58 protein-coding genes and 2 pseudogenes (1 of these 60 cut by a window edge) are annotated in these 54864 nt (G+C 56.1%); 26 read left to right on the plus strand and 34 right to left on the minus strand.

What is annotated here, in order from left to right; all coding sequences use genetic code 11:
* Positions 1 to 455: 455 nt before the first annotated feature.
* The 3 genes from KW568_RS29240 to KW568_RS29250 form a co-directional block, all read right to left on the minus strand.
* The gene (locus tag KW568_RS29240; protein ID WP_014003920.1) at positions 456 to 1436 is read right to left on the minus strand and encodes an IS5-like element ISPa41 family transposase; all 981 of its coding nucleotides are present in this window, start codon (positions 1434 to 1436) and stop codon (positions 456 to 458) included.
* Positions 1437 to 1448: 12 nt separating this feature from the next.
* Positions 1449 to 1721: a hypothetical protein gene (locus tag KW568_RS29245; protein WP_144063236.1), complete on the minus strand. Its 273-nt coding sequence runs from the start codon at positions 1719 to 1721 to the stop codon at positions 1449 to 1451.
* Between the two features lie 90 nt (positions 1722 to 1811).
* The gene (locus KW568_RS29250; protein WP_004577225.1) at positions 1812 to 2042 is read right to left on the minus strand and encodes a hypothetical protein; all 231 of its coding nucleotides are present in this window, start codon (positions 2040 to 2042) and stop codon (positions 1812 to 1814) included.
* 278 nt (positions 2043 to 2320) lie between these two features.
* Between KW568_RS29250 and KW568_RS29255 the strand changes: the two genes are divergently transcribed.
* Together KW568_RS29255 and KW568_RS29260 are read left to right on the plus strand one after the other, a co-directional pair.
* Positions 2321 to 2650, plus strand: a complete 330-nt coding sequence (locus KW568_RS29255) for a DUF6388 family protein (RefSeq protein ID WP_004577226.1) — start codon at positions 2321 to 2323, stop codon at positions 2648 to 2650.
* 227 nt (positions 2651 to 2877) lie between these two features.
* The gene (locus KW568_RS29260) at positions 2878 to 3303 is read left to right on the plus strand and encodes a hypothetical protein (RefSeq protein ID WP_016487029.1); all 426 of its coding nucleotides are present in this window, start codon (positions 2878 to 2880) and stop codon (positions 3301 to 3303) included.
* Between the two features lie 341 nt (positions 3304 to 3644).
* Here KW568_RS29260 and KW568_RS29265 read toward each other — a convergent pair whose 3' ends face one another.
* From KW568_RS29265 to KW568_RS29275, 3 genes are all read right to left on the minus strand, one after another.
* Positions 3645 to 4241, minus strand: a complete 597-nt coding sequence (locus tag KW568_RS29265) for an HNH endonuclease signature motif containing protein (protein WP_231995368.1) — start codon at positions 4239 to 4241, stop codon at positions 3645 to 3647.
* A 699-nt stretch (positions 4242 to 4940) separates the two neighbouring features.
* Positions 4941 to 5423, minus strand: a complete 483-nt coding sequence (locus tag KW568_RS29270) for a hypothetical protein (RefSeq protein WP_004577229.1) — start codon at positions 5421 to 5423, stop codon at positions 4941 to 4943.
* Positions 5410 to 5889 carry an integrase repeat-containing protein gene (locus KW568_RS29275; protein ID WP_161775573.1) on the minus strand — a complete coding sequence of 160 codons (480 nt, stop codon included), beginning with the start codon at positions 5887 to 5889 and terminating at the stop codon, positions 5410 to 5412. Before KW568_RS29275 ends, KW568_RS29270 begins: the two co-directional genes overlap by 14 nt.
* Positions 5890 to 6171: 282 nt before the next feature.
* On the opposite strand from KW568_RS29275, the gene KW568_RS29280 reads away from it, so the two are divergent.
* On the plus strand, positions 6172 to 6516 hold the full coding sequence (locus tag KW568_RS29280) for a cupin domain-containing protein (RefSeq protein ID WP_004577665.1): 345 nt from the start codon (positions 6172 to 6174) through the stop codon (positions 6514 to 6516).
* A gap of 272 nt (positions 6517 to 6788) precedes the next feature.
* On the opposite strand, the pseudogene KW568_RS29285 reads toward KW568_RS29280, so the two are convergent.
* The 3 genes and pseudogenes from KW568_RS29285 to KW568_RS29295 form a co-directional block, all read right to left on the minus strand.
* A pseudogene (locus KW568_RS29285) lies at positions 6789 to 7052 on the minus strand (hypothetical protein).
* 225 nt (positions 7053 to 7277) lie between these two features.
* On the minus strand, positions 7278 to 7406 hold the full coding sequence (locus KW568_RS29290; RefSeq protein WP_003253468.1) for a hypothetical protein: 129 nt from the start codon (positions 7404 to 7406) through the stop codon (positions 7278 to 7280).
* Positions 7407 to 7528: 122 nt separating this feature from the next.
* Positions 7529 to 9226 carry a phosphoethanolamine transferase gene (locus tag KW568_RS29295; protein ID WP_004577664.1) on the minus strand — a complete coding sequence of 566 codons (1698 nt, stop codon included), beginning with the start codon at positions 9224 to 9226 and terminating at the stop codon, positions 7529 to 7531.
* Positions 9227 to 9716: 490 nt separating this feature from the next.
* On the opposite strand from KW568_RS29295, the gene KW568_RS29300 reads away from it, so the two are divergent.
* From KW568_RS29300 to KW568_RS29310, 3 genes are all read left to right on the plus strand, one after another.
* A complete protein-coding gene (locus KW568_RS29300) occupies positions 9717 to 10055 on the plus strand; it encodes a zinc ribbon domain-containing protein (RefSeq protein ID WP_080635014.1) in 339 nt (112 codons plus the stop codon).
* Between the two features lie 54 nt (positions 10056 to 10109).
* A complete protein-coding gene (locus KW568_RS29305) occupies positions 10110 to 11015 on the plus strand; it encodes a cation diffusion facilitator family transporter (protein WP_259539299.1) in 906 nt (301 codons plus the stop codon).
* A gap of 158 nt (positions 11016 to 11173) precedes the next feature.
* On the plus strand, positions 11174 to 11524 hold the full coding sequence (locus KW568_RS29310; RefSeq protein ID WP_024718168.1) for a DUF3147 family protein: 351 nt from the start codon (positions 11174 to 11176) through the stop codon (positions 11522 to 11524).
* A 32-nt stretch (positions 11525 to 11556) separates the two neighbouring features.
* Here the strand turns inward: KW568_RS29310 and KW568_RS29315 are convergent, their stop codons facing one another.
* On the minus strand, positions 11557 to 11883 hold the full coding sequence (locus KW568_RS29315) for a DUF2790 domain-containing protein (protein WP_004577661.1): 327 nt from the start codon (positions 11881 to 11883) through the stop codon (positions 11557 to 11559).
* Between the two features lie 679 nt (positions 11884 to 12562).
* On the opposite strand from KW568_RS29315, the gene KW568_RS29320 reads away from it, so the two are divergent.
* Both KW568_RS29320 and KW568_RS29325 read left to right on the plus strand, forming a co-directional pair.
* Positions 12563 to 13237, plus strand: a complete 675-nt coding sequence (locus tag KW568_RS29320) for a heavy metal response regulator transcription factor (RefSeq protein ID WP_016487025.1) — start codon at positions 12563 to 12565, stop codon at positions 13235 to 13237.
* Positions 13234 to 14652: a heavy metal sensor histidine kinase gene (locus KW568_RS29325; protein ID WP_004576066.1), complete on the plus strand. Its 1419-nt coding sequence runs from the start codon at positions 13234 to 13236 to the stop codon at positions 14650 to 14652. The genes KW568_RS29320 and KW568_RS29325 overlap by 4 nt, the downstream gene beginning before the upstream one ends.
* A 58-nt stretch (positions 14653 to 14710) precedes the next feature.
* Here KW568_RS29325 and KW568_RS29330 read toward each other — a convergent pair whose 3' ends face one another.
* Positions 14711 to 15298: a hypothetical protein gene (locus KW568_RS29330; RefSeq protein ID WP_004576065.1), complete on the minus strand. Its 588-nt coding sequence runs from the start codon at positions 15296 to 15298 to the stop codon at positions 14711 to 14713.
* 266 nt (positions 15299 to 15564) lie between these two features.
* Here KW568_RS29330 and KW568_RS29335 point away from each other — a divergent pair, with 266 nt between their 5' ends.
* Positions 15565 to 15786: a hypothetical protein gene (locus KW568_RS29335; protein ID WP_003253450.1), complete on the plus strand. Its 222-nt coding sequence runs from the start codon at positions 15565 to 15567 to the stop codon at positions 15784 to 15786.
* A gap of 82 nt (positions 15787 to 15868) precedes the next feature.
* Here KW568_RS29335 and KW568_RS29340 read toward each other — a convergent pair whose 3' ends face one another.
* From KW568_RS29340 to KW568_RS29350, 3 genes are read right to left on the minus strand one after another with little or no spacing between them, the layout of a single operon-like run.
* On the minus strand, positions 15869 to 17323 hold the full coding sequence (locus tag KW568_RS29340; protein WP_024718167.1) for a glycosyltransferase family 39 protein: 1455 nt from the start codon (positions 17321 to 17323) through the stop codon (positions 15869 to 15871).
* The gene (locus tag KW568_RS29345; RefSeq protein ID WP_024718166.1) at positions 17317 to 18300 is read right to left on the minus strand and encodes a glycosyltransferase family 2 protein; all 984 of its coding nucleotides are present in this window, start codon (positions 18298 to 18300) and stop codon (positions 17317 to 17319) included. The genes KW568_RS29340 and KW568_RS29345 overlap by 7 nt, the downstream gene beginning before the upstream one ends.
* A complete protein-coding gene (locus KW568_RS29350; protein ID WP_080683654.1) occupies positions 18266 to 18685 on the minus strand; it encodes a GtrA family protein in 420 nt (139 codons plus the stop codon). Before KW568_RS29350 ends, KW568_RS29345 begins: the two co-directional genes overlap by 35 nt.
* A 257-nt stretch (positions 18686 to 18942) precedes the next feature.
* Here KW568_RS29350 and KW568_RS29355 point away from each other — a divergent pair, with 257 nt between their 5' ends.
* The 4 genes from KW568_RS29355 (at position 18943) to KW568_RS29370 (ending at position 23103) form a co-directional block, all read left to right on the plus strand.
* Positions 18943 to 19911: a LysR family transcriptional regulator gene (locus KW568_RS29355; RefSeq protein WP_004576061.1), complete on the plus strand. Its 969-nt coding sequence runs from the start codon at positions 18943 to 18945 to the stop codon at positions 19909 to 19911.
* Between the two features lie 210 nt (positions 19912 to 20121).
* Positions 20122 to 21429 carry an OprO/OprP family phosphate-selective porin gene (locus tag KW568_RS29360; RefSeq protein ID WP_016487023.1) on the plus strand — a complete coding sequence of 436 codons (1308 nt, stop codon included), beginning with the start codon at positions 20122 to 20124 and terminating at the stop codon, positions 21427 to 21429.
* Positions 21430 to 21725: 296 nt separating this feature from the next.
* Complete coding sequence (locus tag KW568_RS29365; RefSeq protein WP_004576059.1) at positions 21726 to 22751, plus strand: hypothetical protein; 1026 nt, start codon at positions 21726 to 21728, stop codon at positions 22749 to 22751.
* Positions 22752 to 22878: 127 nt separating this feature from the next.
* On the plus strand, positions 22879 to 23103 hold the full coding sequence (locus KW568_RS29370; RefSeq protein WP_004576058.1) for a hypothetical protein: 225 nt from the start codon (positions 22879 to 22881) through the stop codon (positions 23101 to 23103).
* A 91-nt stretch (positions 23104 to 23194) separates the two neighbouring features.
* Here the strand turns inward: KW568_RS29370 and KW568_RS29375 are convergent, their stop codons facing one another.
* From KW568_RS29375 to KW568_RS29395, 5 genes are all read right to left on the minus strand, one after another.
* Positions 23195 to 25192, minus strand: coding sequence for a heavy metal translocating P-type ATPase (locus KW568_RS29375; protein WP_004576057.1), 1998 nt, complete (start codon positions 25190 to 25192; stop codon positions 23195 to 23197).
* Between the two features lie 201 nt (positions 25193 to 25393).
* Positions 25394 to 25717 (minus strand): DUF2790 domain-containing protein, encoded by a 324-nt coding sequence (locus KW568_RS29380; RefSeq protein ID WP_004576056.1) that lies wholly within the window; start codon positions 25715 to 25717, stop codon positions 25394 to 25396.
* A 162-nt stretch (positions 25718 to 25879) separates the two neighbouring features.
* Positions 25880 to 29041: a CusA/CzcA family heavy metal efflux RND transporter gene (locus KW568_RS29385; RefSeq protein ID WP_004576055.1), complete on the minus strand. Its 3162-nt coding sequence runs from the start codon at positions 29039 to 29041 to the stop codon at positions 25880 to 25882.
* Positions 29042 to 29065: 24 nt separating this feature from the next.
* Positions 29066 to 30316: an efflux RND transporter periplasmic adaptor subunit gene (locus KW568_RS29390; protein WP_004576054.1), complete on the minus strand. Its 1251-nt coding sequence runs from the start codon at positions 30314 to 30316 to the stop codon at positions 29066 to 29068.
* Between the two features lie 68 nt (positions 30317 to 30384).
* Positions 30385 to 31656 (minus strand): TolC family protein, encoded by a 1272-nt coding sequence (locus tag KW568_RS29395; RefSeq protein WP_016487022.1) that lies wholly within the window; start codon positions 31654 to 31656, stop codon positions 30385 to 30387.
* Between the two features lie 404 nt (positions 31657 to 32060).
* Between KW568_RS29395 and KW568_RS29400 the strand changes: the two genes are divergently transcribed.
* From KW568_RS29400 to KW568_RS29410, 3 genes are all read left to right on the plus strand, one after another.
* Positions 32061 to 33404: an OprD family porin gene (locus KW568_RS29400; RefSeq protein WP_004576051.1), complete on the plus strand. Its 1344-nt coding sequence runs from the start codon at positions 32061 to 32063 to the stop codon at positions 33402 to 33404.
* Positions 33405 to 33893: 489 nt separating this feature from the next.
* Positions 33894 to 34568, plus strand: coding sequence for a heavy metal response regulator transcription factor (locus KW568_RS29405; protein ID WP_003253420.1), 675 nt, complete (start codon positions 33894 to 33896; stop codon positions 34566 to 34568).
* A gap of 117 nt (positions 34569 to 34685) precedes the next feature.
* A complete protein-coding gene (locus tag KW568_RS29410) occupies positions 34686 to 35009 on the plus strand; it encodes a hypothetical protein (protein WP_080574869.1) in 324 nt (107 codons plus the stop codon).
* A gap of 101 nt (positions 35010 to 35110) precedes the next feature.
* Here KW568_RS29410 and KW568_RS29415 read toward each other — a convergent pair whose 3' ends face one another.
* Positions 35111 to 35638 carry a hypothetical protein gene (locus tag KW568_RS29415; protein WP_004577223.1) on the minus strand — a complete coding sequence of 176 codons (528 nt, stop codon included), beginning with the start codon at positions 35636 to 35638 and terminating at the stop codon, positions 35111 to 35113.
* A gap of 189 nt (positions 35639 to 35827) precedes the next feature.
* Positions 35828 to 37060 (minus strand): hypothetical protein, encoded by a 1233-nt coding sequence (locus KW568_RS29420; RefSeq protein WP_231995379.1) that lies wholly within the window; start codon positions 37058 to 37060, stop codon positions 35828 to 35830.
* Positions 37061 to 37092: 32 nt separating this feature from the next.
* Here KW568_RS29420 and KW568_RS29425 point away from each other — a divergent pair.
* Positions 37093 to 37881: pseudogene (locus KW568_RS29425) on the plus strand (NAD(P)-binding domain-containing protein); the annotation flags it as partial.
* Between the two features lie 23 nt (positions 37882 to 37904).
* Here the strand turns inward: KW568_RS29425 and arsJ are convergent.
* The 7 genes from arsJ to KW568_RS29460 are packed head-to-tail and all read right to left on the minus strand — an operon-like array spanning position 37905 to position 43347.
* On the minus strand, positions 37905 to 39137 hold the full coding sequence (arsJ, locus tag KW568_RS29430) for an organoarsenical effux MFS transporter ArsJ (RefSeq protein WP_004575548.1): 1233 nt from the start codon (positions 39135 to 39137) through the stop codon (positions 37905 to 37907).
* A gap of 9 nt (positions 39138 to 39146) precedes the next feature.
* Positions 39147 to 40151, minus strand: a complete 1005-nt coding sequence (locus tag KW568_RS29435) for an ArsJ-associated glyceraldehyde-3-phosphate dehydrogenase (protein ID WP_004575547.1) — start codon at positions 40149 to 40151, stop codon at positions 39147 to 39149.
* A 32-nt stretch (positions 40152 to 40183) separates the two neighbouring features.
* A complete protein-coding gene (locus KW568_RS29440) occupies positions 40184 to 40687 on the minus strand; it encodes a cyclin-dependent kinase inhibitor 3 family protein (protein WP_004575546.1) in 504 nt (167 codons plus the stop codon).
* 12 nt (positions 40688 to 40699) lie between these two features.
* On the minus strand, positions 40700 to 41416 hold the full coding sequence (gene arsH, locus KW568_RS29445) for an arsenical resistance protein ArsH (RefSeq protein WP_004575545.1): 717 nt from the start codon (positions 41414 to 41416) through the stop codon (positions 40700 to 40702).
* Positions 41417 to 41420: 4 nt separating this feature from the next.
* Positions 41421 to 42482, minus strand: coding sequence for an ACR3 family arsenite efflux transporter (arsB, locus tag KW568_RS29450; RefSeq protein WP_004575544.1), 1062 nt, complete (start codon positions 42480 to 42482; stop codon positions 41421 to 41423).
* An 18-nt stretch (positions 42483 to 42500) separates the two neighbouring features.
* Complete coding sequence (locus tag KW568_RS29455; protein ID WP_004575543.1) at positions 42501 to 42971, minus strand: arsenate reductase ArsC; 471 nt, start codon at positions 42969 to 42971, stop codon at positions 42501 to 42503.
* 19 nt (positions 42972 to 42990) lie between these two features.
* Complete coding sequence (locus KW568_RS29460) at positions 42991 to 43347, minus strand: metalloregulator ArsR/SmtB family transcription factor (RefSeq protein WP_004575542.1); 357 nt, start codon at positions 43345 to 43347, stop codon at positions 42991 to 42993.
* Positions 43348 to 43474: 127 nt separating this feature from the next.
* On the opposite strand from KW568_RS29460, the gene KW568_RS29465 reads away from it, so the two are divergent.
* Both KW568_RS29465 and KW568_RS29470 read left to right on the plus strand, forming a co-directional pair.
* Positions 43475 to 43813, plus strand: a complete 339-nt coding sequence (locus tag KW568_RS29465; protein ID WP_004575541.1) for a helix-turn-helix transcriptional regulator — start codon at positions 43475 to 43477, stop codon at positions 43811 to 43813.
* Positions 43814 to 43857: 44 nt separating this feature from the next.
* Positions 43858 to 44925 (plus strand): NAD(P)/FAD-dependent oxidoreductase, encoded by a 1068-nt coding sequence (locus tag KW568_RS29470; RefSeq protein WP_004575540.1) that lies wholly within the window; start codon positions 43858 to 43860, stop codon positions 44923 to 44925.
* A gap of 120 nt (positions 44926 to 45045) precedes the next feature.
* On the opposite strand, the gene dmeF is transcribed toward KW568_RS29470, so the two are convergent.
* From dmeF to KW568_RS29485, 3 genes are all read right to left on the minus strand, one after another.
* Entirely contained in the window at positions 45046 to 45963 is a 918-nt protein-coding gene (gene dmeF, locus KW568_RS29475; protein ID WP_004575539.1) for a CDF family Co(II)/Ni(II) efflux transporter DmeF, read from the minus strand.
* A 20-nt stretch (positions 45964 to 45983) separates the two neighbouring features.
* Positions 45984 to 46259, minus strand: coding sequence for a metal/formaldehyde-sensitive transcriptional repressor (locus KW568_RS29480; RefSeq protein WP_004575538.1), 276 nt, complete (start codon positions 46257 to 46259; stop codon positions 45984 to 45986).
* Positions 46260 to 46391: 132 nt separating this feature from the next.
* Positions 46392 to 46892 carry an arsinothricin resistance N-acetyltransferase ArsN1 family A gene (locus KW568_RS29485; protein ID WP_004575537.1) on the minus strand — a complete coding sequence of 167 codons (501 nt, stop codon included), beginning with the start codon at positions 46890 to 46892 and terminating at the stop codon, positions 46392 to 46394.
* Positions 46893 to 47400: 508 nt separating this feature from the next.
* Between KW568_RS29485 and KW568_RS29490 the strand changes: the two genes are divergently transcribed.
* Together KW568_RS29490 and KW568_RS29495 are read left to right on the plus strand one after the other, a co-directional pair.
* The gene (locus KW568_RS29490; RefSeq protein WP_004575536.1) at positions 47401 to 47643 is read left to right on the plus strand and encodes a hypothetical protein; all 243 of its coding nucleotides are present in this window, start codon (positions 47401 to 47403) and stop codon (positions 47641 to 47643) included.
* A gap of 199 nt (positions 47644 to 47842) precedes the next feature.
* Positions 47843 to 48064, plus strand: coding sequence for a hypothetical protein (locus KW568_RS29495; RefSeq protein WP_016487020.1), 222 nt, complete (start codon positions 47843 to 47845; stop codon positions 48062 to 48064).
* Positions 48065 to 48138: 74 nt separating this feature from the next.
* Here the strand turns inward: KW568_RS29495 and KW568_RS29500 are convergent, their stop codons facing one another.
* Together KW568_RS29500 and KW568_RS29505 are read right to left on the minus strand one after the other, a co-directional pair.
* Positions 48139 to 48903: a hypothetical protein gene (locus tag KW568_RS29500; protein ID WP_004575534.1), complete on the minus strand. Its 765-nt coding sequence runs from the start codon at positions 48901 to 48903 to the stop codon at positions 48139 to 48141.
* A complete protein-coding gene (locus tag KW568_RS29505) occupies positions 48891 to 49910 on the minus strand; it encodes a hypothetical protein (RefSeq protein ID WP_004575533.1) in 1020 nt (339 codons plus the stop codon). The genes KW568_RS29500 and KW568_RS29505 overlap by 13 nt, the downstream gene beginning before the upstream one ends.
* A gap of 249 nt (positions 49911 to 50159) precedes the next feature.
* On the opposite strand from KW568_RS29505, the gene KW568_RS29510 reads away from it, so the two are divergent.
* The 4 genes from KW568_RS29510 (at position 50160) to KW568_RS29525 (ending at position 52361) form a co-directional block, all read left to right on the plus strand.
* Positions 50160 to 50636: a hypothetical protein gene (locus tag KW568_RS29510; protein ID WP_004575532.1), complete on the plus strand. Its 477-nt coding sequence runs from the start codon at positions 50160 to 50162 to the stop codon at positions 50634 to 50636.
* A 46-nt stretch (positions 50637 to 50682) separates the two neighbouring features.
* Positions 50683 to 50973, plus strand: coding sequence for a hypothetical protein (locus KW568_RS29515; RefSeq protein ID WP_004575531.1), 291 nt, complete (start codon positions 50683 to 50685; stop codon positions 50971 to 50973).
* Between the two features lie 200 nt (positions 50974 to 51173).
* On the plus strand, positions 51174 to 51647 hold the full coding sequence (locus KW568_RS29520; protein ID WP_004575530.1) for a hypothetical protein: 474 nt from the start codon (positions 51174 to 51176) through the stop codon (positions 51645 to 51647).
* Between the two features lie 435 nt (positions 51648 to 52082).
* A complete protein-coding gene (locus KW568_RS29525) occupies positions 52083 to 52361 on the plus strand; it encodes a hypothetical protein (protein WP_004575528.1) in 279 nt (92 codons plus the stop codon).
* 738 nt (positions 52362 to 53099) lie between these two features.
* Here the strand turns inward: KW568_RS29525 and KW568_RS29530 are convergent.
* On the minus strand, positions 53100 to 54173 hold the full coding sequence (locus tag KW568_RS29530) for an HNH endonuclease (RefSeq protein ID WP_004575526.1): 1074 nt from the start codon (positions 54171 to 54173) through the stop codon (positions 53100 to 53102).
* 681 nt (positions 54174 to 54854) lie between these two features.
* Between KW568_RS29530 and KW568_RS29535 the strand changes: the two genes are divergently transcribed.
* Positions 54855 to 54864 carry the 5' end (the start) of a hypothetical protein gene (locus KW568_RS29535; protein WP_004575525.1) on the plus strand. Its footprint extends 290 nt past the window's final position, so only the first 10 of its 300 coding nucleotides appear in the window; it begins with the start codon at positions 54855 to 54857; the stop codon falls past the right edge of the window.

A 54864-nucleotide genomic window follows, 5' to 3' on the forward strand; every position in this document is an offset into this window, starting at 1 on the left:
GCTCCAGCCAATCCCTGGCTCAGCGCCACCCACACGGCGGCCTCCCATCCTCGTCAGTGAGCTTCCTGTAGCAGGGAGGTCAGCAGCCAGACGATGGAGCTTACTTAGCATGTGTGCGGGTAGTGCACGGACTCATTGTTTATTAACTGAAACGGTGTATATATATTCATCACCATTATCGCTGTCTTTATATTCGCGCTTTACCACCACTAGGAATCACATCAGTTATAGAAAGCCTGTAACCATCAGTCCGAGGATAGTCAACAACAAGGCCACCAGCTTTGTCGGTCCCCATATCCGCCAAGTGCACGTAGTTAACGTCCATTGTTAAGCGTACAGTTCCATCACTAGCAACATAAGGCGTGAAATAAGCGGTGGAGCCTAGGGATGCTCCGATCAACTTGTCGTGCAGCCGCGGCAAGTTGCAATTTTCCAGGCACCTACAGCTCTCCGTGTTAAACGCGAACCTCACCCATACCCATGAGCTGTTTTCGAACCCTCCACAGGTTTGCCAGGGCGAACAGCGTGGTCAACTGAGCCGTGTTTTTCATCAGCCCACGAAAACGTACTTTCACGTAACCAAACTGCCGCTTGATCACGCGAAACGGATGCTCGACCTTGGCCCGTGTCTGAGCCTTGCAGAACTCGATCTTGCGCTTGGCTTTGTACAGTACGCTGCGCTGGTTCAGCTTGGAATAGGTGCTGCGACGCGCTGCAATCTGCCAGATCACCCCCCGATTTTCATGCTCTTCGCGCCTTTCGACACCGGTGTAACCGGCATCTGCATACACGGCGTTTTCTTCGCCATGCAGCAGTTCAGCCACCTGCGTGACATCGGCCACATTGGCAGCGGTGCCATGGACGTGATGCACCAGGCCGGACTCGACATCGGCACCGATGTGCGCCTTCATCCCGAAGAAATACTGACCGCCTTTCTTGGTCTGGTGCATCTCGGGATCACGCTTGCCTTCTTTATTTTTGGTCGAGCTGGGGGCATGAATAATGGTGGCATCGACGATGGTGCCTTGGCGCAGCGACAGGCCTTTTTCCTGCAGATAACCATTGATGACCGCAAGGATTGCCGGTGCGAGCTGATGCTTCTCCAGCAAGTGCCGGAAGTTCATGATCGTGGTGTCTTCGGGGATTGGCGCGCTCAGCGTCAGGCGTGCGAACTGGCGCATGGGCGTGATTTCGTAGAGCGCTTCTTCCATGGCCGGGTCGCTCAGGGAGAACCAGTTCTGCAACAGATGGATGCGCAGCATGGTTTCCAGAGGATAGGGTTTTCTACCGCCGCCGGCCTTGGGGTAGAACGGTTCGATCAGCTCCAGCAGGCCTGCCCAGGGCACCACCTGATCCATTTCGGCGAGGAAGCGCTCTCGGCGGGTTTGCTTGCGCTTGCCGGCGTACTCAAAGTCGGAAAAGCTCATCTGGCTCATGGGCGGCTCGGATCAGGTGTTGCGGGGATTCTCGCATAACTGAAGGCTTGTTCGGAGATTCCCTAGCTCCAGATTAGCAAGTCGCGCCTTATTCGGATTGATTAGCTCCCTGTACTTCTTGTGCTCAATATTTCTGTAACCCTTTCGGACACCACTTTGAGTTGTCACGCTATAAGCATCAACAATATCGCCATTGCGAGTAAGCTCAGTACTAATGACGATTGACTCTGCCGCCGAGGCATTAACCGCTAGTGCAGCCATAGCTGCGAGGACAATTGCTTTCATGAAATCCTTCACACACCAAAATCACTTTAGATGCCTTCGACCCCAGCATCTGGCCGGCACAGAGGTCGAAGTTGCCTACCTGTCTTGTTTTCAAAGATGGGGCAGATCTCGCAGCAGGGCTTTGAGCTCATGCCAGGGATGCTGAGCGCTTTCCGTCTCGTTCAAACATCCCGCCCTATGGACGAATGCATCAGCTGCTTGATCTACAGCCTGACTGGACTGACACTCTTGGCACCAAATGATCGAGTTCTCGACTGACCATTTATCGCCAAAAGCATCCAGATCCTGATCAAGCTGGCTGTACTGCTCGTCTCCGCTCATCTCGTTCTCCCGTTGTTGGCGCGTACCTCACGCCTATCTTCGACCTGGTTAGGTTGTGGTTCAGTATGAAGTGTAACTGGCCACAACGGATTTCCCACAGCCAATAGCGGGCAATCCATGTTGGCGGAATGAGGCCTGGTACCCTTTCTTTTTTAGCCCCCGGTGACACCGGGCGGCCGTCACCCATGACGCCATTTCACGGTAAACTTAAGCTCCAATTACGCACCTGCGCCATCCGCTGGCTCGCAGCGCATAACTCACAAAACAGGGAGAGAGGCATGCTGACCCTCGAAGACCGGTACACCGCAGCTCGCGACAAGTTCTTTGCTGAGAACCCGCAGGCAATGAGAGAGATTGAGGCGGTCAGCGCAGAGGAGATTGAGGGCAGTGGGATGACGGTAGAGGAATATCGTAGCCAGCAACGGTTGCAGGTATTCGCCGAGGCGGCCAAGAAGCGGGGCATTGAGCTGGATGAGTTTGTCATTCATCTGGTCGCCCAATCTCCTCAGCAAGCTCAAGAATGGCGGATCGAGCGCCATCGCAAAATGGCGGAAGTGCTTGGGTCATCCTGGGAAGAGTACAAGGACCTCAACCGAATTACTGAGTAGTCCAAACGATATTTCGTTGAAACGGATTCTCTGGTGAGGTAAGTTGGCGCTCGATGCGCGGGGGATTCCAGGTTGCGGTTCGTAACAGCCGCTTCGTGGTTTCACCTCAGCTGCTCCTTTCATGGCGTTACGGCTAGGAAAGTGAAGAGCCTCGGATTTTTCCGGGGCTTTTTTGTGGGCGCCTCAGAAGCGGCGACCTCTCTCCTATCATGACTATGGTTCACAACATGGTGATTGACGTACACAAGATCGCGCATGACTTTCGCGCATCGATCGAGGAACAGAAAGCCTTGGGCATTCTCCCGGGGCACATGGCAGGTTTTCCTCATGCCTGCTGCGCGGTGACATCCGAACTGCTCGGCGACTACCTCAACAGCATACCTGGGGGCCCGGAAGCGGAAACCGTTAGCGCTATGCGAGACGGCAAGCCTCACATGTGGCTCGTGGTGAATTCGCTGATCGTTGACCTAACTGCAGACCAGTTCCCTGACGGAAGTCCGGCGGTGTATGTGGGGCCAGAGGACGCTTGGTACGCCGGCTGGGAAATCGATCTGCGTGGCAAGGCGTCACACGGTGGCACCCCCACATCTAGTGACGAACGAGTGGTGCTGGAAAGGTTCATCGAGCACGCTGGGCTACCCACCTCCGATTAAACTGCGCCGCCCCACGTCGCGCCCCTGAGTGCGCAATCGGGGATGAGGCCGCCGGATAACGTCCACCCGGCGCCCCTCTGCCCAGCCCTCACCTATCTGCAGCGAAATTAGCCTTTCGAAGCCACCCCTCTACCGCCGCAGACCGGGAACGTTCCCGGGCGTCGATATGCCGCCCCCTGAACGTACCCCACGCTCGATAGGAACGCCCGTCAACTGCGACCCAGAACACGACTTGCTCCTCATCCACCTGCCGAAAAATTGCTTCTGGTGCTGCTCTCATGATTGGACCTGCTTGATATTGGAGGTCCTAGAATGGCGTCACGACCATCGGCAGAGTGAGCTCACGCTCGGAACTGAAGGGCGTACTCCAAAAGCTGCGCGTTCAGTTCATCTCGGTTCTCGCCATAGTGAGCTTCTCGATGGCAGTTCGGGCATAGCGCCACGCAGTTGTAGAAGCGATCCGACACGTCCGCACCCAGCACGTGGTGCACGTCCAGGAAGCCGGGGAATGTCCGACTCTCGGCGCATCTTTCACATCGGTACTGAGCCCGCTCCAGCACCGCAAGTCGCACCTTAGGATCTCGCTTCACGTGTGACCGGATAGTGCTCACCCTCTCCCCAAGGTCACGCCCTAGAGCCGAATAATCCGGCATTGGGCAATCGTCTAATGTGTCGTCAAGGCCTGGCGGTAACTGACCCGCCACAGCGAGCTTCGCGAGATCAACAACCCCTGGCCATTCCCACAATACATCGGCTACCTGGTGGGTATCTGGCAACCGATCATCTTGAAGCCACAGCGTTGGGCTTGTTCCGTTTTGGGCATGGTTCTTCCTGATGCGACCTTTCAGCCCCAGGCGCAAGAGCTCATCGCTCACCTCCCGCTGCCGATTCCAGATCTGGTGCAACGCATCTGTAGGGATCAGGGCGGCATAGACCACGACCTCACCTTCACGCTGAAACAGGAGGTTGTGACTGACGCCAAGGGCTAGGTCTCTCCCCACCACATGCTCCAATGTGGCATCCCAGCCTCCAGGCCGAAGGTGGGCCGTCAGCTGAGCAGCTGAATATCTCTGCTCATTCAAGTTGCGACCATCTCGGCGCCAGCATAGGCGAACCCGGGCTTTGACCTCCTCACCATCATTGTTGAGGAACGTGACAAGCTGCTGGGATGCTGAGCCAGTGGGGATTCGCTGGTCTGCAATTACTCTGAAGCCGCAGGCCTCCAGGAATGGACTGACTGCATCGCGTGAGCGCTGCTCCGCGGCGAGACTGTCAGTGCCTCGAAACTGTCGGGGTGATGACTTGGACACCGGAACTCTCCCTTCGAGCTCACAACTGATCATGGCTGCTCAAGTGCATGGACGCAGTCCAGTCTGGCTCATAGCTCACCGGCCTGCTCGGTCCTTCTAATGGAAAAGCCCCGGGAGACCGGGGCTTACCTCTCACTGGTTGGCGTTGATTCCTCACTGCAGATTTCTGTCATCTACCACGATCATCGGCAAAGTTAGCTCCCGCATCCAAGGTTATGGCAGATCCCAAGACTTTTGCCGTTGCTCCACCGGGAGATGCACACTGAGGACACGAACGGGCAGGGAGGAAGGCCCTAGAGTCATTCCTCCTCAGCTCAATCATCCTTGCTAGAACCTGTAGTGCGATGAGCCATAGGCGCTCTGCTGGGGCCCCTTGTAGTGCGTCAGGAAATCGTCGAAACGCTCAAGCATTTGAACAAAAATGTGAAGGGCCTCTGTAGATTCATCATGGAAAACCAGATTCCCCTCCTCCACGTGATGGTAGAAATCGAAATCTCGTTCGCTCATGAAGCCGAAAATAGGCATTTCAGCCAGGCACCCAGCCATCCGGACAATCTCATTTTCCCAAGCCTGGATTTCCGGAGTGAAGGTCCAGTGTGGGTGATAGGCATTCCAGGGCCTAGCCGTGGGCATGCCGGCCCGGTTACGGATCAGTCTAATGAACTCAATATCGAGCTGCACTATGGAGTTGTACGGATCCTCGGCAGATACAAAGAACTTCTTCTCACGGAACGTCACCTTGACTGGCCAGATCTCCTTGAGGAAGTTCGATGCATTTTGATGGTCGCGGGTAAGATCACTTCCAACCATCACTCCTCAGTTTTTTATCGGCTAAGTAACGGTTTTTATATTCTTTCGCGGTGTGTACACCTAGCCTTCTCGCTGCGCTTTTTGCTTCTTCATAGGTTGGATAAGCTTTCTCATAATCCTCTTGGAAGAAATGCCTCCAAGATTTGCATTCATCGTAAAACCGTACGGGATCGGAAGGCAGACGTGAGTCTTCCTTATAACGAGCCACGTATTCTAGCTGAGTTGAAATACCTAGAAACCTTGCTGCAATCTGTGCTTGCGACAACGATTCGTATAAGTCTGGCTTTGCCTTGCTCAGAAACACATACCAACAATCCCATCCTTTTCCCGCAAAGAAAATTGGGGGATTTGATGGTAATCCCGCATGCTCTTTGTATCGACTCCTATATTGACCGGCAGTGCATATATTAAGCGCGGCAATTATCTGGCGAGCTTCATCATAGCTACAATAAGATTCTTCTGGCATTTTTATTCTCATGCAATTTAGTTTATTGCAGCGACGCATGTATAGCGTAGTTCAATACATCACCACCTTCCACCGCCACCCTCAGATCGTTTTTGAATGGCCGGATAGAAACATCGACCATTTGAGCTGATAATCAGATATAAAAAACACTAACGCTCACCTTCATATGGAGTTAGCCTAGACAGAAATTCGCAAACGGGCATATTAGTGTCGGGTACAGACATCTCTCTTCTGACATACTTTGTGATGCTACAAAACATCATCACCACACGAACACATTCTATGAAAGACCTAATCGTTGTACTGCGCGACACCTCCCCTTTACCAGTTCTTGACGCATGCACCTGGGAACGGCTGTCGGGCGAGCCTCACACTGTCAATCTGAACTCGTACACCTCGGAAGATGGGTCGAAGATTATGGGTACATGGATATGCACGCCCGGTAAATGGCGCGTGGCCTATACCAAATGGGAGTACTGCGACTTCCAAGAAGGTTATTGCGTGATTACCCCCGATGGTAAGCAGCCAATTCACCTCAAAGCAGGCGACAAATTTATTATAGAGCCTGGCTTTTCCGGAACTTGGGAAGTAGTAGAGACCGTACGCAAATATTTCGTATTCTCTTAAATGTCAAATGGCAGCGCCGCGCCATCGCGTCGGCGCATGACCATGATCGCGGATTTGAAGGAGGTACAGACATCACGCCTTCGAATTCTGCCAAGCGGGACATAGATGCGGAAGACTTTGTGCGGTGCAACCTCACGACTGGCTCAGTGTTGAGTGAAGATGGCCCGGGAGGAGCTGGGCGATCTGCTGGAGCTGACTCAAGCCTGAGGAGGCCTGCTGTAAACCACTTTTTTCACTGTAAACCACAGTGGCTTACAGTGAAAAAAAGTGGTTTACAACGTAGCTACGACACGCGCTCTGGCGACTCCCCAGGCCAACGCGCTCGTCATTGATTCGTTCGGCCGGGTGTCGAACGCTTCCTCATAAAGCGCGGTTCCCGACGGCGCGTACACACCGATAAACAGCTGCGTTGCGGCTTTCCGCGAAAGCTTTACCTGCACGTCGAGATAAAATCCGTCATTCAGGATCTCTTCGTGGGTCCGGTGATGAAGCGTAGGATCTGCCCAGCTTCAATAAACATCTCCGCGCAAACGCATGCAGCCCCCTGCAATCGATGGATAGCGATGGATTCCAAGCTAGCCAAAGCGAGGCGGTAATCAAGCCGATCTAAGCTTTTTGTGAGTCGCGCCCGACAAGTGACCACCTTGTAGTGACTTAAAACAACCCCAACCGATCACGCAAAGCAGAAGACTCACGACTACAGTCAGGAAGGTTTGCACGCAGCCTAAACAAAAAAGCAGCTCCCGAGAGCTGCTTTTCTCTTACTCCCCCTTTTTGTGCTTGTGAGGTTTCAGGTCCGGATGGTCCTTCTGCTTCTCAGGGGTGACTCGCTGCCTTTTGTCCGGAGTGCCATCTTCATTGGTGCGCTTAGGGCCTGGCTTGATGCTCATGCAAAACTTCCTTTTCCGCTTGGGTTGTTGGATGCAGCTATGTAATTAGTCCAGCTTCTCTCAGCTGTCAAAGCAGGCTTGTGCAGAGCCGCCTGGCCGATGATCCGGGCCATATCGAACATTTAAAGGCCTGAATAAGAGCCTCCGGCCAAGGGCTTGCAAGGGGCTGTGAAATCCAGCGCTGAGCGATACGAGGACGTCTGGACGTTCATCATGCCGAGCACGGTGTGGAACAGGTTGTCGTGGCTCAGCGGTGACGTGGTTTGAGCTTTCAAACAACCCACGTTGACCTTTTCGCTCTTCGCGAGCGAGTCAGACATCCAAAGTACCAACGGCACCTTTGTTTGCTCGTCAGGAGCCATCGCGTAAGGCAGCCCGTGCAGATAGAGCCCACCCTCCCCCAGCGATTCGCCGTGGTCCGAAACGTACATTAGCGCAGTGTCGAACTTGGTGTTGGCCGTCAGGATATCGATGAGATTTGCAGTCACATAATCGGTGTAGAGGATTGAGTTGTCGTAGGCATTGACCACCTCCTCCTGCTTACATTTGTCGAGCTCGTTGGTCTCGCACACCGGTGCGAATTTCTTGAATTGCGAGGGGTAGCGCTTGTAGTAGGCCGGGCCGTGACTGCCTTTGTAGTGGAGCACCAGGACAGCATCGCCTTCCTGGCGCTTGATGAAGTCTTGCATCTCCGTGAGCAGCACCCCGTCCTTACACTCCTCGCTGGTGCACAGTTGGGAATCCGCGTGAGAGGCAGCCTTGTGGTTGGGAATCCTGTCGCAGACCCCTTTGCACCCCGAGTTGTTGTCAGTCCACATGACACTGATGCCAGCGCGTTGAAGCACGTCGAGCAGCCCTTCTCGGCTCTTGGCCAAGCCATCTTTGTACTGGGCCTTACCCACGTCCAGGAACATGCATGGCAGCGAGACCGCGGTGGCGGTACCGCAGGAGCTCACGTTCGTGAAGCTAATGACATTTCGCTTTTCTAGTTCCGGATTCGTTTCACGGGAGTAGCCGTTGAGGGAGAAGTTGGCGGAGCGAGCGGTCTCTCCTACTGCCAGTACCAGCAGCCTGGGTTTACGAGCCGCACCCTGTCGATTAACTACCGCATCAGTACCAATGGCCGTCAGCGTTTTAGGTGAGGCCAGCTGACGCTTCAGGTACCCATGGCCAGCCGCAAACAAGTTGGTAGGTACCAGAATCAGCCGGATCTCCCGATTGTTGCGCAGCAAGGAGGCATACGACTGGTACTGACTCAACGCGATGCCAGATAAGGTCAACAGAGCGAGCGACAGAGCAATGAACCTGCTGACCAAAGCTTTGGCCCAAGGCTTACGCCGGAGGGGAACCCGGGCAATCAGGTAGACGGGCAACACCCCAACCATTGCGACCCAAAGACCGAGCTTCCAATTCAGCAGCTCGGTTGCCTCAGCGACGTCGGTCTCCACAACGTTGGTGAACATTGTGTAATCGACCACGATGCCGTAGGCATTCATGAAGTAACTCGCGAAAGACGCGCTGATCAGTACCAGACACAGCAAGGGTTTGGCCAGCCGCCCCCATGACAGCAAGCTCAGAACGGTAAACACCCATGCGAATACTATGACTGGGAGGCTAGCAGCTAGCAGCCAGTTCACTTCATCGGTTTTGAATACCAGCGTCCAGAGCACGTTCCAGAGCTCAGCGTTCGCGAATAGCAGCAACCAAAAAGTCACCAGGCCGATTAGCAAATTAGTACTGATGCCTTTCTGCCGCGCATTGCGAATAGCAAAGATCCATTTGCTTAACAGGGTGTGAACAATGGATTTGGAAGGTGTCATTATCAAACTCTGGAAGCTGCTTATCCATGGCGGTAGCTATGGAGTTAGCGGGAGCTACAAGGCAAGCCGTCGACAGATGCTGAGCGATTGCGCAATGTGCGGAGCGCCAGAGGCCTTGGGCCCCTACGCGTTGGGGACGCTTAGTATGTGTGAGGCATAGGGATAAAAAGAGAAATGAATCTCGCTGAGCGCATTATTTCCGGGACCTGATAACGACACGATGACCTCGGGATTACAATGCTGACAGAAATCCAATAACTGCTGCTTTGATTGTCAATGATCACGCTATGATCAAAATTAGGGGAATACCACCCACCAAAAACAATGCGCCGCTCAGCTAGATAAATTTAATTTCACGAACAAAACGGTTTCGTTTTGTCGTAGGCTAATTTTGAACTTTCAATTCAACTTACAAGTCTTTCTCGCGAGCAGAACATTATTTTCAACTTTTGCTCGTTAATATGTCACCCATCAATGAGGGGCGAATACCATGAGCTTTTTCAAAAACATCCTGGGCGGGCACCATGGTCGTGAAAACCACGGTGGAGGCAAGCACCACAGCGGGGGACATGGGGCCGAGCAATATGATCGCCATGGCCGGCAGCAGGGCTGCGACGGCGGCAATCAGGTGTATGACGGCGGGCGCCCTGCCACTCCAGCCCCCATCAAAGATCTGCAGGGCTGCAGGCAGTGCCGGACGGCCAACGATCCGTCAGCACGCTTTTGTCTAAACTGCGGAACACCGCTATCGAGTGGTTGCACCGCCTGCGGCTCGCTGCTGAGTGCAGGAGCAAGATTTTGCAGTCAGTGTGGCCAAGCGACGCTCTAAGGCTAGCTAGACAGGAAGGCCAACGAGACCACAACCCTGCGCAAGGAGAAATACGTGGGTTCAAATCACGACCATGGCAGCGCTGCAGTACGCGAGGGGCATCAGAAGAAGCTACTCATGGCGCTCGCCTTGACTGGCAGCTTCATGATTGCAGAAGTGATCGGCGCGTGGATTACCGGCAGCCTGGCGCTGCTGTCGGACGCATCTCACATGTTCACAGATACTGCCGCCTTGGCGATCTCACTGATTGCACTTCAGATAGCCAAGCGGCCGGCAGATCAGAAAAGAACCTTCGGCTATGCGCGCCTGGAAATTCTGGCTTCGACGTTCAACGCCGTGCTGCTCTTCCTGGTGGCGATGTACATCTTGTATGAGGCCTACCAGCGCTTCTTCATGCCGGCGGAGATCGCTACCGGAGCGATGATGTGGATCGCAATCGCCGGCCTGATCATCAACCTAATTTCGATGCGCCTTCTGGCATCTGCGAGCAACGAGAGCCTCAACGTCAAAGGAGCCTACCTCGAAGTTTGGAGCGACATGCTCGGCTCGCTAGGCGTAATCATCGCGGCACTCATCATCCGCTTCACCGGCTGGACTTGGGTCGACACGATTGTCGCTGTGGCAATCGGCCTCTGGGTTCTGCCGCGGACGTGGCAGTTGCTTCGCGAAAGCCTGGGAATCCTCATGGAGGGTGTGCCGAGGGGGCTCGACGTGACGGCAATCGAGGCTACCATCCTCGGCGTAGATGGCGTTACGGACGTTCATGACTTGCACGTCTGGGCCGTCAGCAGTGGCAGCAACGTGATGACGTCGCACGTAGTGATACGGGATTCTGCAGATGGGGATGCTGTGCTGGCGGCCGTCGTGGATGCTGTCAGCGATGCATTCGAAATCCATCACTGCACCATCCAGATCGAGCGGGCAGCTTTCCACGAAAGCGTTCCGTCGCCCTCACACTGATCGATCGGTAAAAACCAAACAAACACATCACCCTCTTGGCTGAGGGTGATGTCGTAGAAGACATGCGGTGAAGGATGGCGTAAACGGCAGGAGCACTTCGAGAGGGGTTGGTGAATGGCTTCGCCTGCCCCCGACCATAACCTCCAGAAGGTTCAGCGATGGCTTGGATCATCACGAAGTATCTACTCACTGCCGGATTAGTGATTCTCGTATCGGAGCTGGCAAAGCGCAGTGACAAGCTGGGCGGGCTGGTCGCCGCCCTGCTGCTGGTCACGGTCTTGACGCTGGTCTGGCTTTACCTGGAGAACCAGAGCATGGAGAAGATCTCCAATCATGCTTGGTACACCTTCTGGTACGTGCTGCCGACCCTGCCGATGTTCATCGCTTTTCCAGTGCTGCTGCCCAAACGGGGATTCTGGCCAACGCTTATCAGCAGTATCGTCATCACCATGGTGAGCTTTGGGGGCTTTGCCCTGCTGCTCCGTCGATTTGGCATTGAGCTGTTATAAGTCACGAGCCAGGACTGCAATTCAGGGGCCGTTCAACGACTATTGATGCACTCACCTTTGACCAGGTAGCGAACCATATGTAGTTCGCCCTTTGAGTCTTCGTAGGTCATCATGCTTCTCACGTTACCGCAGTACCGCACGCTGGGCGATACATACACCAACTTACTAACGTCAAGGTCCATGCCATAGGCGTAGTCTTCAAGCTGAGGCATCGGCTTTTTTACGCGCTGAGCATAATCCGCAGTAGCCTCTCTAGCAGATCGCTCAATGCGTTGATTGATCTCCATACCGCTTTGGGCATTGGCTGTTAGTGATGTAAAGAGCATAAACACGGCGATCGCTGATACAGTAGTGTTCATAAGAAGTCCCTTAATAAAAAAGCGCCCGTAGGGGGGCGCTAAAATTCACCTACCAAAGGAGCGTATGGTTTACAGGTGAATGCACTGGCGTGAACAACTGCCCGTCGCTCTTGCCAAGCTGCTTTGAAATGAGACAATTTCCAAAGCAGCAATGCCTCTTACGCTGCCGTTAAACTAGCAAAGGAGGCTAACACCAAGATGATCGCGCAATTACAATTTGGACATGTAATAGATTGTAAGATAATTATTCGAGAGAATACTGAGCCCTCGCGTGAACTAATTCACAGAAAGGCGCAGGGGTTTGGGGCCGTCCATGGGGACTGCCTGCATGGCACTCGATCCAAGGCCAGTACCAGTCCCGCCAGCTAGCGGCAGAAATGCTGCCTGTCCTGGCCGATTCCACCCGTCAGGCGAAGCTGTCGTACACCGTTGCAGGCCCCAGAATCCGCTAAGCTCAAGGGTGGAGCCTGCATGACTGTCAGAAATCTTGCGGCTACATTACAAATTTGTAGGATTTCGCCGCGGCCAGCTTCTTCGCGTTAAGATTCAAGCGTCCTCAGGTGACCCGGCGTATGGACAGAGGTAGCGACTACCACATGCCATACCCCAGCCAAACTTTCGAACAGCCTGCAACCATGGCGGATTAGGCCAACTCCTTCCTCACACCTTGAGATAAGTTATGCGCGTTCTAGTTGTGGAAGACGAAATTAAAACTGCCGAATATCTTCAGCAGGGCCTATCCGAAAGCGGGTATGTCGTAGATATCGTGCACAACGGTGTAGATGCCCTGCACTTGTTCAACACTCATGTCTATTCGTTGGTCCTGCTGGACGTGAACCTCCCAGGTATCGACGGCTGGGATCTGCTGGAAACCATCCGCAAGAGCAGCCGGGTCCGCATCATCATGCTGACCGCCCGCGGACGCATCAATGACAAGCTCAAGGGCTTGGACGGCGGCGCGGATGACTACCTTGTTAAGCCATTCGAATTCCCTGAGCTGCTTGCACGCATCCGTTCGCTGCAACGCCGTGGTGATGAGTTAGTAGAGAAGAGCTCGCTGAAAATTGCCGACCTAGAACTCGACTCCGTCCGCCATCGCGTTTTCCGCGGTGGCACACGAATCGATCTCACCACCAAGGAATTTGCGCTTTTGCACCTGCTCATGAGCCGAACGGGCGAAGCGCTGACTCGCTCTCAGATCATCTCGTTGGTCTGGGATATGAATTTCGACTGCGACACCAATGTCATCGATGTAGCCATCCGGCGCTTGCGCTCGAAGATCGATGACCCGTTTGAAACCAAGCTCATTCACACGCTTCGTGGCGTTGGGTACGTTTTTGAGGAACGCGCATGAGGCCATTCAGCCTGGCTGCAAAGCTGGGACTAAAAGTTGGATTGATGAGCGCAGCGCTGCTGCTGATGTTCGCTACCTTCGGTTACATGATGGTTGGGCAAGCACTGGATAGAAATGCTCGCATCGATCTCGGCGTCAAAATGGAGGCAATGGCGCACAGCCTTTCCGAAATCACTGATATTGCCGATGTCAGTTCAGATTCGCACAAGCTGGTGGATTTGGTCACAGGCCAGAACAACCTCTACGTAAGCATCTACAGGTCCGCAGAGAGTGAAGATCCTTTACTCACCATCGGTTCCAAACAGATCAATCGAGAGGTTCATAGGTTCCAGGCTGCGGCGCAGACCACGGAATATGAGTGGAGCGACTATAACGGACGCCCCCTGCTCAGTGCTTCTCAGGCCATGACTCTGGGCGATGGTACGGAGGTCGGCGTCTACATGACTGCTGATCAGTCATCCAATGAAGCCCTACTCGATGCGTTGTTAACCTGGGGCCTAATGATGTCCCCTGTCATCCTCGCGTTGATCCTGGCCATTGGTTGGTGGACCGTGCGCAGAGGCCTGCTGCCACTGACCAAGTTCCTCAAGATCGCGTCGAAGATCTCAACCGAGAGCCTCGACCATCGCCTTCCAACTGATGGGATGCCTGCAGAACTCAAGAAGCTCGCCGACGGTATCAACATCATGCTGGCTCGCCTGGATGATGGGGTTCAGCAGCTCTCGCAGTTTGCTGACGACCTTGCTCACGAACTTCGGGCACCGCTCTCCAACCTAATGGGCAAGGCCCAGGTTGCCTTGACCAGAGAACGATCGCTTTCCGAGTACCGGGAGGTTCTAGAGTCGTGCACAGAAGAGCTGGACCGCATGAGCCGCATGGTTTCCGACATGCTGTTCTTGGCCCAGGTCAGTCATCCAGCATCCATGGTGGAGTTCGAACCCGTTTCCTTGGTGGACGAGGTTCAGCGAGTGTGCGATCTCTTCAGCATTTCGGCAGAAGAAGGCGAGATCCAGCTGCAGATCTCTGGCAGTGATGACGTGGTGCGCGGGAACCGCCTGATGGTTCAACGTGCCGTCTCGAATCTGGTCTCGAACGCGATCCGTTACTGCCCTCGCGGCCGCACGGTCTACGTGAAGGTGCAGCATAGTGCGAGCGGTACGACGTTGAGTGTCGGCAACCCCGGCCGCGGTATTGCCAAGGAACACCATGCGCACTTGTTTGAGCGGTTCTACCGTGTGGACAAGAGCCGAGCACGGAGCGAAGGCGGTACCGGTCTTGGCTTGGCCATTGTGCAGTCGATCATGAGCCTGCACCAAGGGTCGGCGAGCGTGGAGGTGACCGAAGAAAACTTCACGTGGTTCCACCTTCACTTTCCCGCAGCCCAGCAAATGCAGCCGGCAATGACCGCCGCTTAAATTGCGCAGACACGATTAGGCCCGTCAATCGACGGGCCTTTTTGTTTGCCTCAATGCATCAGTGCCGGAGGACCACAGGGTCCATGGGCGACCGCAGAATCACCGACTTGATGATCTTCTGCTCGTCAGGATTGGCATTCTTCCACAGGTGGGAGAAGTACTGAGCATTCACTTTCTCTTGAGCACTTACGCTGCCGGCGGCATCGATCAGGCGCATTGTCGAGTAGACACAGATCAGCGCCAGAATGAAGAACGCCGTGGCAACCACCATCACATAACGCTTGGCCAGCACCGGTGCACGCTTGAGCTCCTGGATAGAGGCGTCCGCGGCCTTTGTCGCTGCTGTAAGCTCCGAAATCAGTGGCTGGATGGCGGTTTCGACTCCGCGGCATGCAGCTGAATATGCTGATGCAGCGGCGCGCAAGGCAACTTCTTCCGCATTCGACCAAGCCTTCTCCGCCTTTCGCACCTCCTCCTGAATCTGCCGGCCGACAGCGTCCACCTGTTCCACCAGTTCGTTCGACCTCTCCAGAACAGCGCTGGAGGTGCGCGTCTGCGAGGTCAGCTCGTCGAGTTGGACAGTGAGTTTTTCAGTGCAGCGGCGAAAGTCACCGATAGCAACTGCCCAGGGCTCTATGTCATTCATGGCTATCTCCTAGGGCGGCCAACAACGCCGCGCTGAATTAACGCGCTAGATATCAAAATTGTAATTTAAGACAAAATTCGAAGTCGCCCTCGACAGTGCCGAGATAGACATGATCCTTCCAGATTTGACGATTTAACGCATCCTATCTGCAGCCAAAATTACGGAATTGTAATTATTGACTCACCTTGTCGTTAGCTTCGCGTTCCTAAACTACAAACCAACAAAGGCCGCTAATCAGGTAGGCCTAGTATGAACCGAGGTTCACAATGAAATTTGTCAAGTCTATCGCTATTGGCAGCCTGCTGCTGGGTCTCATGGGTACCGCTTACGCTGAAGGCGGCTTCGAGCGAGCGAAACAGTTCAACGAGAACTTCCGAACCGAACAGGCTCGCCTATGGAGCGATGACTCTTCGGACCAGAACAAACAACAAGTCGCTCAAGAGCAAAAGAAAGAAAGCAAGGATGGTAAGGAACAAGCCGACAATTAATCGGCGGTTAAATAGGACTTCAAATGACGAAAGTAATCGACAAAAAAGCCAGGGTAAAACCTGGCTTTTTTGTGCTTAGAATTTAGCCTTCGTTCTTGCGAGGCGTTTCCGCATTGCTTTCTCCGGCCAGACCCTCGGCACCTTGTACGGTACGTTTCCAATGGCAAAGCAGGAGCTGGCTGGCGTTCGCTTCGGTGATCGGGGTGCAAGCCAGATCAGCGGGCAGACCATCCTTGCTGTCTCGCAAGCGTCTGGACAGATAGAACGAGCCATCCTGCGGCCACTGGGCAGGATCCTTGATGTTCTCGGACTTCCCGCTGCTGTAAAACTCCGATGAGTATGAGCGGCGGCCAGGATAGATCAGGGGAGCAGAGTGAGCGGTCTGCACATTCAGCCACGCTTGAACCACATCTCGCTGATTCTGTGGTCGCTCTTCTAGTACTCCGGCGTAGATGATGCCCGCACCGATGATTGGCAACACTAAAGCGCTCGCAGCGGAAGCCCAGGTGGTCTTCGGGCCAACTTCGCTGATCCGTGCGGACAGCAGCAATGCCCAAGCTGGCAGTGCAGGTAGCAGGTAGGTCCACAGAATGTTGCCAGCGAATGTGAAGAAGACCGGTGTCGCCAAGGCCCAGAGCCATAGGTAGGCTTCGAAGCGCTGCATCGATCCACGCTTGCGGATCAGCAGTGGTAGGAACAAGGCCCATGGAAGGAGCGACAATCCGAGCTGGATCCAGATGGTGCCATATGGCTTTGCATGAGCACTGCCATACAGGTCGCCCGCCCAGTTACTGACGACGTAGCGGCTCCAGTGCTCACCAACGAAGAAGTACTCCATGAAGCCGGGCGTTTTCATCTCGGCCGCGACATACCAAGGCACGGATATACCGAACATAAGCACAAGGCCGCTGATCCAGGGAAGCTTCAGTACCCGTCCCCATTCCTTGTAGATAACGAACCAGGCGAATGCCGGCGCCCCCATAAGCACCAGGGTCAGCGGCCCTTTGGCAAGCAAGCCCAGCCCGAGACCTGCGAACATCAGGTAGGCATCCGCCTTGCTGGCGCACTTCATCCAACGCCAGAAACCGTAGCTGGCCAGCAGAATCGAGAACGACAAAACAGGGTCAGTCAGCACAACACCGCTGGAGACCAGGCCAAGGGTGGTGCTGGAAAAGATAATGGCAGCCCAGATTCCGGCGTTACGAGAAATCTGCTGCGTGCCGAGTTTGATGATGATGAAACAGCTTGCCAAGTGCAGTAGCCACGCTGGGAAACGCGCAGCGAACTCGTTAACGCCGAAGACCGTCATGCTCGCGGCCTGGGTCCAGAAGGACAGCGGTGGCTTGCCCCAGAACGGTACCCCGTAATCGAACATAGGCGTGATCCAGTCATTCAACTCGACCATCTTGCGAGCCATTTCAGCGTAGCGAGCCTCCGATGTGTCCATCAATGGGTAGATGCCCAGCCCCACCAAACGCAATAGCAGTATCGAACCCAGGACCCACCACAGCGTCCTCTCGTTCTTCAGGCTCAGCATTTCTTACCCTCGATCGAAGCCATCGAAGGGTGGAGTGACACTGGATCCGCCTTGCTGCTGTGCTTCAGGAAATAGAGAGGCCGGCGCTTCACTTCCGCGAGTGTCACGCCAAGGTACTCCCCCACCATGGCGACACCGACGCACATGAATGAAGCCATTCCGACGAGCAGGTGATGGATGTCGAAACTGCCAGCCACGAGCGACGCAAGCATGTAGCAGATGCTGGAGACGAAAAGTCCGAAACTGATGAGGCTGAAGATGCGCAGCGGTTTGCGAGAGAAGCTGACGATACTCTCGATGGCCAGATTGAACAGGCCAGCTGCATTCCACTTGGTGCTTCCGGCATGGCGAACAGTACGATTGTAGGGTAGTTCGATGGTACGAAAGCCTACCCAGCCAATCATGCCTTTGAGAATCCTGGAGCGCTCGTCCAGCGCCCGCAGTGCTGCCAGCGGAGCAGGTCCAATCAATCGGAAATCACTGACATCGGTCGGCATGTCCACCTTCTCCACCAGGCGATGCATGACCCAGTAGTATGCCCGGGCACTCATGCGCTTAAACCACGAATCACCGATTCTCAGGTTACGCTGCATGTTCACCACGTCGTAGCCGCGTTGCCAGTAGTCCACCATGGCCGCGATGAGCTCTGGTGGGTCCTGCAGGTCGACATCAATGAAGATCAGCGCACTGCCACGGGCATGGTCTATCCCGGCGCTCAGTGCAGCCTCTTTGCCGAAGTTGCGACTCAGAGACAGGTAACGTACAGATGACCCATCCTGATAGTGGCGAAGAATGTCGGCCGTCCGGTCTTTACTGCCGTCGTCGACATAGAGGATTTCGCAGGAGACGGATAATCGCTTCACCACGCGGGTGATGCGCTGGTGGAACTCGGGGATGGTTTCCTCTTCCTCGAAGCAAGGGACCACAATGGTTAACAACGGATCAGGGCGCTCGGGAAAGCGATGTAATGTCTGCATGATTGAATGTCCAAAAACGATGTGCAATGAATCCAAGTGCAGTGAGGCTTAAGGTCACTACGATTTGGGAGATGAGAGGTGACAGATTCGACTTGATGAGGACCCACATACCCACGCCATTGCCGAAGTTTGTGGCTAACACGACCAGTGCAAACCTGACAGGCTGAAACTTACGAGAGCCATCTGCCACAAAACAGAGCGCCCTATTTCCAATAAAGCTTGCGATTGCGCCAACCATGCCGCCACAGATACTGGCCAGCAACGGAGTAGCAAATTCTGTCGTAACCAGCACTAGGAACACCACGTAATGGATTCCCGTTGCTATGAAGCCGATCCCCAGATAACGAATTAGTAAGGTAATAAGAGGTGGGTTTTGATTTTCCATGGCCAAAGCCTATGGAGGCAAAGGTGAAAAAACAGTGAACTAAATGTAAATGCTTAATTAGCTGAATCTATATATGATAAGTAATGAGTTGGCGCACTAGACTAGCACGCTACAATATCAGAGGGATTGCCTGAGGATTACGCTTTTGAAATAAAGGCCTGCCAATAACGCACGCATGACCTGTGCATTACAATGTTGTCAAGATAAGGAAATGTCAGACGACATTGAGCTAGATTCCCCGAATGAAGGGGGATCGAATGGTTACACAAAATGAAACATATACAAGCAGCGTTGTTTCTTACAGTCCTGACATATTGGATGATCTGCCAATTGATGATCAGCTGGCCGTAGAGTTTTTCGCAACAGCACGTTGTGCCAGTTTCAAACAGGCTGCCCGAGGGCTCAATGTGCCAGTGGTAGGCCTTCGCAAACGCTTGGAGAAACTGGAAGAGCACATTGGTGCTCCCGTGTTTGTCTACAAGCACAACAAGCTTGCTCTGACCCGGACAGGCGAGAGGGTCAGCCAGTACCTGTGCCAACTCTTCGGCCCTGAAGGCCTGGGCAAGTCTGGTGAAAAGGAGGACTCCAGGCTTACCATCGCGATCACAGAGCCAGTGCTGAGCGACATCGTGAACCGCGATCTAGTCGCCTACGTACGCGATCATGCCGAAATGCGGCTGGAAATCCATTCAGAGTGCACAACGCAGATGCTTTCTGAGTGTGAAGTCGATGTGGGTATCGCTTTCGTGAGCCCAGATGATGAGGGCGCTTTTGATCGCCATCCTACGTATAGGTTTGAACGGCTCGGCCGGATTGGGCACGCGCTGTTCATTTCCAGCCGCTACTCAAGGAGCGTCACCCTACCAGTGCAGAGCCTGGATTTGCACAACTTCATGCTCGTTGTCCCTTGGGATGAAGAGATCTTGGCGGGCTCACGAAAGTGGGCATCGATAATGGCTGAGCATCAGGGCGGTACCACTCGGGTAAAGAGCTATAGCTTATCCCGTGGCCTTGTCGTAGGGGGCGCGTGTATCGGTGTGCTGCCCGACTACAGTCGAAAGATGGAGAGGAACATTCTGCCGGTGCCGGGCTTTTTGGACGATCTGGAGGAGAAAGATGTCTTTCTTGTTATCAAAACGAAGCTTGTCCGTAATCCGCACGTTCTGGGAATCCGAAGATTGATCAAGAAGAGCTTTTTTGATAAGAAGGACTGGCTTGTTCGGTAACAGTTTTGTTAGGTTTAAAAATTTCCCCTTAACACTATAGAAACACAACTGTCATATTCGCTTGCAATCTAGTCAGAGTGCTTAGAACAAAGGCATCTTGTTACAGCAGGTGACAACCGTGGCCTGCTCCCATCTGCAAGATAAATTTAGGCCGACGCAGGGCGAAATACAACGTCGGTAGCTAAGCACTTAACATACGAGAGGCAAGCAATGATCCGTTCTTCGAACATGCGGGAAAAGCTGTTGGCTGCCGCAATAGTAGGCACATTTTCCTCGCAAGCATTCTCCGGAACAGTAACCACTGACGGGGCTGATCTCGTTCTGAAGACCAAGGGCGGTCTTGAAGTATCGACTACTGACAAGGAATTCAGTTTCAAACTGGGCGGTCGAGTCCAGGCTGATTACGGCCGATTCGATGGCGTTTTCACCAAGAATGGCGATACCGCGGATGCGGCTTACTTCCGTCGAGCCTACATTGAGTTCGGCGGCACCCTGTACCGAGACTGGAAGTACCAGGTCAACTACGACCTCTCCCGCAACACGGGCAACGACTCCGACGGCTACTTCGACGAAGCCAGCCTGACCTACACCGGTTTCAAGCCGGTCCAACTGCGCTTCGGCCGTTTCTACACCGACTTCGGTCTTGAGAAAGCCACCAGTTCGAAGTGGACCACCGCCATGGAGCGGAACCTCTCGTACGACCTGGCGGACTGGATCAACGACAACGCTGGCATGGGTATCCAGGCCACCAGCACCATCGCTGACATGGCTTACGTGTCCGGTAGCGTTTTCAGCGAAACCAACAACAATTCTGATGGTGACAGCACCAAGCGCTACAACGTGCGTGGTGTCTTCGCTCCATTGAACACGGATGGGAATGTCCTGCACGTCGGCGCCCAATACGCCTATCGCGACCTCAAGGACAGCGCAGTTGATACTCGGATTCGCTCACGCCTCGGTGTCCGTGGCGTCGATACCAATGGTGGCGGTGATGCCGGCACGAACGGCAACCGCATGCTCTTTGGCGGTGCGGCAGCACAGGACGGACTGTGGAAGGACGATTCGGTTTGGGGGCTTGAGGGCGCCTGGGCCACCGGCCCATTCTCGGTTCAGGCCGAGTACCTTCGCCGCAAGCTGAAAGCTGACCAGGCCAGCAATGACCTGAAGGCCTCTGGTTATTACGCCCAGATGGCGTACACGCTGACCGGCGAGCCGCGCATCTACAAGCTTGACGGTGCCAAATTCGACACTATCAAACCACAGAACAAGGAACTGGGTGCCTGGGAAGTCTTCTATCGCTTTGACGACATCAAGGTCGAAGATGGCAACCTGGTCACCGCTGCGGACCAGTCGAACGAGCGCAAGGCCAAAAGCCACACGTTGGGTGTGAACTGGTACGTCAACGAGGCCGTGAAAGTCAGTGCCAACTACATCAACGTGCGCACCGACAACAACGAGAATACCGTGGGCGACGACGGCGGCAATGCCATCGTGACCCGCCTGCAATACGTCTTCTGATCCCTCTCATCAGTCTGACGTGAGAAAGCCGGAAGCGCTCAATGTGCTTCCGGCTTTCGTGTTTCTGACGTGATCAAGCATGGAGCGCCCTCCTCCTACCTCCATTCGCTTACGATGACCTCTCTTGCCAAAGCTCGGCGAATCTGGTGAGATTGCCGCGTCGGGATTTGCATGGTGGCCGTGCAAGCAAATCAAACCTGACTCCTACTCATGATTGAACCTGATTCGACGTCCAGCTTCGCGTCTAACGGCCCTACAAGCGCAGCTACCCCAACGTCGCTCATTAGGGGATAGTCATGTCTGCCAAAAAGCTGCTTCAACCTCTCGCTGCTCAGCTGCACGCCTCATTCTCGGCTTCCGGCCGCCCGTACCCTCACCAGCACATTCACCAGCTGCTCCACGCTGCCATTGGTTCCGTCGCCCCGGAAGTTGCCTCCAAAGACAAACTGCCAATCCAGGTGCGCCGTGATAGCGACAGGCAGTACAACCTCTACGAGACGATCGAGCGAGCGAAAAAGTGCTTGGGATTGACCGATCTTCAAGCAGTCGGCGCGGCTGAAGAAGTCATCGAGGTGCTACGAGCTTCAGGGATCGGCGTGAACCAGGTTCGCCTGCTCCTCGACCCCTCCTTTACTTCGACGACTCGTAAAAAGGCCTTCAAGGCCCTCTGCAAGAATCTGGATCTGAACGAGCTCGGCGATCGGTTCGTCCCGAAAACGGCGACGCTGGCCATAGCGGCGGGAATGGCACCGCCTCCGAAAAACACGTGGAAAGATCGCTTCGCCCTGGCTGCAGCTTTCCCTCTACGGGGACAGAGCCAACTCGTTGAAATGGTGACCCGAAGCGAGTGCTACTTATGGGTATTTCCGCCGACTGACCATCATGCTACGGCTCCCGCGACTCACGACCGTTTCTTCGGTGAGCAGACCTATCCGAGTGCTGAGATGGGCATGGGTTTCAGCATCATCGATTCCGGCTGGGCCCGTCCCAAGTACTCGATGCTCTCCAAGCAGCCGGAGGAGACCTTCATCCAGTATTCGCTTTCGGCGCCAATGTGGTCCTGGAGCGCACAAACTAATACCTGGCGGCTGGGAAATATCCTTCGCACCCAGATCCTTGACGGGGCTCCTTGGCGTAACGAGCCCTTGAGCGATGTGCTGCCAGGTGGTCTGAAGTCTCTGCCGCGGATTTATGGGTGCACCACCTGCCAAACGCTGTTCGTCGAGAAACACAGCGGCTATCCGGATGTACCCACTCAGTGCCAATGCGGTGAGGCGAGCAGTACGGGTGACCAAAACGAGTCACCTGCTCTCAATAGCTGATTTTCCTTACGGTGGCGGGCTATGCCCCCCGTTAGGGATTGGCTATGGGAGCGGGATTCGCTCACCCCAAAACTGAAGGCGCCGCCATCTAACCGAGCGATATGAGCTGAATGCTCGCGGAGTAGATATGCAGAACAGTACCAACAAACAAGACACCCTGGCGGCGATCAATGCACTTGTGGAGATTGCGTATGATCAGGGATTTGCGAACGGACACGGGGTCGGCAATCAAGTCGGTTTCGTAGCCGGTGTCATGAGCCTCAAAGCTGCGTTGGCCTGCGGCTTACGGCACGGCTCACCTGAATGTGGAAAGGCCCTTGAAAGCCTCAAGCGCATCGGGATCGACGAGTGAGAAAAAGTATGGGTCGTGCGCTGATCGCGCACGACCCATACTTCTACTTCAGGTCATTTCCCTGCTTAGCTTCATGATTGAAGCTCAGGGATCAGGTGCTTCTGCGGTAGGCCAACAACCGCAAGGCGTTGAAGACGACCAACAATGTGGAGCCCTCATGGATTGCAACAGCAGCACCAATGCTCAAGCCCATGATGGTCGACGGAACCAGGATGGCCACAATCCCCAAGCTGACGAACAGGTTCTGGCGGATGATCGATCGCGTGTGACGGCTCAAACCCACCGCAAATGGGAGTTGCCTGATGTCGTCAGCCATAAGCGCGATATCAGCTGTTTCCAAGGCGACGTCAGATCCGGCAGCCCCCATTGCGATGCCAACGCTCGAATTGGCCATGGCAGGGGCGTCATTCACGCCGTCACCCACCATGGCCACCTTGGCGCTAAGGCGCAGGTTCTTGATGGCCTTGACCTTGTCTTCCGGCATCAGGTCTCCCCACGCCTCATCTAAGCCAACTTGTTTGGCTACCGCCTCTGCAACGCGGTTGTGGTCTCCAGAAATCATGACCATGCGGTCGATGCCCATCTCTCTGAGTTTCTGGAGTGCCTCTTTGGCCCCCTCTCGGGGTGTGTCCAATAGCCCGATAGCGCCCAGATCCTTGTCAGCACGACGTATCACCATGGTTGTGCGGCCCGACTGACGTAGACGCTCTGCAGCCTCCAGGGCAGCCTTGCTCAGTGCGGGAATACCATTGGTACCGAACATCTCGACCTTGCCAATCCAGACGAACTGCCCATCAAGCTCAGCACGCACGCCGCGGCCAATCATGTTGCTCATGTTCTTGGCTTGGATTCGGCGCCGTGTGCCAATCATCTCTTCACCGTCACGCACAATTGCCGCAGCCAGCGGATGGTCGCTCATCGACTCCACAGCGATGGCGACGTTTAGTAGATCCTCGATCTGCGTGCCGCCCACGGGTATTACATCGGTAATGCGTGGGCGCCCTTCGGTCAGGGTACCGGTCTTGTCGAATGCCATGGCATTCAAGGCGCCAAGCTCTTCAAGTGGCGCACCGCCCTTGATCAGCACGCCACCTCGGGCTGCCCTGGCGATGCCAGAGAGAATGGCGCTTGGTGTAGCGATCGCGAGCGCGCAGGGGCTGGCTGCAACCAGAACGGCCATCGCCCGGTAGAACGAGTCACGGAAAGGCTCGTCAAGAAAAATGCCGGCAAACAGCAGCCCTACTACCAGCAGCAAAACTACCGGGACGAATACCCGCTGGAAGCGGTCCGTGAACTGCTGGGTCGGTGACTTCCTGACTTCGGCTTCACTGACCATCTTGATGACCCGCGCCAAGGTACTTTCAGTGGAGCGCCGTGTTACCTCAACCTCGATGAGAGTTTCGCCATTGATGGTGCCGGCGAAGACTTTCGAAGCTGCATCAACTGCATCTGGCTTACTACGTGCGAGCTCGACATCAGCGACAGGTTGCTTGTCCACGGGGACGCTTTCACCGGTCACTGGCGCCTGGTTGATACTTGAGGAGCCCACGACTACAAAACCATCGGCCGGCAGGCGGTCATTTGGGCGCACGATGACAACGTCACCGGGAACCAGCAGTTCCACCGGCATTTCCGTCGTGCCATTTGCTCTGCGTACGATCGCCGTGGCCGGTGCGAGCTTGGACAGTGCCTCAATCGCTTTCTTGGCCCGCCCCATCGCGTAGCTTTCAAGGGAATGCCCCAGACTGAACAGGAACAGCAGCAGAGCCCCCTCAGCCCAGGCGCCGATGCTCGCGGCACCGGCTGCGGCGAGAAGCATCAGCGAATCGATCTCGAAGCGCTTCTGGCGGATGTTGCTGATCGCTTCCTTGATAGTGAACCATCCACCGAACACGTAGGCAGATACGTACAGAACCAGTGACAGCCTATCGATCAGCCCGAGCTTTCCTGCGAGAGCTCCGGCACCGAGCAGCACACCACAGATCAGCGCGAAGACCAGCTCGGTATTCATGCCGAAGATACTGCCATGCTCGTGGCTATGGCCTTTGTGCCCTGCTTGGTCGTCTGGGCGTTCAAGCAAACTTTTCATAACTCGTCCCTTCTGGGGTCAAGGCTTCCAATTGCCCTCTGCAGTTGGGAGCCGTCGCGGTTGGTTAGCTAAGACCTATTGCACGGTTTGCCCCGGCCCAGGCGTTAATATTTCAAAGCTATGGAGCATCGGGCGTAATAAAAAATGCCAGGCGCTGCCTGGCATTTATGAATTCTCTAATTGTTCTGTTCAAATCGTTTACTACTTGTTGTTGATGCATTGCGAATACATCGAGTAACGAACAGTCTTGAGCGTGCCCTGGGAGTCCTCGAAAGTCATCAACCGTGGGTAGACCTGGCAGGTACGGGGGTCCTGCGACTGACGTACAAACTTAGCAACGTCTATCTTCATGCCATATTTGTAATCCTGAATCTCCGGCATAGGCTTGCCATTCTTCTCGGCATACTTGGCCACCGCAGCTTGGTGCTCTTTGGTGTATTGCAACTGCTGGCTTTCAGAGAAAGTGTTAGCCTGCGAAGCCATCGAGAACACAACAAGTGCAGCGGCAATAATTAGCTTTTTCATAAGAACCTCTCAAATTCAAATCTTCTCGGGCGTAACTTTAGCAATGCACAGGCATCACCGGCATGACGAGAAACTTACAATTTTGAAAGGTAAGCGCATCTACCTCATATAAAACAAAAAAGCCCACAACGCGTGTTGTGGGCTTCTCTTTAGCGGCGGCTATCAGCTAACCGCCTCAGCCTCCTCACCATCTTCATCCTTGCGGTGCGCCCAGTGATACAGGGCTGGCAGTACCAGCAACGTCAGCGCGGTGGAAGACAAGATCCCGCCAATCACCACCGTCGCCAGAGGCCGCTGAACTTCTGCACCGGTACCGGTGGCCAGGGCCATCGGGATGAAGCCCAGGGACGCCACCAAGGCAGTCATCAGAACAGGTCGCAGACGGGTTAATGCACCTTCATCGACTGCCTGCCTGAGCGTTCGCCCTTCCTCCCTTAGCCCGCGGATGAAGGCAATCATCACCAGGCCGTTCAGTACTGCAACTCCGGACAGTGCAATGAAGCCGACACCTGCCGAGATCGACAGAGGGATGTCCCGCAGCCACAACGCCACGACACCACCGGTGAGTGCGAATGGAATACCGGTGAAGACCAGCATGCCGTCCTTCAGGTTGTTGAACATCAGGAACAACAAGGTCATGACCAGCAGCAAGGCGACTGGAACAACGATCTGCAGCCGTTTGGCAGCCGACTGCAGCTGCTCGAACTGGCCACCCCAAGTCGTCCAGTAGCCCGCAGGGATTTGCACCTTCTGATCCAGCGAAGCGGTCGCCTCCTCAACGAAGGATCCCAGGTCACGGCCTCGAACGTTGGCGCTGACGATTACTAGACGCTTGCCGTTCTCGCGGCTGATTTGGTTCGGGCCCAGTTGCAGGTCCAGATTAGCGACCTGCGACAGCGGGATGAAACCGATCTGGTTGGCACCCTGAGCCGCATTGGCAGGCACCGGAATCAGCAAACTGGACATCCCCGCTACGTCGGTGCGAACGGTCTCAGGCAGGCGCACTACCATGTCGAACCGACGGTCGCCCTCATACAGCGTGCCGGCCTGGCGACCACCCACGGCGATAGCGATCGAGTTCTGAACATCCGCGATGTTCAGGCCGTAGCGTGCTGCTTTCTCGCGGTCGATGTTGATTGTCAGCACCGGCAGGCCGGATGTCTGCTCAACTTTCACTTCCGACGAGCCCGGTACCGCTTTGAGCGCTGCCGCGATCTTGTTGGCGGTATTGTTGAGTACGTCCATGTCATCGCCGAAGACCTTCACAGCGACGTCACTACGCACGCCCGAAATCAGCTCGTTGAAACGCAGTTGGATTGGCTGCGACAACTCGTAGTTGCTTCCTGGAACACCCGCTGCAGCCTTCTGCACCTCAGCAATCAGCTCATCGCGAGGCTTCTTGGGGTTAGGCCACTGATCCTGAGGCTTGAGCATGATGTAGGCGTCGGAGGCGTTCGGTGGCATCGGGTCAGATGCAATTTCCGCGGTACCCGAACGTGCGAACATACGCTCGACTTCAGGCACCTGCGCTATTACCGCTTTCTCCAGACGCTGCTGCATCTCGACGGACTGAGTGAGGCTCGTTCCAGGCACACGCATGGCCTGCATCGCAAAGTCACCCTCACTGAGACTTGGGATGAACTCGCTACCCATACGACTTGCCAGCACGCCGCTCAGTACGACCAAGGCTACTGCGGCCGAGAAAGCGATGTTCCGATGTCCCAGCACCCATTGAAGAACCGGCTCATAGCGCAGTCGAGCTGTGCGCATGACCACACCTTCTTCTTCCTTCACCTTGCCAGTGACGAACATGGCAATAGCTGCAGGAACAAAGGTAACAGACAGGATCATTGCACCCAACAGCGCCATCACAACGGTGAAGGCCATCGGGTGGAACATTTTGCCTTCGACGCCGGTGAGGGCGAAGATCGGCAGGTAAACCACCATGATGATCAGCTGACCGAAGATCAGCGGCCGGCGAGCTTCTCGCGCCGCGGCAAAGACCTCGTGGAAGCGTTCAGTTTTGGTGAGCATGCGGCCATGCTTATGCTGCGCATGAGCCAGTCGACGGATCGCGTTTTCTACAATAACCACGGCACCGTCGACGATGATGCCGAAGTCGAGTGCCCCCAAACTCATTAAGTTGGCACTGACCTTGTTGTTGAACATGCCTGTGAAGGTGAACAGCATGGACAGCGGAATCACCATCGCGGTGATCAGTGCCGCACGGATGTTGCCGAGGAACAGGAACAGAATGGCGATTACCAGAATCGCACCTTCCACCAGGTTCTTCTTCACCGTCGCGATGGCTTTTTCAACCAGGTTGGTACGGTCGTAAACGGTCACGGCCACCACGCCCTTTGGCAGGGTGCGGTTGATGTCCGCCAGTTTGGCGGCGACAGCTTGAGATACGGTGCGGCTGTTTTCACCAATCAGCATGAACACGGTACCGAGCACGACTTCGCGGCCGTTCTCAGTAGCAGCACCTGTACGGAGCTCTTTACCGATGCTGACGTCAGCAACGCTGCTGATACGAATCGGTGCACCATCCACACTGGTGATCACGATGTTGGCTATGTCGTCGATGTTGCCTACCTGGCCGGGCGCACGGATGAGCAACTGCTCACCATTACGTTCGATGTAGCCGGCGCCGACGTTGGCGTTGTTACTTTCCAACGCTGCAACCAGGTCATTGAGGGTCAGCTTGTAGGTAGCCAGGCGCTTTGGATCCGGCGCAACCAGGAACTGCTTGGCATAGCCGCCGATGGTATTGATCTCGGCCACACCCGGGACGTTGCGCAGCTGAGGCTTGATGATCCAGTCCTGGATCACGCGCAGGTCGGTCGGGGTGTACGGCGTACCGTCCTCTTTGACCGCGCCATCTTCGGCTTCAACGGTCCACAGGAAGATCTCACCGAGACCGGTGGAAACAGGCCCCATGACAGCTTCCACGCCATCTGGCAGCTGTTCCTTCGCAACCTGCAGTCGCTCGTTGATCAGCTGACGGGCAAAGAAGATGTCAGTGCCATCCTTGAAGATCACGGTGACCTGAGACAGGCCAGAGCGAGACAGGGAACGGGTCTGCTGAAGGCCCGGGAGACCGGCCATTGCTGTTTCAACTGGAAACGTGATCCGTTGTTCGGTTTCCAACGGCGAATAGCCAGGCGCTGCAGTGTTGATCTGCACCTGGACGTTGGTGATATCGGGTACCGCATCAATGGGCAGCTTTTGATAGCTGTAGATACCGATACCCGCCATGATCAGAACAGCGATCATTACTACGATGCGCTGCTCGATGGCGAATCTGATGATACGTTCAAACATGAGAAATCATCCTGTCAGTTCGCATCAGTGACCGTGTTCGGCAGAAGCTTTGCCGAGCTCGGACTTGAGTGTGAAGCTGCCACTGGTTGCTACCTGGGCGCCGGCTTCAATACCGTCGATGACTTCCACGTACCCATTATCGCGACGACCCAGTTTTACCGGGCGGGTGTCAAACCCATCTGGGGTGCGTACGAATACCGAGGGTTTGTCTTCAACGGTCTGCACTGCGTGCTCAGGGACCGCTACGGCAACTCGATCGGTTTGGGAAGTGACCGCAATGTTCACGAACAGGCCTGGACGCCAGGCACCGTTGGGGTTGGTCAAGGTGACGCGGACAGTAGCTGCACGGTTTTGCTCGCCCAGCAGGCTCCCGACATAACCCACCTTCCCTTCGACCTCGACGTTCATGTCAGGCGAAGAGACTTTCACCGCACGACCAGTCGTGACTTTGCCCAGATCTGTAGGCGGGACGGCGAAGGTTGCCCAGACCTGATTCAGGTCGGAAAGGATGAAGGCGTTGGTCGCCTCGCTGACGACTTCGCCAACGGTCAGGTGTTTCTCCACCACCACGGCGTCGAAAGGGGCTCGGAGTTCGTAACGATTACCGCCAACGGAGTTAACCGAAGCACCGATCGCACCGACCTTCTGCTTGGCGTTGGCCAAGGAGATCTCCGCTTCTTGCAGCGCTTGGCGTGCTTGGAGGTAGTCTTGCTCTGCGGAAATCTTGTCCTGCCACAGCTGCTTCTCACGCTCGAAGGTCACACGCGCCAGTTCGACGCGACGCTGTGCGGCCTGTTGTTCGCTGCGCAGGTCAGAGATCTGCTGGCTGGCGATTACAGCGAGGACCTGACCCTTTTTGACCGTCTCACCCAGATCGGCTTGGACAGTCTCAACAACGCCAGGAACACGAGGAACTACGTGGGCGGTCCGGTCTTCATCGAAGCGAATTTCGCCCGGGAAGCTCACGACTGTACCCAAGTCACGGGGTGCTGCAGCTTCGAGAGCAACGCCGGCTGCCTTGATCTGTTCAGCGCTGAGCCTCAGCTTGCCCTCTTCTTCACCACCCTCTTCGCTGTGACCTTCTTCACCATGGCCCTCATCACCTTCCTCTTTGGCGGCAGATGCGGCTTTCTTTTCGTCGCCATGACCATCGTTAGCGCCATGCTCGGCGGTACTGGCGGCCTGCTGTCCGGAACTGTTGTTCCAGGCAAGGCTGCCAAATCCGAGGGCTGCCACAGCGGCTACCGCGAGGGCGATCTTGCGTTTGTTATCCATTGCTACTCCTGCTAATCGTAGGCACCGGCTTGTTCAAGGCTGTGTGCCGAAGAAAATGTTTGGCCCGTTCAGCGAGCGCCGGCAGTTGAGCCGACTTCGCCATAAACCCTTTCCACCTGCGCACGCGCATTGGTCGCCGCTGCCAACGATTCGAGGTATTGGCCACGAGCGACGATCAAGGTGCGCTGGGCATCCAGCACTTCGATGAAGCCGAATTTGCCCATCTCGAAGCCGCGGGTTGCTGTCTCTACGGCTTGTTGGGCTGACGGCAGAATGGTCTTGTCGTAGGACTCGACCTCCTGCATGGCGGTGGACCACTGGTTCAACGCGGTTTGGGTTTCGGTGCGCAGGCGCAGCTCCACGGCATTGCGCTGGTCTCGGGCCTGATCTGCACGTCGAGAAGCGGAAAGGATGTTGCCCTGGTTGCGATCAAACAGCGGCAAAGGCATAGACAGGCCAACAGTGTTGACTCGCTCTCGTACAGAGCGGTCGTACTGGCTACCTACGCTGACAGTAAGGTTCGGGATACGCTGAGCTTTCTCTGAGCCGAGCGAGGCATCGCTCTTGTCGATCTGTACCACGGCCTGGCGCATTTCTGCGGTCTGGTCGAGCTTTGCCAGTAGATCTTCAGTACGAGGCGGCAAGCCCGGAGATAGGGTTGGCGATTCGAGTCGATCAAACACGGTGACTGAGCTGCCCGTAATTTGAGCGAGCTGTTGGTAAGCGGTTGCTTTCTCTGTTTCGGCGCGTCGAACTTGCAGCTTGGCCTCGGCCAGTTGCACCTGGGCACGGGTGGCTTCTACCGGAGACGATTTACCTGCGCGAACACGGCCATCGACGATGCGGAGACCGCGCTCAGTCAGTTCGAGAGATTGCTTGGCCAGGTCAAGGCCTGTCTGGGCCCGCAATGCGGCGTAAAAGGCCTGCACGACGTCTGCACGCAGACCGTTCACGCGACGGTCCAACTCCAGCTGTGCGGCGGTCTGCCCGTAAGTGGCGACGTCAACACGAGCTCCCCGCTTGCCACCCAGTTCCAGGGTCTGGCTAAGCGACACGGTCGTCGTGCTGGTGTTACGACGGGTGTCTTCTACGTCGTACGAAATAGTGGGGTTGGGGATAAGCCCGGCCTGCTTGCGAGCACCATCAGCGATCCCAATCTCTTGCCGGGCCGCGGCCAGGTCAGGGTTGGCATCCATGGCCGTCGAAAGCGCCTGGGGCAAGCTGATGCTTTGGGCAAGAGCTGCAGGTGCCATCAGTCCAGAAATGACTGCACAGAGTGCAGCGATCTTCCAGGGCGAGACAGAGGTCTTGGATAAGACATTGCGGTTATACCGGGGCACTTTGATGGTCCTCGTGCACAAACTTCGATAAAGCTTGGCGAGAACGCCGAAACAGCTGCCAAGCCCCACTTGATTAGGTGATGGCACTCTAAAGAGCGGTAGCTATCAGAGGGGTGGCTAGAAAATTACAATTTCGTAAGAAAGCGCTGTAATGCCCGTAAATACTGGGAAATCTAACCCGGTACTAGGATTTCGTTACAAGCAACGGAGATGGCAAACACGCGGCGCGAAGGTGCCAAATAACGGACAGATGACGAAATTGTAATTGTTCTATCACCCTCCCGTTATCTTCGGCCTGCAAATATGAGCTCGCGCTACGCTAGGCGCGCCGCCGGGTCAGAACAATTAACGACACCCGCGCAGGTAAACATAATAAAAACTGCCGTGAATCAAAGGAGCATCGGATGAAAATCAAAGTACCACTGTATTTGGCGGCAGTTTCTGCGCTGTCTGGAAGCTATGCTGTTTCGGCACAGGCTGAAGACAAGCCAGAAGGCTTCATTGAAGGCAGCAGCCTTACAGTGCTGAACCGTAACTTCTACTTCAACCGTGATAATCGCGACAGCTCGGCCCCCACTTACAACAGTGGCAAGGGCAATACCAACGGCTACTCCGAAGCCTGGGCGCACGCGATCATCAGCAAATTCAACTCTGGGTTTACCCAGGGTACTGTTGGCTTTGGCGTTGATGCCTTCGCCATGATCGGCCTCAAGCTCGACACCGGTGATGGCCGCAACGGCGGCCGTAGCTCCTTCGATGTGCTACCCGTTGATAACAAGGGCGAAGCTCGCGACGAATACACCAAGGTCGGCGGCGCAGCCAAAGTCCGCTTGTTCGATACCATCGTGAAAGTGGGTGATGTTTTCCCATCGACTCCGGTCGTTGCATCCGGTGACTCTCGCCTGCTGCCAGAAAGCTTCCGCGGCGTGACCGTTGAGAACACCAGCATCCAAGGCCTCACCCTTCAGGGTGGTCGACTGCACGCCATGAGCCAGCCACTCTCCAGTGACCTGAACGACAACTTCGTGACCTTCTACGGCGGCCCGGTCAACTCGCCATGGATCGGTTACGGTGGTGGTGACTACTCGATCAACGACAACTGGACTGTGAGCGTCTACGCCAGCCAGCTGAAAGACGTCTGGAATCAGTACTACGCCGGTACCAGCGTTGTTTACCCGCTGAGCGACGATCTGGCTCTGATCGGTGGCTTCAACTACTACAAAGCCGTAGATGAAGGTAAGAAGCGCCTGGGTGAATTCGACAACAACATCTGGAGTGCCAAGGTCGGCGTGCGTTACGGTGCTCACACCCTGGCCCTGTCGCACCAGCGCAACAACGGCGACGACGATTTCGACTATCTGCGTCAGTCGGACTCGATTTTCGTCGACAACTCCATCCAGTACAGCGACTTCAACTCGCCGAAAGAGCGTTCCTGGATGCTGCGCTATGACCTGAACTTCACCAGCTACGGCATTCCAGGCCTGACGTTCATGACCCGCTACGCCAGAGGCTCGGGCGCGGATTACTCGAACGCTAACCAGTTCTACATGCGCACCGACGACAACGGCAACCCGCTCGACAATCAGAAGCGTTGGGAGCGTGACGTCGAAGTCAAATACGTTGTCCAAACCGGTCCGGCAAAAGACTTGTCCTTCCGGTTGCGCCAGGCAACCACGCGTGCTACTGCATTCGAATCGGATCTGGATGAAACTCGTGTAATCATCGAGTACCCGCTTTCGATTCTGTAATTCGCTAACTGGACCAGTTATTCCTTAGCTGGTCCTATTAGTAAAACGAGCATTACGAATTCACCTTGAGTGGCTTAAGTGCTCCTTTGGTAAAAGGTGGATATTTGGCGCCCATTGGGCGCCTTTTTTTTGCCTAGAATTCAAGTAGGCGTTCGATTGCACGCATCGCATGCCGGTGAAGTTCATGGCTACACCAATGACCAGTTTCCTCAATGTGAGCAACCTCGCCGTCATCTGAGCGGAACGAAGCCAGCACGAAGAAGAAAATAACCCAATACTTCATAAGGTCAAATCACCTGCTGGAGAGCGGGCCCGCAACTGTCAAACCCAAACCGCGACAAGATATACCGCCAGACTATCAACTGTATTACCTAGAAATTACAAATCCGTCATTTGAGCCCCGGCACGCTCATTTTGATTTACCATCCCTTTCAATAATGCCGGCGCGCGTGCGCGGTTAATTGCTCAGTGATATCGAGACAAAATCCCATGCGAATTCTGGTAATTGAGGATGAAGTAAAAACTGCGGAGTATGTGCGTCAAGGTCTGACGGAATGTGGCTATGTCGTTGATTGCGTTCACACCGGCTCTGATGGATTGTTCTTGGCCAAACAGCACGAATACGAGCTGATTATTCTCGATATAAACCTTCCAGAGATGGATGGTTGGCAGGTCCTTGAGTTGTTGCGCCGTAAAAATTGCCCTTCCCGCATCATGATGCTGACGGCGAGAAGCCGGCTGGCGGATAAGGTCCGGGGGCTGGAGAACGGCGCAGATGACTACCTAATCAAGCCATTTGAGTTTCCTGAGCTACTGGCCCGGGTTCGCGCCTTGATGCGCAGGTCAGATCACCCTGCATCCGTAGAGGTCATTCGCGTCGCTGACCTGGAGCTTGATCAGAGCCGGCACAGGGCATTCAGGGACGGTCAGCGCATTGACCTGACCACGAAAGAATTCGCGTTACTGCATTACCTGATGCGTAATACCGGTGTGGTGCTGAGCCGCACCCAAATTATTTCGCAGGTTTGGGATATGAATTTTGACTGCGACACAAACGTTGTAGAGGTGTCGATTCGAAGACTCAGAGCCAAGATAGATGACCCTTTCGAGACCAAACTGATACATACGCTTCGGGGCGTAGGGTATGTGCTTGAAAAACGATAGTTGCCAAGCTCTCTAGTACCGAAAATCCGCTACATACTCCCGTCGCTTGCGAGCTTGAGGTTTCTGTTTACGATCCGCGGCGCTGATTCCTCACTCAAAAAATGAGGTAGGCTGTACATGAGGTATAGCATTGATTATCAGCAGGTTTCGCAAGGGCAATCTGATGCCAGCATTAATGCCTGTCCAGCTGACATTGTCTTCAACAGCGACCATGGCCTAGCTCTTATTCCGTGCGTTGGCGATGTTATCAACCTCCCCTCTACGGCGGTCAAAGAAGGGGTTTGCGGCATCGTTAGATCAAGGATTTTCAATTATCTCAGAGGTCCTGAAGAGCTGTACTGTCACGTCAATATTCTCGTTGAAGAGGCGGACATCAATTTCGGAAGTCTCATCTCGGAATACATGCGCAATCAGTCACGTGCTCGCTCGCCTTCTTCATAAAGTCGAAGGCGGGCCTGGCCATTAATGGTTGTGTATGGGTGAGGGTTCAGCAGAGCGAGCGCCTACTGAGCACCAGAGATGAATAGTCACAGCCTAGTGGCTTAACGCGGTACTGCTGGTGTACGCAGAGCTGGACTCATTGTTTTTTGAATGGCGCATTGCAGCACATAGAAATATAAAATCCCGGAAGTAAATACGATTGCGGACAGATAAGCAAACTCAGAGTCTAAAACCCCGGAAACCATATACAATTTAATCGTGATAGAACCCATAATGATTCCGGTACAGTACATGACGCCTGTGAACTGATTGCCCAAAAAACTCAGGATGCCGCTGAAGGCATTGTTCGCACTCAACAGCATTGCTTTCAGAATCGTCCAGCCGAGAATTGGCAGAAAAGCCTTGATCATGAAGGCGAATAACATCGACGATGCAAATAGTTTTATCGGGGTTTCTGCCCACGGCTTGATGGTGCCGTCTACTTCAACGCCGGTATACAAGATGATATTCAGAATAATCGCCATAAGGGTGCATATACCGAGGCGTATCATTTCCCGCTTAAGCGGGGCCATCATTATCACTGCGTGAATCTTGTTTCCAAAGTATCGTTTTAGTCCTTGAATCGACATTTTTTCTTCCTATGCTCTCGGGTATGACGCTGTTGTAGCGTTGTATAACGGTCATGCTTTTACCCGAAGAGAGGTGACGCTTCAACGGCCCTGAATGCGCAGGGGATCTCATGTCCTTCCCCTGGCTGGGTAGCTTGCTGAGAAATTCTCATCTACCTGCGTGGCAAAGATGCGGCCACCCCGCCGCCGTCAGAGCTCTGGAGGACTGGTTGCTGTCAGCAACTCATCGAGTGACGGAACCTTAGCGTTTGCACTGAGGACGAGTGTCCTGGATCGGAGTATCGATACATCAAAGAAAGATTCGGACTCGACTCTTCCGTTTACTTCTCTCCAGTGGGTGACTTCTGGTATCAACTCATTAGGCACCGGGTGTAGTGCCATAGGGTTATGGAAGACCTCCACTTCAGCAGACCACGGCTCGTAGCCATATTGCGGCCAGAGCTGACCGTAGTCGCTGGACGCTACATCCAACAGAAATGGGATACCTCGTGATGCTCCTGGAGAACGGTCGAAAAACTCACCAAACCGCAAGTATCGGTACCCGTCTAGATGAGCTCCACCTGAGATCGGCACTCGGCTGAGCTTTGGCACTGTGCAGGCATTGGTGAAAATGACCGCTGAAAGATGGGCATTTTCCCTTAGCGTAAATAGGCCGTTGGGGCGCCCTGATAGCAGAGATGTCTCTTCCTCCACAGTTATCAGGTGCGTACCACGATGCGCAGATGAGTGAACTGCAAAGCCATAGAGATAGCTGATGAGCGACTCCCTGCTCCACAGCATTGAACTGGGCGCATGGAAATCGGCTAAGGCCAGAATGAGCGGCTTACCCTCCACGTGCGGTAGGGATTCGTAGCGCTTGTCCAATTTGTTTTGGATGGTCCTCGCAAACCTTTCTGCAGCCGCTCCTAAGAAGCGCTCATGTCGGTCAGCGGGTGGGGGGACCGGCGAGGCGCCAAAATGCTCATACCGCTCTTCCGGGTTGGCTGTCACTGCTTCAACCCAGGCCTCATCTCCCAGCCTATTCTCGATGTGAAAATCGGGTGATTCTTTAGGCTGGGTGACCAAGAGTCCCTGTTCGCGAAATATCGCTAACAGGTGGGCCTCCCAAAGGCGGGTGTGAAAATTCTCAGTCTGGCAATCGGGAACCCAATTTCTGTCTGGGGATGGCAGTGCGAGATACAGTTGATTCAGCGCCCACGCCCCAATACGGCGGCTTGGATCAAATAGTGATTTGAACACCACGCTTGGTGTGCGCTTACCCATTCTGCTTAGAGGAGCACGTCGTCGTTCACCTGAAGGGAGTGGAAGCAGATGGGTTGGGGTATTGAGAAAATGGCTGATTGAGGCGCGGGCTTCGGACTCGCCAGTGGTGCACTCACTATGGCTGAGGAGCACCCACACGCTATCGACACGACGCCGCAAGGTGACAGTTCCGAAGCTGCCGGAATGGATATTTCCCTATTGAGCGGCCAGTACGGGTCACCTCCGTCGAGCGCCTCGGCGGTGCGTTGCGTGTCCATTCCCAGCGCGGGTACTGGGATGCCAAAGCAGTGGTCAGTGCCACCGGCACCTGGAGCAACCCCAATATCCCTGCTTATCCCGGTGCCAAGCTGTTCTGTGGCCAGCAGCTGCATTCAGCTCACTATGTTGAGCCGCAGGCGTTCTCGGGCAAGCGGGTCCTGGTCGTCGGCGGCGGCAACTCCGGGGCACAGATTCTCGCAGAGGTTTCCCAAGTAGCGGATGAACTGGGATACGCCCACCGAGCCACTCTTCCTGCCTGATGATGTAGATGGTCGAGTGCTGTTCGAACGGGCGACAGAGCGCTGGAAAGCGCAGATGGAGGGCCGTGTGATTGACCAGCCAGTCGGTGGGCTGGGCGATATCGTGATGGTCACGCCTGTGGTCGAGGCGCGTGAGCGAGACGTTCTTCATGCAGTGAGGCCTTTCGTTCGTTTCACCCCCGACGGAGTGGTCTGGGCAGACGGCTCGGAGACCGCAGTCGATGCGGTGATCTGGTGCACCGGATTCAAGCCGGCGCTGGGGCACTTGGCGAGCTCGGGGTAGTCACTGGTGACGGTCGCGTCGAAGTTTCAGGTACACGGGCAGTGAATGAGCCTGGCCTTTGGCTCGTGGGTTATGGCGAGTGGACAGGCTCTGCATCCGCGACCTTGATCGGGGTGACGCGCACAGCCCGCAGCACTGTCGCTGAGATCGAGCAGTTTCTGGTGAAAGCGGAGGCTTGAGTGCCTCCGCTCTTCCCCTGTGCTCAGTGGGTCTTCTGCGCCATTTCGCTGTGTCTGGGCAACCCGATCGAGATGAGCGCGGCAGCCAGTACGAAAAGGCTGGAAACCCACAGGCAGGCCTCCAGGCCATAGGCTTGGAACACCCAGCCTGACAGCAGTGTACCGACCAGCCGCCCCAAGGCGTTGGACATGTAGTAGAAGCCTACGTCCAGCGAGACCCCATCTTCCTTGGCATAGCTGACGATCAGGTAGCTGTGCAACGAGGAGTTCACCGCGAACAGCACGCCGAACAGCATCAGCCCACCGAGCAGCACCACCTGCGCCGACCAGCCTGCTGATAGGCCCACGGCAATAAGCGCAGGCAGTCCGGCCAGGGCGAGAGCCCAAATGAAGGCCGCTCGGCCGTCGGGCACATGACCACGCTTCTTGCCGGTGATGTGAGGAGCAAACGACTGGACGATGCCGTAGCCAATGATCCACACGGCGAGGAAGCCGCCGACCAGCCAGAATTCCCAGCCAAACGCGGTGCTCAGGTACACCGGCAGCGCCACGACGAACCAGACGTCTCGGGCACCGAAGAGAAACAGCCGTGCGGCTGAGAGGATGTTGATCGCCCGGCTCTTGGACAGCATGTCGCGGAACTTGGGTTTGGCCTTGGCTTTGCCCAAGTCCTTTTTCAGCAGCACCAGACTGCCGATCCAGATCATGGCCAGTACTGCCGCCATGGCCAGCACCGCCAGGGTGAAGCCGAGCAACGCGAGCAGTGCTCCGCCGAGGAAAAAGCCCACACCTTTGAGCGCGTTCTTCGAGCCCGTCAGGATGGCCACCCATTTGTAGAGCGTGCCCTGTTGGCTGTCCGGCACCAGAAGCTTGATGGAGCTCTTGGCGCTCATCTTGTTCAGGTCCTTGGCGATGCCGGACAGTGCCTGGGCGGCCATCACCCATGGCACTGTCAGCCAGGTTGCCGGCACCGTGAGCATCAGCAAGGCCACGACCTGCATGCCCAGGCCGATGTTCATGGTGCGGTTGAGTCCCAGGCGGGCGCCGAGGTAACCGCCCACCAGGTTGGTGATCACGCCGAACACTTCGTAGAACAGGAACAGCGCCGCGATCTGCAGCGGCGTGTAGCCCAACGAATGGAAGTGCAGTACCACCAACATGCGCAATGCGCCGTCGGTGAGGGTGAAGGCCCAGTAGTTGCCGGTAACCAGCAGGTACTGACGCACTTCCGCAGACAGGGCTGACAACGCCTTCATGATCGCTGTTTACTCCGCTGCGCCGACCAGGCGGGCCAGTTCCGCTGCACGGTTGGCGTAGCCCCATTCGTTGTCATACCAGGCGTAGAGCTTCACCTGGGTGCCATTGACCACCAAGGTCGACAGCGCGTCGATGATCGAGGAGCGCGGATCGGTGCGGTAGTCGATGGATACCAGTGGGCGCTCTTCGTAGCCCAGGATGTCTTTCAACGGGCCTTCGGCCGCCGCCTTCAGCAGCGTGTTGACCTCTTCAGCCGTGGTCTCGCGTTCCACTTCGAATACGCAGTCGGTCAGCGAGGCGTTGGCCAGCGGTACACGCACGGCGTGACCATTCAACTTGCCGCGCAGCTCGGGGAAGATCTCGGCGATCGCAGTAGCCGAGCCCGTGGTGGTCGGGATCAGGCTCATGCCCGAGGCACGGGCGCGGCGCAGGTCCTTGTGCGGCGTATCGAGGATGCTCTGGGTGTTGGTGAGGTCGTGGATGGTGGTGATCGATCCGTGGCGGATGCCCAGGTTCTCGTGAATCACCTTGACCACCGGGGCTAGGCAGTTGGTAGTGCAGGAGGCGGCGGTAACGATGCGATGCTGCGCCGGGTCGAACAGGTGCTGGTTGACGCCCATCACCACGTTCAGGGCGCCTTTCTCCTTCACTGGAGCGCAGACCACTACACGTTTTACGCCCTGATCCAGGTAGGCCTGGAGCACGGCTACCGACTTCATCTTGCCGCTGGCCTCGATCACCAGGTCGCAGCCCGACCAGTCGGTGTCGGCGATGGTCTTGTTCGCGGTGACCTGAATGCGCTTGCCGTCGATCACCACCATACTGCCCTCAGCACGGGCTTCACGGTGCCAGCGGCCGTGGACCGAGTCGAAGTTGATCAGGTGGGCATGGGTCTCGGCGTCGCCGGCCGGGTCATTGATCTGCACAAACTCGAACTCTGGCCAGTTCCAAGACGCGCGCAGCGCCAATCGACCAATACGGCCAAACCCATTGATACCTACTTTGATAGCCATGTTCTTGTTCTCGGATCACGATTAGCGAAAGGTCAGAGGGTGTCGCTGAACTGGTTGATGTAGCCGACGTGCGCAGGGTTCTGAATGGCACGTGGGCGCAGGGCCTGGACCTGAGCAACAGCTTCCTGCACGGGAATACCGCACTCGATCATCAGGCGGGCCGCAAACAGGCCGGTGCGGCCGGAGCCGCCTTTGCAGTGAATGGCGATCGTCTTGCCAGTCATCACCAACGCTTTCAAGCGTTCCCGATGGATCTCCCAGGCGGCAGCAAAGGGCTCGCCGGGCGCCTGGTCGTCTTCCACCGGCAGGTGGAACCATTCGAGGCCCAGCAGTTGGCACTCCTCGGGCAGTAGGTCGATCTCGTTCTGCAGCAGCTCTTCACTCGGCATCAGGGTAACCAGTGCACTCGCACCGGCTTCGCGCAGTGTTGCCAGCGCTTGGGATACCGAGGTGTCCTTGGTACCAGGACACGGGGTGAAGATCAGCTGGCCGATCAGCTCGGGAGTCGCCAGCACGGAATACGGGTGCAGTTGCATGGTCAGAAAGCCTCAGATGGATCGTTGATTAACGCGTTTGGAAAGTTCTTCAGCCGACTCCTTGCGCTCGGAATAGCGATCGACCAGGTAGTCGGAGCGATCACGAAGCAGCAGGGTGAACTTCACCAGCTCCTCCATCACATCGACGACACGGTCGTAGTACGCTGAGGGCTTCATGCGGCCGGCCTCGTCGAACTCCAGGTAGGCTTTGGGTACGGACGACTGGTTGGGGATGGTGAACATGCGCATCCAGCGACCGAGGACGCGCAGCTGGTTGACCACGTTGAACGACTGCGAGCCACCGCAGACCTGCATCACCGCGAGGGTCTTGCCTTGCGTCGGGCGCACGGCGCCCATGCTCAGTGGAATCCAGTCGATCTGCGACTTGAACACGCCGGTCATCGCGCCGTGGCGCTCAGGCGAGCACCAGACCATGCCTTCCGACCACAGCACCAGGTCACGTAGTTCCTTGACCATGGGGTGGTCATCGGGCACATCATCCGCCAGTGGCAGGCCAGTGGGATTGAAGATCCGCGTCTCCGCACCGAAGTGCTCCAGCAGGCGTGCCGCTTCTTCTGTCAGCAGACGGCTGAAGGAGCGTTCGCGGGTCGACCCGTACAGCAGCAGGATGCGCGGTTTATGGGTGGACTGCTGCTCGATCGCTAGCTTATCGGCGGATGGCAGGTCGACCAGTTCGTTGTCGATATTGGGGATGTGATGTTCGGTCATGATTTTACTCCTGAGACAAGGCACCTGAGGGCTGGTCAAACCAGCGGCGCTTGAGCCACAAGGCCACGCCTACCAGCGAAATCAGCACCGGCACTTCCACCAAGGGGCCGATGACAGTGGCAAAGGCAACCGGCGATGCGAGGCCGAAGGTGGCGATGGCCACGGCAATGGCCAGTTCGAAGTTGTTGCTCGCTGCGGTGAACGCCAGCGCGGTGGTGCGTGGGTAGTCGGCCTCCAGCAGCTTGCCCATCCAGAAGCTGATGAAAAACATCACCACGAAGTAGATGGTCAGCGGGATGGCGATGCGCAGCACATCCAGCGGCAGTTGCAGCACCATGTCGCCCTTCAGGCTGAACATGGCCACGATGGTCAGCAGCAACGCCACGAGCGTCAGCGGACTGATCTTCGGAATGAAGCGTTCCTGGTACCAAGTCTCGCCCTTGCTGCTGATCAAGATCTTGCGGGTCAGGAAGCCGGCCAAGAACGGGATGCCCAGGTAGATCAGCACCGACTGAGCGATGTCGAAGAAGCTGGTCTCGATGACGCTACCCTCAAGACCAAACAGCGGCGGCAGCAGGCCCAGGAAGATCCAGGCGTACACGCTGAAGAACAGGATCTGGAAAATGCTGTTGAAGGCGACCAGGCCCGCCACGTACTGGTTGTTGCCACCGGCGATCTGGTTCCACACCAGCACCATGGCGATGCAGCGCGCCAAGCCGATGAGGATCAGGCCAGTCATGTACTCAGGCTTGTCGGAAAGGAACACTACTGCCAGCCCGAACATCAGCACCGGGCCGATTACCCAGTTCTGAACCAGCGACAGCACGAGGATGCGCTTGTCCTTGAAAACCTGAGGCAGTTCCTCGTATTTCACCTTCGCCAGCGGCGGGTACATCATGACGATGAGGCCAATCGCGATGGGGATGTTTGTCGAGCCTACCGACAGGCTGTTCAGCCACGCGGGCAATCCTTGGAACAAACTGCCCAGGGCGATACCCAGGCCCATGGCCAGAAAGATCCAGACCGTCAAGTAACGGTCGAGGAAGGAAAGTCGGCTTTTGCTCATGGTGGATCTCCCTAAACGTCAGAGCGTTCCGATGCGGGCCAGCTCGACCTTGAGCTGCGCGGCATCCAGTTGTTCAAAAGGCAGTGCGAGGAATGCCTTGAGGCGTCGCTTGATCTGCTCAAGCGTGATGTCGAAAGCCGCATCCAATTCGGCGGCGCTACCCTGCAGGTACGAAGGATCGGAAAGCCCCCAATGGGCTTTTACTGCCGGCCCGAAGAACACAGGGCAGGCTTCGCCGGCGGCCTTGTCGCAGACGGTGATGACGAAGTCCGGTGCCAGCTCGGCGTGTGCATCGCTGGATTTGCTGCTCAGGCCATCGGTGGAAATACCGGCGCGCTGCAGCGCGGAGATGGACAGCGGATGTACCTCGCCTTTGGGCTGGCTGCCGGCGCTGTAGGCCTTCATACCGGCCGGGGCCAGGTGGTTAAACACGGCTTCTGACAGGATGCTGCGGCAGCTATTGGCGGTGCAGAGGAACAGAACTTTCATCGGTTTTGCTCGGCAATGATCAGCAGCAGGTGGCGACGCGCTGTGGGCGGTCACCCATTGCGTCCAATCGAGTGGAGCTGCTGTTCAGCCACTCGCTATTGGCCTCCAGCGTGGTTTGCAGGATCTCGCGTACCCAGGCGGGCAGCTCTGGATGCAGCCGGTAGTAAACCCATTGGCCCTGGCGGCGGTCTGCCAGCAGGTCACACGTGCGCAGCTGCGCCAGGTGGCGGGAAACCTTGGGCTGGCTTTCTTCCAGCGCACAGGTCAGCTCACAGACGCAGAGCTCTTCCTCGCGGGCGATCAGCAGCATCATCCGAATGCGGTTCTCGTCGGCGAGGCATTTGAAAACCTTGGTAGGGGTCAGTGAGTCAGTCATATCGGCTCTCGATGTGCGGATTACTGCACGCATATGGTTTTTCGAATATACGCTTTTTCGAATGTATCGCAACCCCGCTGTGATCTATGACTTTACATGTGCATATTCGTGCACATATATTGGCGACATGACGATTAACCTGAACCTCCGCACCCAAGCCATCGACGCTGCCATCGAGTCGCTGGACGAAGTCTTCTTCAAAGCGCTCTGCGAGCCCTCCAGGGTCGCGGTGTTCAAGCGCGTGCTTCTACTGGGACGGGCGGATGTCGGCGAAATCGCCAAAGAGCTACCGCAGGAGCGATCGGTGATCTCCAGGCACCTGCAGGTGCTGCACGATGCCCAGATCGTGAAGGCCACCAAGGTGGGTCGGCAGGTGTTCTACGAAGTGAATGGTGGGGCGATCGTCGAGCGCCTTGAGGGCCTGCTCCAGCGAACCAAGGGTCTGGTTTCGCTGTGCTGCCCGTAGCTCGTGCCCATTTTTTGTCCTGATATATGCATGAGTGCGCATACATGAATAAATCGACTCGCGCGTTGGATGTGATCGTCATCGGTGGTGGGCAAGCGGGCTTGGCGGTTGGCTGGCATTTGCAGCAACACGGCTTGGACTTTCTGATCCTGGATGAGCAAACACACCCTGGTGGGAACTGGCGGAACTACTACGACAGCCTGCAGCTGTTCTCCCCGGCGGAGTATTCAGCACTACCGGGGATGGTGTTTCCCGGTGATCCCAAGAGTTATCCGCTGCGAGACGACGTGGTGCAGTACCTGGAGTCATACGCCGCCGAGTTTCAGATGCCTTTTGAGGGCGGTACCCGAGTGCTGGATGTCGTGCAGAAGGACAAGGCATTTGAGGTCCGCGCCGCCAACGGATCGACCTTCACGGCGCGTGCGGTGGTCGTGGCATCGGGGGGCTTCAGCCGTCCGTACATGCCTGACATTCCTGGCATGGAAAGCTTTTCAGGGATCTGTCTGCACAGCTCGGCGTATCGAACGCCTGAGGCCTTTGCTGGCCAGCGTGTCGTCGTGGTCGGCGCGGCGAACTCGGCTGTTCAAATTGCCTATGAGCTTGCCGGCGTTGCGCAGGTAGTGCTGGCGACCCGCGAGAGGATCCGATTTTTCCCGCAGCGGATCCTGGGGCTCGACTTTCATGCCTGGCTGAAACTCACCCGGTTGGAGCACACGCGGTGGCTGAGTGACCAGAGCACGCCTGTGCTGGACACCGGCAAATACCGGAAGGCCCTGGACACCGGACGACTCCAGCGCAAAGCGATGTTCCAGGAGGCGCTGTCTGAGGGGGTGGTCTGGCCAGACGGAAGCACCACCCTGGTTGATGCGCTGATCTTCGCCACCGGTTTCCGACCAAACCTCGATTTTCTGACACAACTCCCAGTCGAAGGCCGGAGTGGACGTGTGCTACAGCGCAATGGAGTGGCAAGTCTGGTGCCTGGTTTGTACTTCGTCGGCTTACCCAAACAAAGGAACTTTGCCTCTGCAACGATCAGAGGCGTGGGTAATGACGCCGATTACCTGGCACCTCGAATGCTTCATCACTTGAGCAGTCATTTGCACTGCAATTGACCAGCTTACTGTTTCGTATGCATCGGTGTAAGGCTAGATATACCGGCATTCGATTTGCGCCGATTCACATTTCCCGAAAGAAATTGCGGCTCCTTGAGACTTAGAGTGCGGAGGTGCTAATCAGACCGATCGATACTCGACCGTCAGATGGCTGACTTCGTGAACCGGTTTGAGGCGTTCACGTATGCTGTCAGCGTCTGCAGTGACTTCGCCAAGAACGCTGACGATTGCCGCATGAGCTTGCGGTCCGACCCGCCAGACGTGCAGGTCTGTAATAGTGGCATCCCCTGGCTTCTCAACCAATTCGCGGATTTCCTCGGCGACATGCACGTCTGTCTGATCCAGCAGCACGCCTGCGGTCACCCTCATTAATGTCCACGCCCAACGTCCGATGACGATGGCACCTACGATACCCATGGCTGGGTCCAGCCACACCCAACCGAGATATCGACCGGCGAGCAATGCGACAATAGCTAGCACCGAAGTTAGCGCGTCTGCAATGACGTGGACATAGGCCGACTTCAGGTTGTTGTCATTCCCGTGATGAACATGGTCATGATCAGTATGATCGTGACTATGGCTGTGCCCGTGACCCAGTAACAGGGCACTGACAATATTTACGATCAAACCGACAATCGCGATTAGCGTAGCGGTGCCGAACTGAACGTCTGTTGGCTGCAAGAGGCGCACGAAAGACTCAACGCCTATTCCCAAAGCGACCATGCCAAGAATCAGTGCCGACGCAAATCCACCCAGGTCTCCCACCTTCCCGGTACCGAAACTGTATCGTTGGCTGGAAGCGTGGCGTTTTGCATATCTGTATGCCGCCGCCGCGATGCCCAGTGCTCCGGCATGGGTTGCCATGTGAAAGCCATCGGCCAATAACGCCATCGAACCCGTGATATAGCCAGCGGTAATCTCGCCAACCATCATTACAACGGTCAGTGCCACGACCCAAAGCGTGCGCTTGGCATTTTCATCGTGCGCTGAGCCAAGGAACATGTGGTCGTGTGTGTGGTTGATGTTGGTGCTGCTCATGACTGAATACCTGGACGCGTTCACTTGGAGTATCGGCGAATGGCTTCAAGAAGCTCTTCGACACCCTTGTTACGCTCTTCTTCGCTAAGCGCAGGGTTAGCAACATGCTCCCGCGCATGGTCCTCGATGATTTCCTCCATTAAGCCGTTGATGGCTCCGCGAGTGGCGGCAACAAGGTGTAAAGTTTTGGCGCAATCGAGATCCGATTCCAATGCCCGTTCCACGGCTTGGATTTGACCGGCGATACGCTTTACGCGCTTGAGAAGATCGTCTTTATTTGCTGCGATATGACCCACGAGATACCCCCCCCTACCTATGCATCACGCATGATAGGCATAGCCCCTATACCTATGCAAGACAAATGGCCAACGGGATCAACTCCGGCTCCCTTTTGGAGATCGGCCTCAACTGTGCGGGGCAGGTGAGGGTCAGGGGTGTTGGTTCGCGGGAAAGACTCGTTCAACAATCGCGCAATCCAACCAGTGTCCTTCAAGGCGGGCGTGTTTTTCGTAGACTCCAACTATCCGAAAACCACAGGACTGGCAGAGCGCGAGACTCGCCACGTTGGAGGTGAAAATACGGGATAGGACTTTCCAGAATCCGCGTGCCTCGGCTTCGCTCAACAATGCGGACAGCAGCGTCTTGCCGATGCCGCGTCCTCGGATATCACGGCGTAGGTAGATCGAAAAGTCGGCGATGCCAGCGTAGCACGAACGCGCGCGGTAGCTGCTCAGGCTAGCCCACGCCACTACCGCGCCGTCGATCTCGACGACCAGCACCGGATAGTGAGGCATCTCGGCAATCCAGGGCTGCACATCCATGGAGGTGCGCGGCTGGGTCTCGAACGTAGAGCTACGGTCTTCGATCCCTTGGTTGTAGATCTCGGCAATGGCCTGAATATCACCGAGTTGAGCGTGGCGGATGTGCATCTGGCTTCCTTTTCGATTGGTGCGTACAACGAGCTGGATTGGCGGCCAATTGCTCGGCCTCATTCCCACCAACTACTTGTTTGCACTGCTCGCCGTAATCCTCCTGATCCCCTCAGTGAAGGTATGGCGGCATTGCTGAGCCCGAGTATTGAGGCACCTCTGGTTGGCTAGCTCTGGATCTGTAAACTGTGGGCTCGAAAAACCTCGTTTGTGACTTTTCTGATCTCGTACTGAGTGGGAAAGTCAGCCATTTTCAACGAGATGCCGCCTTTGTTTACAGATTTAGTCGGCATAAGAGGCGTTAACCACTGACCAGATGAAGGATTACTTCCTCGCAGCATTCGTGACCTTGATAACTGTAGCTGCACCACTACAAGCAATCGGAGTTGCCTTGTCCGTTGCGCTGAACAAGAAAGGGCGAGTTTCTCGTTTTAATGCGCTGCGAGCTCTTGCAAGAAAATAGGGAGAGGATTGCCCGTCTACGAGCAGCACCCCACAAGGCGTTGAAGTGCGTTACCTGCAGGCATATCTGCAGCAGTCGGCGCAGTACGACCCGGCGCGTTTCGCCGGCGCGGCGGAAGCCGTCCTGGTCTATGTCGCTGACCTTGAGGCGCATACCCCGGTTTATCAGCCGCAGGCCTTCCGGGGCTTTGTCCATGGCCTGTGGGCCGTGGGGCTGATCGACCTGGAGGTGCTGGATCGGGTCGACCAGTATCAGCTGGAAGATCCCGCACTCAACCCCAGAAGCTGAACGAGGGGAGTATGGCAGGTTACCTCCCCACCTTCGTTCCGGCCCGACATCCAGGTGAAGCGAAGGTCGGCTTGAACCAGCGCCGGTGACTCCTTACCCTCAGTGGCGACATTTCCTACAGCTGTTGTTGAAATAGCTGATCGACTACGGCCGCCATTGCCAGGGAAAGTTAAGTTTTTCCTGAGCAATGGACCAGAAAATGCCAACACTCCCCACCACCGTATTGAAATTGCCGTTCCACGTTCATTTTGATCAACACACCGTCGATGCCGTTAATCGCTACCGCGCTGCCCGCGCGGAACACCTGAGACAAGGGCACGGCGAATCAATGAGCAGTGCTGAACTGTTTGTCGCCTACCAGTGGGCCGCCTTTGACTTGGCCACCGCGCTGGATGCATTGCTGGAGAAGCACGCCAGGTGATGCTCCCCATGCCCTTGGGATCTGACGGCTCCCAAGAGCTTCAGATAGGCCTGTCGCGCCTCTGAGCGAAAACGTCAGGCGGTTGTCAGTCCGAAGGATTCCCCAAGGCGATCGATGATCGTTGCCATATTGGTTTTGAGGTTGAGCTGCTTGAAATCGACGTCTTCAGCAGGCAACAGTTCAAGGAAGAGTTTCATGTCGGCCATGATGCTTTCCGGCAGCTCAGTGACCTCGCCATCCAGCAAACCGGTCAGCGCCAGGACGTCGTTTCGATGCTTTCGGATGTGCTTGCTTTCGACCTGCTCCCCGTTCTTCTTCCGCTCAGACAGGTCAAGCCATGCTTTGACCTTGAACGGGATCAGGCGGTCAGCGCCGATGTAGGACAACTCACCATTCTCCAAGCGGCCGGTTAAAAGCAGGCGGTAGTAAGCATCATCGAGGAGTATCGCCGACAAGCTGGAGACCGTTTCGTCCGTAGGGATCGGGATCAGTGTTGCGTTCTCTTCGTGGTCTAGACCGTCCGGCGCCCGCGAGAAAAGTTCGATCTGGGCCGGATAGGCCTCATCCGTGGGCTTATCGAAGCGATAGAAACAGGGTTTTTCGCCGCCTTTCAGCCTGATCTGGTAACCACCCGCGTCTATGAACGACCAGAAATGCGCGACGAATCCGGCATCCAGCGCTTCGACCACCAAAACGATGTCCAGGTCTTTAGTAGCCCTGAAGCTATCGCCCGCATCCTCCATTGCCAGAGCGGAGGCCACGCCACCGATCAGTACGTAGCGATCACGGAAGTCGCGGAAGTGGTGTCCGAACAGTTCTAGGCCTCTCACGCTAGCCATGTAACCTTCTCCTTGAGTTCATCCAACGCAATCTGAATGCGTTCGTCGGGGTTGTCTTCCAAGCTCAGAAGCAACGAAGCTTCGTCGGCGATATGGTGTCTTTCGTAGAGTGACGGATACGCCCAGATCTCAACGCACTCTTCAATGGTGTCCACCGACTCGGCAATCTTGAACGCTTGAAGCGCCAGCATGTCGGTGAACACTTTTTTCGTCATCCCCCACACCGCTTGCTTCGGCTCCGCAAGCATCGTGTATTGGGCGAGAGCAGTTTCTCCGGCCAGGAAGACACCGGGTGCCGACCGGATAGCATTGCGAGTAATGCCAATTTTCTTTCTGACGGGCGACCGCAGGTATTGCTTGGCCTTGCTGAAGACTTCTGCAGGTGATGCGTTGAAGGCGTAGGTACTCCACTGCAGCTCGCTTTTCGCAGGGGCTATCAACGATAGCGATGTCAGCTGATCGACTGCCCTGGATAAGGTCATTCGGCTGTAGTTGAGGTCGCCCATCAGAGCGTTTGTGGTGAATAGCGTGTCTTCGGTGTTACCACCATAGAGGCAGGAGAGCAGCATTGCCTGAGCGGCTGGTAGGAGGGCCGCGACCTCACCCTGTTCTCGTCGCTGACGAAAGTTCTCTCTCAGGTCCAGCGCCAACTCCGGGATGAACATCTGGAAGCCAGGTTGGATAAAGTTGACCTGATGCGTGATCAGACTCCGACGGTCCTGGGTCGTCAGGGACCTGCAAACGTAGGTGATGATCCGATTGGAAGCTTTACGCACCAGGTCGACGTGCTTTTGCAGCTTTACGATGCCTGGATAATCTTTCTCATCCCGAGGGACCAACAGGACCAAGGCGACAACCGCGTTGCTCGCCAGCGGAATGGTCAACTCGAACATTTTGTAGCTGTCACGGATGTTGAAAGACACCTTGAATCCCACCGGTTCAAGGTGCGCTGACACACCGAGGACAGCCTCGATGTAGGTCTTCGCGTCGTCCTGTAGATTCGACATATCCCCGGCACCTTGTAACTCTGTTTTTTCACTGTAACTCACCGTAGGTTACACGTCAAAAAAGTATGTTACAGCCTAGGAAATACTGGGGTCTCAGATGGGTTACGACATTATCCAGAAAAATTGGGAAGCCACATTGCCTTGCACTTCCGAAGGCTCGTGAGACTGTCATCTCACAGCGTAAAGAACCCTAGCAATGTGCTCAACACGAGCAAGGCTCTCAAGCCCAAACCGACAGGAGACTTCCCCATGATTCTCACCAACGAACGCCGCAAAGATGCAGAGGACGTGGGCGTACTGCTTCACGCCATCTTCAGCCACGCGGAGGCCAATGCCGAACATCTCGACCGCACCCTCGTGGCCGTGGGGTACGCCACACTGCTGAAGCTGGCCGAGAGCGCAGCGGAACAAGTCGCTTTTCTGCATGACGACTCGGTCGAGGAGTGGGATGGTGCTATCTGGTACGAGCGTTTGGCCGATGTAGGCAGCGACAGCCTCGCCGCCGGGCTGTTTGCCTCAGACCATCCGGATGTGCGCGCAGTTGTAGTGAAATGGCTGCTCTCCTTTGGTCCCGTAGAGTTCTCCCATGCCGGCAAACGCTGGTCGTTCGATGCTGATGAGCTGGCGGAGTGGGAAGGAGAAGAGGAAGGCTTCCATTTCCGTGCCTACCACGAGCTTGCCGAACCGACCATTGAAGCTGTGTCCCGTTTCATCGACCGGCTGTAACATACCACCGCCCCAGCCCGCGTGGGCTTCACGGAATTTCAGAGCCATGTCCAACCTGCCTCACATCAAGAAGCCCTGCCGAGACTGCCCGTTTCGCAAGGACTCTTTGCGGGGTTGGTTGGGCAAGGATCGGATCATCGAAATTCTCGCTGCCGACTCGTTCGTCTGCGACAAGAAGACGGACATGCAGTGCGCTGGGCACATGCTCATCAATGGCCAGGAAAACGCATTTGTGCGAACGGCTGAGCGACTTCGCATCCCGCTAGACCTTTCCGGGGACGAGCAGGTTTTCGAGAGCAAAGTCGCCTGCATCGAGCACCATTCTCGCGAGAAGTAACCGGCCCACGTCTGAATGGTCACCCCGTGTACCAGAAGGCGTACGGTTGCCGGCAGCGATCGACTTTGACTTCTTCTCTGAACACGCTGCCCTCGCCTGGCTATTCGCCCCAATGACGGTATCCATTTGCCCCTTGCGCTTTCGCGCAATGGAGGAAGATTCCTGGAAGTCGACATTCGAACGGCTTTGAAGGGAACGCAATGACTACTGAATCTGAAATTAACACCATCCTCGCAGCGCCGGCGTCGAGTCAATGGCTCAAGCAGGCGCTTGAGTCGGCCCTGGACCGCGATTGTGCTGATGCAGCCAGAGACGCAAAAACACTGCATCACCTGCTTGAGCGCCGCGCCCTGGCAAATCTCTGCCTCGACCGGGAGGCACAGGATCATCAAACATCACCGACCGTGCCTGAGCTGGCGAGCGAGTTAAGCGGAGTTCAGGCTGTCTTGCTGACGTTGGGCTTCACGTTGCTTGCTGCTTGCGTATGTGGCGCTATCGCCTGGATGTGCGTGTGGTTCGGCTTAATCCACCTGAAATGGGTGTACCGCCTCGCAGCAGCGGGGGGCGTTCTTACCGCTGCCGCAAGCCTCTTCACCTTCTATCACGACTACCGGGCCGAACGTGATCGCTACCTGGCTCGTGAAATGACGAGAGAGCCACGGAGGACACCATGAGCTCATTCGATCCGGCGCCCTGCCCCAGGCAAACCCGTCGTCAATTCAGCCCGCCCGGCGCTCAACGGCAGTACATTCCGGGGTAAGCAGGGGAAAGATATGGCCAGGAATACTGGCAGTGCTCGCTGCTCCCACTGCGGCGCGGAGTATCGCCTGTTCTCGATCTTCAATCGCGACATGCAGGGGCTTTGCAAGGCTTGGCGTGGTAGGCATGAGCGTGCGTGCGCTGCGAAGACACCGGCCCAGCGACGGTCATGGGCGAAACGGTTTGAGGGCATGGATCGGACCGAGAGCAGCATCACAGTCGATCTTGAGCATCCCGGTTTTCTTGACTTCCAGTAGTAGGGATGACCCGCGGCCCCCGCGGTGCCGCATCTGCCGAAGTTGAACCGAGGGCGAGCCCCGCCCCCCCACGAACACGGAGAAGCGCTTCGTATGGAACTGAAACTCGGTACCTGGGCCTGTGCGGCCCTCTTACTGCTGGGCTTGTCGAGCCAGACACTGGCAGATTCAAAAACTCCCGCCGAGACTGTTGAAACCATTTACATCGGTGGGGCCCTGGGGAAGACGATCATAAAAGCGTGTATCGGCGATCAGCTGTACCTGATTACACGGCAATCGAATGGCCCATCAGGAATCACCCCCTCGCTGCATGAAGGCAAGCCTGAACGTTGCCAAGTGAAGGCTGCTGAGCCGGTGCCGAAAAGCAGGTAATCCAACCCTGCACGCCATGCGTGGCCATCGCCGCTACCCTAAGGCCGTGCAAAGTACCGCGTCCTCCTTGGAGGCGCTGAGCTACATCCCGAACCACGATAGAGCTATAGAGAATGAAACAGAACGGCAAATATGGGGCGTGCACCGGGCTTGGCAAACGCTCCAATCCCATACATAGCGAGACTTGCACTGGCCGCAGCAAAAGAGTCGGCGGTCCGAGTGGGGATCGCGTGCCACGGGTGCTTGTGTTGCTGTTGCTGTCCTTAGTGGTCGTCAGGGTCATAGTCGGCAGCGCCACATTCGAGCACATCTGGCTTGGCCTTTCAGCGGCGCTTTTCGGCGGACTGATAATGATGAACGTGAGGATCCTCGTCCGCTGGATCTGCTTTGGTGAGGCCCATGTTCGGGCATGGCTAGCTCAGTCAAGCGGGCGCGGGCATGCCGTACTCTTTGCTACAGGAGCTCTGATCGCAGTGGGCGTCTACTACCACTTCTGACTGATTCGAAGAGCCTTCGCCGACAGTACTTACCTTACGGCATGTGACCAGTTTCTCCGATGGCGTTCGACGTCTGGGCCTTGGGAATGGCAGCGGTAGGTGTGGCTGCCTAGCCTGGCACCTCGTGTGCTCCCTGCGACACACAAACAGATAGCGGGCCGACAGTACTAGGGGCTCAATGCGGCGCGTCACGGTGCAGTCAGAACTGGGTCGTTCAACTGTCAGGTGTGAAACGCAGTCGTCAGGGACAAAGGCGGGCTTTCTCATACGCCTGATAGTGGGCCTCAAGAAAGAGGATTCGAGGCTTGGGGCTGAGAGCGAAAAGGCGCTTCCCATGATAGGCCTGGTACCCGGCATCGTTCACTGAGCTTGCCACCTCGACAGTGAGTGAACGCGGATTGATCGTCACCAGGTGCGCGTCGAACAGCCGGTGCAGGTCGACTCTGAGCAGCAGGCCGTTGGTGACGTCGTTCGTTTGATCCCCGCGATAGGGAATGATGTGAGCCGCCTCGAGCAGGGTGTCGACCGTGCACCCGGTGATGCAGCACTCCGCACCGTATCGCTCCAGCATCGCTGTCCGAAAATTCCCCTGCCCAGGCCGGATAACTGCGACCTGGGAGCGCACAGCCCTCCGATCAACCGTGAGTAAGGCCAGCTCCGCTGCAGGAGCAGCTGCAGGCGCTTGCGCCTGAACCTCCGAAGGCAGGACATCCTCCAATTCAAGAACCAACTCGTGCTGGAGCATCCGGCGGTAGCTGGGTTTCTCAGGTGCCTCTGCGGTCAGCGATCGGAGTATCGCCAATGTCTCGGCCGCGGCTTCCAACGATGCGAAACTTTCCGGCCGGTTGTCCCAGGCCTTTCTGAGTTCATCCACGGTGAGCTCGCTCACGGCCGCCAGCGTGAGCCCTGCTGCGTCGCTGTTCGCCGCGTCAGGGACATGCACCGGCGCCACTGTTGCTTCTTCCTGATCCGTCAGCTCTTCCTGGTCCGCGACCGCGAAGATGGCCACGACCTCTGGATGACTAATGTAGGCGCTGGCGCCGGCGTAATATTCGTCAATGCCCTCCAGCACCCTGACCAGCGCATACATCTCCGCCGCCGCTTCCTTCGATCCGCAGCTTTGCGAGCGGCACGCCCACGCCTGCACCAGGTCATCAGTGGTGAATTCAAGAAGGTCTTCGACCTGGAGGGCGTACAGATGCCACGGTGGATCATCGTCAAGGGCGGCGGAGAACTTGCCGGCTGAATACGGCGCCAAATGATGAGAAATCGAAATGCCATCGACGGTTACCAAGCCATCGCGGTCTTCAGCCATATAGGTGATGAACTCGTGAACGTGCCGATACCAACTACGGTACCCGACCAACGTAGTGCGCGAATTACCCGGTTTGGATATTTTTCGGCCGGGCTTGGCCCGTGGCCGGCTGGCCGGTGTTCTCACGGTGGTCCGTCACTCATGTAATGGCAGCCCAAAGTATACCGTAACGCACCACCAGATTTTGTCAGCACGGAGGCCTCAAACCAACGCTCAGGACCAGGCACACTCAAGGCGCTTGAGCTAGCGCAAAGTTTCGTAACCACTCTCGGATTGCCAGGTGCACTACAAGGTCTCCTCGGGTACGCTCGTCACCCTGGAAAGTTGCCCTCTACCCCATCGTCCCACTCAAGAAACCGTGGCCGAGGTCGTAAAAGGAATTTAACTCACACGGACGCTGAACCGAGGATCCCTAATGGCGAGCTTTACCCCAGGTCGTGAATACCACTTTACCCTCTCCGACGGGCGCAACCTTGTCCTTCGCTTTGTTGGCCTTGGGCAGCACATGCGCCCAATATGGCAGGACGTTGCAACCGGCACCGAGATCGAGCTTCCTCCCTACCGCAGTTTCAGACCGGTCTAGCAACCAGGCGCGTCGGAATCTCCAGGCGCCGGAGGTGGGTTGCGCTTTCAGCGGTCCGTGCGAGGCTTCCCCTTGATTGTGACCAAGGGAAAATCGCGATGCTGACTT

Source organism: Pseudomonas sp. HD6515, assembly GCF_024971855.1.
Classification (GTDB): domain Bacteria; phylum Pseudomonadota; class Gammaproteobacteria; order Pseudomonadales; family Pseudomonadaceae; genus Aquipseudomonas; species Aquipseudomonas alloputida.

What these genes read in the sequence shown, in the direction of transcription:
- KW568_RS29275 (WP_161775573.1), bottom strand. Translation starts at nt 5,889, where the DNA reads ATGCCAGAAGAATCTTATTGTAGCTATGATGAAGCTCGCCAGATAATT.
- KW568_RS29345 (WP_024718166.1), bottom strand. Translation starts at nt 18,300, where the DNA reads ATGCAGACATTACATCGCTTTCCCGAGCGCCCTGATCCGTTGTTAACC.
- KW568_RS29340 (WP_024718167.1), bottom strand. Translation starts at nt 17,323, where the DNA reads ATGCTGAGCCTGAAGAACGAGAGGACGCTGTGGTGGGTCCTGGGTTCG.
- dmeF (WP_004575539.1), bottom strand. Translation starts at nt 45,963, where the DNA reads ATGAGCAGCACCAACATCAACCACACACACGACCACATGTTCCTTGGC.
- KW568_RS29350 (WP_080683654.1), bottom strand. Translation starts at nt 18,685, where the DNA reads ATGGAAAATCAAAACCCACCTCTTATTACCTTACTAATTCGTTATCTG.
- KW568_RS29465 (WP_004575541.1), top strand. Translation starts at nt 43,475, where the DNA reads ATGACGATTAACCTGAACCTCCGCACCCAAGCCATCGACGCTGCCATC.
- KW568_RS29505 (WP_004575533.1), bottom strand. Translation starts at nt 49,910, where the DNA reads ATGTCGAATCTACAGGACGACGCGAAGACCTACATCGAGGCTGTCCTC.
- KW568_RS29415 (WP_004577223.1), bottom strand. Translation starts at nt 35,638, where the DNA reads ATGTCGATTCAAGGACTAAAACGATACTTTGGAAACAAGATTCACGCA.
- arsJ (WP_004575548.1), bottom strand. Translation starts at nt 39,137, where the DNA reads ATGAAGGCGTTGTCAGCCCTGTCTGCGGAAGTGCGTCAGTACCTGCTG.
- KW568_RS29360 (WP_016487023.1), top strand. Translation starts at nt 20,122, where the DNA reads ATGATCCGTTCTTCGAACATGCGGGAAAAGCTGTTGGCTGCCGCAATA.
- KW568_RS29255 (WP_004577226.1), top strand. Translation starts at nt 2,321, where the DNA reads ATGCTGACCCTCGAAGACCGGTACACCGCAGCTCGCGACAAGTTCTTT.
- KW568_RS29315 (WP_004577661.1), bottom strand. Translation starts at nt 11,883, where the DNA reads ATGAACACTACTGTATCAGCGATCGCCGTGTTTATGCTCTTTACATCA.
- KW568_RS29290 (WP_003253468.1), bottom strand. Translation starts at nt 7,406, where the DNA reads ATGAGCATCAAGCCAGGCCCTAAGCGCACCAATGAAGATGGCACTCCG.
- KW568_RS29370 (WP_004576058.1), top strand. Translation starts at nt 22,879, where the DNA reads ATGCAGAACAGTACCAACAAACAAGACACCCTGGCGGCGATCAATGCA.
- arsB (WP_004575544.1), bottom strand. Translation starts at nt 42,482, where the DNA reads ATGAGCAAAAGCCGACTTTCCTTCCTCGACCGTTACTTGACGGTCTGG.
- KW568_RS29460 (WP_004575542.1), bottom strand. Translation starts at nt 43,347, where the DNA reads ATGACTGACTCACTGACCCCTACCAAGGTTTTCAAATGCCTCGCCGAC.
- KW568_RS29435 (WP_004575547.1), bottom strand. Translation starts at nt 40,151, where the DNA reads ATGGCTATCAAAGTAGGTATCAATGGGTTTGGCCGTATTGGTCGATTG.
- KW568_RS29405 (WP_003253420.1), top strand. Translation starts at nt 33,894, where the DNA reads ATGCGAATTCTGGTAATTGAGGATGAAGTAAAAACTGCGGAGTATGTG.
- KW568_RS29500 (WP_004575534.1), bottom strand. Translation starts at nt 48,903, where the DNA reads ATGGCTAGCGTGAGAGGCCTAGAACTGTTCGGACACCACTTCCGCGAC.
- arsH (WP_004575545.1), bottom strand. Translation starts at nt 41,416, where the DNA reads ATGACCGAACATCACATCCCCAATATCGACAACGAACTGGTCGACCTG.
- KW568_RS29525 (WP_004575528.1), top strand. Translation starts at nt 52,083, where the DNA reads ATGGAACTGAAACTCGGTACCTGGGCCTGTGCGGCCCTCTTACTGCTG.
- KW568_RS29510 (WP_004575532.1), top strand. Translation starts at nt 50,160, where the DNA reads ATGATTCTCACCAACGAACGCCGCAAAGATGCAGAGGACGTGGGCGTA.
- KW568_RS29335 (WP_003253450.1), top strand. Translation starts at nt 15,565, where the DNA reads ATGAAATTTGTCAAGTCTATCGCTATTGGCAGCCTGCTGCTGGGTCTC.
- KW568_RS29280 (WP_004577665.1), top strand. Translation starts at nt 6,172, where the DNA reads ATGAAAGACCTAATCGTTGTACTGCGCGACACCTCCCCTTTACCAGTT.
- KW568_RS29410 (WP_080574869.1), top strand. Translation starts at nt 34,686, where the DNA reads ATGAGGTATAGCATTGATTATCAGCAGGTTTCGCAAGGGCAATCTGAT.
- KW568_RS29295 (WP_004577664.1), bottom strand. Translation starts at nt 9,226, where the DNA reads ATGACACCTTCCAAATCCATTGTTCACACCCTGTTAAGCAAATGGATC.
- KW568_RS29250 (WP_004577225.1), bottom strand. Translation starts at nt 2,042, where the DNA reads ATGAGCGGAGACGAGCAGTACAGCCAGCTTGATCAGGATCTGGATGCT.
- KW568_RS29325 (WP_004576066.1), top strand. Translation starts at nt 13,234, where the DNA reads ATGAGGCCATTCAGCCTGGCTGCAAAGCTGGGACTAAAAGTTGGATTG.
- KW568_RS29240 (WP_014003920.1), bottom strand. Translation starts at nt 1,436, where the DNA reads ATGAGCCAGATGAGCTTTTCCGACTTTGAGTACGCCGGCAAGCGCAAG.
- KW568_RS29455 (WP_004575543.1), bottom strand. Translation starts at nt 42,971, where the DNA reads ATGAAAGTTCTGTTCCTCTGCACCGCCAATAGCTGCCGCAGCATCCTG.
- KW568_RS29375 (WP_004576057.1), bottom strand. Translation starts at nt 25,192, where the DNA reads ATGAAAAGTTTGCTTGAACGCCCAGACGACCAAGCAGGGCACAAAGGC.
- KW568_RS29355 (WP_004576061.1), top strand. Translation starts at nt 18,943, where the DNA reads ATGGTTACACAAAATGAAACATATACAAGCAGCGTTGTTTCTTACAGT.
- KW568_RS29530 (WP_004575526.1), bottom strand. Translation starts at nt 54,173, where the DNA reads ATGGCTGAAGACCGCGATGGCTTGGTAACCGTCGATGGCATTTCGATT.
- KW568_RS29440 (WP_004575546.1), bottom strand. Translation starts at nt 40,687, where the DNA reads ATGCAACTGCACCCGTATTCCGTGCTGGCGACTCCCGAGCTGATCGGC.
- KW568_RS29390 (WP_004576054.1), bottom strand. Translation starts at nt 30,316, where the DNA reads ATGGATAACAAACGCAAGATCGCCCTCGCGGTAGCCGCTGTGGCAGCC.
- KW568_RS29365 (WP_004576059.1), top strand. Translation starts at nt 21,726, where the DNA reads ATGTCTGCCAAAAAGCTGCTTCAACCTCTCGCTGCTCAGCTGCACGCC.
- KW568_RS29385 (WP_004576055.1), bottom strand. Translation starts at nt 29,041, where the DNA reads ATGTTTGAACGTATCATCAGATTCGCCATCGAGCAGCGCATCGTAGTA.
- KW568_RS29495 (WP_016487020.1), top strand. Translation starts at nt 47,843, where the DNA reads ATGCCAACACTCCCCACCACCGTATTGAAATTGCCGTTCCACGTTCAT.
- KW568_RS29400 (WP_004576051.1), top strand. Translation starts at nt 32,061, where the DNA reads ATGAAAATCAAAGTACCACTGTATTTGGCGGCAGTTTCTGCGCTGTCT.
- KW568_RS29270 (WP_004577229.1), bottom strand. Translation starts at nt 5,423, where the DNA reads ATGGTTGGAAGTGATCTTACCCGCGACCATCAAAATGCATCGAACTTC.
- KW568_RS29260 (WP_016487029.1), top strand. Translation starts at nt 2,878, where the DNA reads ATGGTGATTGACGTACACAAGATCGCGCATGACTTTCGCGCATCGATC.
- KW568_RS29520 (WP_004575530.1), top strand. Translation starts at nt 51,174, where the DNA reads ATGACTACTGAATCTGAAATTAACACCATCCTCGCAGCGCCGGCGTCG.
- KW568_RS29245 (WP_144063236.1), bottom strand. Translation starts at nt 1,721, where the DNA reads ATGAAAGCAATTGTCCTCGCAGCTATGGCTGCACTAGCGGTTAATGCC.
- KW568_RS29300 (WP_080635014.1), top strand. Translation starts at nt 9,717, where the DNA reads ATGAGCTTTTTCAAAAACATCCTGGGCGGGCACCATGGTCGTGAAAAC.
- KW568_RS29330 (WP_004576065.1), bottom strand. Translation starts at nt 15,298, where the DNA reads ATGAATGACATAGAGCCCTGGGCAGTTGCTATCGGTGACTTTCGCCGC.
- KW568_RS29485 (WP_004575537.1), bottom strand. Translation starts at nt 46,892, where the DNA reads ATGCACATCCGCCACGCTCAACTCGGTGATATTCAGGCCATTGCCGAG.
- KW568_RS29380 (WP_004576056.1), bottom strand. Translation starts at nt 25,717, where the DNA reads ATGAAAAAGCTAATTATTGCCGCTGCACTTGTTGTGTTCTCGATGGCT.
- KW568_RS29310 (WP_024718168.1), top strand. Translation starts at nt 11,174, where the DNA reads ATGGCTTGGATCATCACGAAGTATCTACTCACTGCCGGATTAGTGATT.
- KW568_RS29515 (WP_004575531.1), top strand. Translation starts at nt 50,683, where the DNA reads ATGTCCAACCTGCCTCACATCAAGAAGCCCTGCCGAGACTGCCCGTTT.
- KW568_RS29320 (WP_016487025.1), top strand. Translation starts at nt 12,563, where the DNA reads ATGCGCGTTCTAGTTGTGGAAGACGAAATTAAAACTGCCGAATATCTT.
- KW568_RS29470 (WP_004575540.1), top strand. Translation starts at nt 43,858, where the DNA reads ATGAATAAATCGACTCGCGCGTTGGATGTGATCGTCATCGGTGGTGGG.